The organism is Rhodanobacter sp. B04, assembly GCF_002001125.1.
In the GTDB taxonomy this organism is placed as follows: Bacteria; Pseudomonadota; Gammaproteobacteria; order Xanthomonadales; family Rhodanobacteraceae; genus Rhodanobacter.
Genome location: NZ_MUNV01000020.1, coordinates 1 through 56,323 on the forward strand (window position 1 = coordinate 1; position 56,323 = coordinate 56,323).

General features: G+C 64.4%; 42 protein-coding genes. 29 read left to right on the forward strand and 13 right to left on the reverse strand.

What is annotated here, in order from left to right; genetic code table 11:
- Window positions 1-342 (reverse strand): hypothetical protein (locus B0E46_RS17905; RefSeq protein WP_217316352.1); only part of this gene is annotated, 342 nt, incomplete at its 3' end.
- 189 nt (window positions 343-531) lie between these two features.
- Between B0E46_RS17905 and B0E46_RS14035 the strand changes: the two genes are divergently transcribed.
- Window positions 532-951: an acyloxyacyl hydrolase gene (locus B0E46_RS14035; RefSeq protein ID WP_254425171.1), complete on the forward strand. Its 420-nt coding sequence runs from the start codon at window positions 532-534 to the stop codon at window positions 949-951.
- 91 nt (window positions 952-1,042) lie between these two features.
- On the opposite strand, the gene B0E46_RS14040 is transcribed toward B0E46_RS14035, so the two are convergent.
- From B0E46_RS14040 to B0E46_RS14060, 5 genes are read right to left on the reverse strand one after another with little or no spacing between them, the layout of a single operon-like run.
- The gene (locus tag B0E46_RS14040; RefSeq protein ID WP_077556408.1) at window positions 1,043-2,563 is read right to left on the reverse strand and encodes a DHA2 family efflux MFS transporter permease subunit; all 1,521 of its coding nucleotides are present in this window, start codon (window positions 2,561-2,563) and stop codon (window positions 1,043-1,045) included.
- Window positions 2,564-2,623: 60 nt separating this feature from the next.
- Window positions 2,624-3,814: an efflux RND transporter periplasmic adaptor subunit gene (locus B0E46_RS14045; protein WP_077556409.1), complete on the reverse strand. Its 1,191-nt coding sequence runs from the start codon at window positions 3,812-3,814 to the stop codon at window positions 2,624-2,626.
- 10 nt (window positions 3,815-3,824) lie between these two features.
- Window positions 3,825-5,279: an efflux transporter outer membrane subunit gene (locus tag B0E46_RS14050; protein WP_077556410.1), complete on the reverse strand. Its 1,455-nt coding sequence runs from the start codon at window positions 5,277-5,279 to the stop codon at window positions 3,825-3,827.
- Window positions 5,280-5,301: 22 nt separating this feature from the next.
- Window positions 5,302-5,781, reverse strand: a complete 480-nt coding sequence (locus B0E46_RS14055) for a MarR family transcriptional regulator (RefSeq protein WP_343124473.1) — start codon at window positions 5,779-5,781, stop codon at window positions 5,302-5,304.
- Between the two features lie 53 nt (window positions 5,782-5,834).
- Window positions 5,835-6,107, reverse strand: a complete 273-nt coding sequence (locus B0E46_RS14060) for a hypothetical protein (RefSeq protein ID WP_077440781.1) — start codon at window positions 6,105-6,107, stop codon at window positions 5,835-5,837.
- 227 nt (window positions 6,108-6,334) lie between these two features.
- Here B0E46_RS14060 and B0E46_RS14065 point away from each other — a divergent pair, with 227 nt between their 5' ends.
- From B0E46_RS14065 to B0E46_RS14085, 5 genes are all read left to right on the forward strand, one after another.
- On the forward strand, window positions 6,335-7,150 hold the full coding sequence (locus B0E46_RS14065; protein ID WP_077556411.1) for a helix-turn-helix transcriptional regulator: 816 nt from the start codon (window positions 6,335-6,337) through the stop codon (window positions 7,148-7,150).
- A 132-nt stretch (window positions 7,151-7,282) separates the two neighbouring features.
- Window positions 7,283-7,828: a DsrE family protein gene (locus tag B0E46_RS14070; protein WP_077556412.1), complete on the forward strand. Its 546-nt coding sequence runs from the start codon at window positions 7,283-7,285 to the stop codon at window positions 7,826-7,828.
- A gap of 26 nt (window positions 7,829-7,854) precedes the next feature.
- Window positions 7,855-8,775, forward strand: coding sequence for a substrate-binding domain-containing protein (locus B0E46_RS14075; protein ID WP_077556413.1), 921 nt, complete (start codon window positions 7,855-7,857; stop codon window positions 8,773-8,775).
- Between the two features lie 11 nt (window positions 8,776-8,786).
- Window positions 8,787-9,464 (forward strand): c-type cytochrome, encoded by a 678-nt coding sequence (locus B0E46_RS14080; protein ID WP_254425172.1) that lies wholly within the window; start codon window positions 8,787-8,789, stop codon window positions 9,462-9,464.
- Complete coding sequence (locus B0E46_RS14085) at window positions 9,461-10,414, forward strand: c-type cytochrome (protein ID WP_077556415.1); 954 nt, start codon at window positions 9,461-9,463, stop codon at window positions 10,412-10,414. The genes B0E46_RS14080 and B0E46_RS14085 overlap by 4 nt, the downstream gene beginning before the upstream one ends.
- An 83-nt stretch (window positions 10,415-10,497) precedes the next feature.
- Here the strand turns inward: B0E46_RS14085 and B0E46_RS14090 are convergent, their stop codons facing one another.
- Both B0E46_RS14090 and B0E46_RS14095 read right to left on the reverse strand, forming a co-directional pair.
- Window positions 10,498-10,923, reverse strand: a complete 426-nt coding sequence (locus tag B0E46_RS14090) for a TlpA disulfide reductase family protein (protein WP_254425173.1) — start codon at window positions 10,921-10,923, stop codon at window positions 10,498-10,500.
- Between the two features lie 175 nt (window positions 10,924-11,098).
- Window positions 11,099-12,133, reverse strand: a complete 1,035-nt coding sequence (locus B0E46_RS14095; RefSeq protein WP_217316353.1) for a transporter — start codon at window positions 12,131-12,133, stop codon at window positions 11,099-11,101.
- Between the two features lie 950 nt (window positions 12,134-13,083).
- Here B0E46_RS14095 and B0E46_RS14105 point away from each other — a divergent pair.
- From B0E46_RS14105 to B0E46_RS14160, 12 genes are all read left to right on the forward strand, one after another.
- Entirely contained in the window at window positions 13,084-13,641 is a 558-nt protein-coding gene (locus B0E46_RS14105; RefSeq protein WP_139350559.1) for a DUF2946 domain-containing protein, read from the forward strand.
- A gap of 113 nt (window positions 13,642-13,754) precedes the next feature.
- Entirely contained in the window at window positions 13,755-16,031 is a 2,277-nt protein-coding gene (locus B0E46_RS14110) for a TonB-dependent receptor (RefSeq protein ID WP_077556417.1), read from the forward strand.
- Window positions 16,032-16,115: 84 nt separating this feature from the next.
- Entirely contained in the window at window positions 16,116-17,501 is a 1,386-nt protein-coding gene (locus tag B0E46_RS14115; protein ID WP_077556418.1) for a PepSY domain-containing protein, read from the forward strand.
- A 188-nt stretch (window positions 17,502-17,689) separates the two neighbouring features.
- Window positions 17,690-18,112: a YeeE/YedE family protein gene (locus B0E46_RS14120; RefSeq protein WP_077556419.1), complete on the forward strand. Its 423-nt coding sequence runs from the start codon at window positions 17,690-17,692 to the stop codon at window positions 18,110-18,112.
- A 1-nt stretch (window position 18,113) separates the two neighbouring features.
- Window positions 18,114-18,530, forward strand: coding sequence for a DUF6691 family protein (locus B0E46_RS14125; RefSeq protein ID WP_077556420.1), 417 nt, complete (start codon window positions 18,114-18,116; stop codon window positions 18,528-18,530).
- A 24-nt stretch (window positions 18,531-18,554) separates the two neighbouring features.
- Window positions 18,555-19,421 (forward strand): MBL fold metallo-hydrolase, encoded by an 867-nt coding sequence (locus B0E46_RS14130; RefSeq protein WP_077556421.1) that lies wholly within the window; start codon window positions 18,555-18,557, stop codon window positions 19,419-19,421.
- 49 nt (window positions 19,422-19,470) lie between these two features.
- Window positions 19,471-19,893 carry a TIGR01244 family sulfur transferase gene (locus B0E46_RS14135; protein WP_077556422.1) on the forward strand — a complete coding sequence of 141 codons (423 nt, stop codon included), beginning with the start codon at window positions 19,471-19,473 and terminating at the stop codon, window positions 19,891-19,893.
- On the forward strand, window positions 19,890-20,240 hold the full coding sequence (locus B0E46_RS14140) for a metalloregulator ArsR/SmtB family transcription factor (protein WP_254425174.1): 351 nt from the start codon (window positions 19,890-19,892) through the stop codon (window positions 20,238-20,240). Before B0E46_RS14135 ends, B0E46_RS14140 begins: the two co-directional genes overlap by 4 nt.
- Before the next feature lie 25 nt (window positions 20,241-20,265).
- Window positions 20,266-21,045 (forward strand): sulfite exporter TauE/SafE family protein, encoded by a 780-nt coding sequence (locus B0E46_RS14145; protein WP_077556423.1) that lies wholly within the window; start codon window positions 20,266-20,268, stop codon window positions 21,043-21,045.
- A 24-nt stretch (window positions 21,046-21,069) separates the two neighbouring features.
- Window positions 21,070-21,927 (forward strand): hypothetical protein, encoded by an 858-nt coding sequence (locus tag B0E46_RS14150; RefSeq protein ID WP_077556424.1) that lies wholly within the window; start codon window positions 21,070-21,072, stop codon window positions 21,925-21,927.
- Window positions 21,928-22,015: 88 nt separating this feature from the next.
- Window positions 22,016-23,296 (forward strand): M20 family metallopeptidase, encoded by a 1,281-nt coding sequence (locus B0E46_RS14155; protein ID WP_077556425.1) that lies wholly within the window; start codon window positions 22,016-22,018, stop codon window positions 23,294-23,296.
- Between the two features lie 142 nt (window positions 23,297-23,438).
- Entirely contained in the window at window positions 23,439-25,049 is a 1,611-nt protein-coding gene (locus B0E46_RS14160) for a peptidase S10 (RefSeq protein ID WP_077556426.1), read from the forward strand.
- Window positions 25,050-25,326: 277 nt separating this feature from the next.
- Here the strand turns inward: B0E46_RS14160 and B0E46_RS14165 are convergent, their stop codons facing one another.
- A complete protein-coding gene (locus B0E46_RS14165) occupies window positions 25,327-26,376 on the reverse strand; it encodes a LacI family DNA-binding transcriptional regulator (protein ID WP_077556437.1) in 1,050 nt (349 codons plus the stop codon).
- Between the two features lie 87 nt (window positions 26,377-26,463).
- Window positions 26,464-27,747, reverse strand: a complete 1,284-nt coding sequence (locus B0E46_RS14170; RefSeq protein ID WP_077556427.1) for a sugar MFS transporter — start codon at window positions 27,745-27,747, stop codon at window positions 26,464-26,466.
- A 434-nt stretch (window positions 27,748-28,181) separates the two neighbouring features.
- Here B0E46_RS14170 and glk point away from each other — a divergent pair, with 434 nt between their 5' ends.
- The 3 genes from glk to B0E46_RS14185 all read left to right on the forward strand — a co-directional run bounded on the left by glk (window position 28,182) and on the right by B0E46_RS14185 (window position 34,792).
- On the forward strand, window positions 28,182-29,255 hold the full coding sequence (gene glk / locus B0E46_RS14175) for a glucokinase (protein WP_077556428.1): 1,074 nt from the start codon (window positions 28,182-28,184) through the stop codon (window positions 29,253-29,255).
- Window positions 29,256-29,360: 105 nt separating this feature from the next.
- Entirely contained in the window at window positions 29,361-32,312 is a 2,952-nt protein-coding gene (locus B0E46_RS14180) for a TonB-dependent receptor (RefSeq protein WP_077556429.1), read from the forward strand.
- A 143-nt stretch (window positions 32,313-32,455) separates the two neighbouring features.
- The gene (locus tag B0E46_RS14185; RefSeq protein ID WP_077556438.1) at window positions 32,456-34,792 is read left to right on the forward strand and encodes a family 20 glycosylhydrolase; all 2,337 of its coding nucleotides are present in this window, start codon (window positions 32,456-32,458) and stop codon (window positions 34,790-34,792) included.
- 136 nt (window positions 34,793-34,928) lie between these two features.
- Here B0E46_RS14185 and B0E46_RS17770 read toward each other — a convergent pair whose 3' ends face one another.
- Together B0E46_RS17770 and B0E46_RS14190 are read right to left on the reverse strand one after the other, a co-directional pair.
- Window positions 34,929-35,090: a hypothetical protein gene (locus B0E46_RS17770; RefSeq protein WP_168171215.1), complete on the reverse strand. Its 162-nt coding sequence runs from the start codon at window positions 35,088-35,090 to the stop codon at window positions 34,929-34,931.
- 13 nt (window positions 35,091-35,103) lie between these two features.
- Window positions 35,104-39,612 (reverse strand): DEAD/DEAH box helicase, encoded by a 4,509-nt coding sequence (locus B0E46_RS14190; RefSeq protein WP_077556430.1) that lies wholly within the window; start codon window positions 39,610-39,612, stop codon window positions 35,104-35,106.
- 197 nt (window positions 39,613-39,809) lie between these two features.
- On the opposite strand from B0E46_RS14190, the gene B0E46_RS18035 reads away from it, so the two are divergent.
- From B0E46_RS18035 to B0E46_RS17430, 8 genes are all read left to right on the forward strand, one after another.
- The gene (locus B0E46_RS18035) at window positions 39,810-41,834 is read left to right on the forward strand and encodes a trypsin-like peptidase domain-containing protein (protein WP_305775362.1); all 2,025 of its coding nucleotides are present in this window, start codon (window positions 39,810-39,812) and stop codon (window positions 41,832-41,834) included.
- Between the two features lie 168 nt (window positions 41,835-42,002).
- The gene (locus B0E46_RS14200) at window positions 42,003-42,806 is read left to right on the forward strand and encodes an alpha/beta hydrolase (RefSeq protein WP_077556440.1); all 804 of its coding nucleotides are present in this window, start codon (window positions 42,003-42,005) and stop codon (window positions 42,804-42,806) included.
- 121 nt (window positions 42,807-42,927) lie between these two features.
- Window positions 42,928-47,928, forward strand: coding sequence for an alpha-2-macroglobulin (locus B0E46_RS14205; protein WP_077556431.1), 5,001 nt, complete (start codon window positions 42,928-42,930; stop codon window positions 47,926-47,928).
- Window positions 47,929-48,087: 159 nt separating this feature from the next.
- Window positions 48,088-50,385 carry a penicillin-binding protein 1C gene (gene pbpC, locus B0E46_RS14210; RefSeq protein ID WP_254425175.1) on the forward strand — a complete coding sequence of 766 codons (2,298 nt, stop codon included), beginning with the start codon at window positions 48,088-48,090 and terminating at the stop codon, window positions 50,383-50,385.
- Between the two features lie 297 nt (window positions 50,386-50,682).
- Window positions 50,683-51,390, forward strand: coding sequence for a 2OG-Fe(II) oxygenase (locus tag B0E46_RS14215; protein WP_077556432.1), 708 nt, complete (start codon window positions 50,683-50,685; stop codon window positions 51,388-51,390).
- A 309-nt stretch (window positions 51,391-51,699) separates the two neighbouring features.
- Complete coding sequence (locus tag B0E46_RS14220) at window positions 51,700-53,130, forward strand: protein kinase (RefSeq protein WP_077556433.1); 1,431 nt, start codon at window positions 51,700-51,702, stop codon at window positions 53,128-53,130.
- 5 nt (window positions 53,131-53,135) lie between these two features.
- A complete protein-coding gene (locus B0E46_RS14225) occupies window positions 53,136-54,293 on the forward strand; it encodes a UvrD-helicase domain-containing protein (RefSeq protein ID WP_077556434.1) in 1,158 nt (385 codons plus the stop codon).
- Window positions 54,290-55,705, forward strand: a complete 1,416-nt coding sequence (locus B0E46_RS17430) for a hypothetical protein (RefSeq protein ID WP_139350560.1) — start codon at window positions 54,290-54,292, stop codon at window positions 55,703-55,705. Before B0E46_RS14225 ends, B0E46_RS17430 begins: the two co-directional genes overlap by 4 nt.
- A gap of 153 nt (window positions 55,706-55,858) precedes the next feature.
- Here B0E46_RS17430 and B0E46_RS14230 read toward each other — a convergent pair whose 3' ends face one another.
- Window positions 55,859-56,209, reverse strand: coding sequence for a hypothetical protein (locus tag B0E46_RS14230; RefSeq protein WP_077556435.1), 351 nt, complete (start codon window positions 56,207-56,209; stop codon window positions 55,859-55,861).
- Window positions 56,210-56,323 lie beyond the last annotated feature (114 nt).

A 56,323-nucleotide genomic window follows, 5' to 3' on the forward strand; every position in this document is an offset into this window, starting at 1 on the left:
AAACGGTGGGGGTTTTTTCTTGGCCGGCTCTACCGGCGCCGATCGACCGCTCGCTAGCAGCAACAGATCTCTGTCACGCAACTCATCCACGAAGGCCTTCCCACCCGGACAGGCCTTCGTCTTGGCGGTGTTTGAGAAACGGTGACCGTCACGAGCGCGGATGGCAGGCGCCAACGCGGCGACGCCAAGTGCTTTATCTCCCAAACCTCCATCAGAAACGATGGAGGTTTTTCTTTGAGGTCTTCTTGCAAGGTCGGGTTGAGGCCATGCACCCGATGGCTTACTGCACATGTCGCCGAATGATCCACGAGATGAAACACAACGTTCACTCCGCGTGCCCATGGGGTTCACCTGAGCACCACGCCATCTTAGTAAACTGTATGGTACATAAATACATCATGGCCCTGTTCCCGTAGGTTCTTCATGCATTTGCCTGCCAGGTCACTCCGTGTTGCTCTCGCATTTCCGCTGGTGCTGTTTGCCTTGCCCGCCGCAGCCGCGCACCTGGAAATCCAGGCTGGGCGCAGTTACATGGACAGCTCCGCAGTGAACACGCTTTTTGTGGAAAGTGTGCTCAATGAATACCGCATCGGTGGCAGCGGTTTGAGCTGGTCGCCGGATGTCTCGCTGGGCTGGCTGGATGGCCGCGACATCGCTAGCTTTGACCGTAATCGTTACTCGACGCGTGACCAGGTCTGGCTCGTGGCGGGCGGGGCCCGGTTTCGCTATGGCGACGCCGGTGACTGGTACCGATCGCTGTTCTTCAGTTTCCAGCCGGCCTTGCACACGGGCCGCACACAGGCGCTCAGCTCTCCGTACGAATTCGTCAGCACGCTGGGCTGGCAGGGACGACGCTTCAGCGTGCAGATACGGCACATTTCCAACGGCGATCTGCATAGCCCCAACCGTGGCGAAACCATGGCCTTGCTGGGTATGGGCTTCGATCTGTAACTGCAGGTTTTGAAGACGTGCCGGGCAGACACAAAACCGGCGGGTCATGCCCGCCGGTTTTGTGGTGTGCGAATGAGATCGCTGGCGTTGCTCAATGCCCGCCAGATGCGGCAGCAGCCTTCGCGGTGAACGGCGGCCGCGCCAGCCACACCACGAAGATGAGTGCCACGAACACCCAGCCCAGCATGTAGAACACTTCGTTGAACGAAATCTGGAAACCCTGCTGGGTGATCATCTGGTTCACCAAGCTGGCCGCGGTCTGCGGATCGCCAAGCTGGCCCATGGTCGCCTGGGTGGCCGGGTCGTAGACCGTGATGTGTTCGGTCAGCTGGGCGTGATGCACGATCGCGCGGTGCTCCCACATGAAAGTGGTCAGCGAGGCCGAGAAGCTGGCGCCGAGCGTGCGCAGGAAGGTGGCCAGACCACCGCCGGCGGCGATCTCGTTCGGCTTCAGGTCCGACAACAGGATGGTGGTCACCGGCATGAAGAACAGCGCGACGCCAAGACCCTGCAGCAACTGCACCAGGGCAACATGGGTGTAGTCGATGTCGAGGAAGAAGTCCGAGCGCATGAAGCAGGTGACGCCCATCACCACGAACGAGAACGACGCCACCATGCGCAGGTCGAAACGCGCTGCGTACTTGCCGACGAACACGGTCAACAGCACCGGCAGGATGCCGATCGGCGCCGCGGCGAAGCCGGCCCAGGTCGAGGTGTAACCGAGATTGCGCTGCAGCCATTGCGGCAGCAGCAGGCCGATCGCGAAGAACGCCGCATACGCCAGCACCAGCGCCAGCGTGCCGTAGCGGAAATTGCGATGGCGCAGCAGCTTCAGGTCGACGATCGGATCCTTGTCGGTGAGTTCCCAGATCAGGAACACCGCGATGCTGATCGCCGAGACGATGCTGGTGATGACGATGAAGGTGGAATTGAACCAGTCCTCGTCATTGCCCTTGTCCAGCACCACCTGCAGCGCGCCCACGCCGATGATCAGGGTGATCAGGCCGACATAGTCGATCTTCGGCCGCTGGGTGACGTCGTTGCGGCCCTTCATCTGGTTGCCGACCACCATGCTGGCGAAGATGCCGATCGGCACGTTGATGAAGAAGATCCACGGCCACGAATAGTTGTCGGTGATCCAGCCGCCAAGGATCGGGCCGGCGATCGGCGCCACCACCGTGACCATCGCCAGCAGGGCCAGCGCCATGCCACGTTTGGCTGGTGGATAGATCGAGATCAGCAGCGCCTGGGTGACCGGATACATCGGTCCGGCCACCGCACCCTGGATCGCGCGGAACACGATCAGCATGCCCATGCTCTGCGCGATGCCGCACAGGAACGAGGCGACCGAGAACAGCAGGGTCGACCAGATGAACATCTTCACTTCGCCGAAGCGACGGGTGAGGAAGCCGGTGAGCGGCAGCGAGATCGCCATGCTCACCGCGAACGAGGTGATCACCCAGGTGCTCTGGTTCACGCTGACGCCGAGGTTGCCGGCGATGGTCGGCAACGACACGTTGGCGATCGTGGTGTCCAGCACCTGCATGAAGGTCGCCAGCGACAGGCCGATCGTGGTGAGCGCCATGTTGGGTGGACGGAAGGATGTGCTCATGGATGTTCGCGTGGGTTGCGGGAGTTTGCCTGCGCCCGTAAGCCGGGCGCAGGCGACGTGTCACTTGCCGCCGCCGGCCATGTTGGCGTGGATGATCTGAGCGATCATTCCATCCGCCTGAGCCAGCTGCTTCTCGTAGACGTCGGTGCTGAAGGCCGGTGCGGTCGGTGGCTGCTGCGCCAGCATCGGGCCGTTCTGGTCGTGCAGGCTCACGTCCACGTCGGTGGACAGGCCGATGCGCAGCGGATGCTGGTCCAGCTGCTTCGGATCGGTGAACACGATGCGTACCGGTACACGCTGCACGATCTTGATCCAGTTGCCGGTGGCGTTCTGCGCGGGCAGCAGGGCGAACGCACTACCGGTGCCGACACCTAGGCTCTCGACCTTGCCCTTGTAAGTCACCGCACTGCCGTACACATCGCTACGGATGTCCACCGGCTGGCCGATGCGCATGTGGGTGAGCTGGGTTTCCTTGAAGTTCGCGTCGATCCACACCTGGTGCAGCGGCACCACCGCCATCAACGCCAGGCCCGGAGCGATGCGCTGGCCGAGCTGCACCGAACGCTTCGCCACGTAGCCGTCGACCGGCGCCACGATGGTGGTGCGCAGGTTGTCCAGGTAAGCCGCGCGCAGGTTCGCCGCGGCCGCCTGGACGTCCGGATGCGAGGCGACCACGGTGTCGTCGACCAGCACCTTGCTGGTCTGGTACTGCTGCTGCGCGGTGATCAGAGCGCTTTCGGCGGCGGTCAGCGCGTCCTGTGCATGCGCCAGTTCCTCGGCGGAGATCGCGCCGGACTTGGCCAGATCGCGCCGGCGGTTGTAGTCGGCACGCGCCTTGTCCACCGCCACCTGACGTGCGGCCACATCGGCCTGCGCGCCGCTGACGCTGCTGTACAGGCCACGCACCTTGCGCACCGTGTTGGCGAGATTCGCCCTGGCCGAGGCCAGCGCCACTTCGGTATTGCTGTCGTCGAGTTTCACCAGCACGTCGCCGGCATGCACGAGGTCGCCGTCATCGGCACCGATCGTGACCACGGTGCCGGACAGTTGCGGGGTCACCTGCACCACATTGCCGGAGACGTAGGCATCGTCGGTGCCTTCGTACCAGCGCCCGTCGAGGAAGTACCACAGCGTCCAGGCGATCAGGGCAAGCAGCACGACCACGCCGAGCAGGCGCAGCAGGAATCCGCGGCGGTTCTTTTCCGGCGGCTGGGCGACCGGGGCGGTCGCGGTAGGGGTCTGGCTGGACATGAGGGGTGCCTCAGGAATGCGAAGAGGAAGGGGAAGAAGGAGTCATGTCGCCGGCTTGCGGCATATAGCCGCCGCCGAGCGCCTGAATGAGCTGGATCGAGATGTCGATGTGCTGCGCCTGCAGCGCCGCCAAGCCCTGTTCGGCGACCAGCAGCTGCTGGCGCACGCTGAGTGCTTCCAGATAGCTGCCGACACCGGCCTGGTAACGCTGCTGGGCGAGATCCCAGGCCTGCCGGGCGGCATCCAGTGCGCGCTGCTGCGCGGCGAGCTGCTGGTCCAGCGACTGCTGTGCGGTGATGTCGTCGGAGACCTGGTTCAGTGCACCGACAAGAGTCTGGTTGTACTGCGCCACGGCGATGTCGTACTGCGCATCCTTGCCGGAAAGATTGGCGCGCAGGCGGCCACCGTCGAAGATCGGCAGGCTCAGCGTGGGGCCGAATTCGTAGAAGCGGGACGAGGCCTGGAACAGGTTGCCGCCGCCGATATTGAGCAGGCCGGCCATCGCACCGAGGTTCACGTTCGGCAGAAACTCGGTCTTGGCGACCTTGATGTCCTTGCCGGCCGCCTCGACACGCCAGCGTGCGGCGACCAGGTCGGCACGATGGCCGATCAGTTCAACCGGCAGGTCGGTTGGCACGGTCAGCACGGCCGATGCCAGCGTCTGCGGACGACCGATGTCCAGGCCGCGATCCGGGCCCTTGCCGAGCAGCACCGACAGCGCCGAACGGGCGGCATCAATTGCGCGGTTCGCCACGGCCTGTTCGCGCTCGGCGCTGGCCACTTCCGCATCGTCCTGCTTCAACTGCAGCTGGCTGTCGATGCCGGCGGCCACGCGCTGGCGGGTCAGCTGACGCGCCTTGCCGGCGCGCTCCAGTTCGGCCTTCGCCAGATCCTGCTGGGTGTATGCATAGCCGAGTTGCACATAGGCGCGTGCCACGTTGCCGGACAGTTCGATGCGCGCCGCACGTGCCTCGATATCGGCGGCGCGTGCCTGGCCCAGTGCGGCCTGCCACGCGGCACGCTTGCCGCCCCACAGGTCGAGGCCCCAGTTGAAGCTGGCATAGCCGTACTTGGCGGCGGCGAAATGCGACTCTGGGCTGAGCAGGCCATCGGGCAGGCGCGCGCCGGCAACACTGGCGCCGCCGTTGACGGTCGGGCCACGCGCAGCGTCGGCGACGCCGACTTCCGCCTGCGCCTGACGTGCACGCGCATCGGCGATCGCCAGGCCGGGGTTGTCCTTGAGTGCTTCGCCGATCAGGTCAGAGAGCTGCGGATCACCGAGCCCGCTCCACCAGTCCTGTGTCGGCCATGCGGCGGGTGAAAGGGTGATTCCGGCTAGGCTGCGCTCGGCCTTGAGCGTGGATGGATCGATCGGGGTGCCGTCGGGATGCAGACCGCCGCTGCTGGCGCAGCCGGCCAGGGCAAGAGTCAGTGCGGTCGCAGCCGCAAATAAGTGCAGACGCATGGGTGGTGTCCAGGTAAACGAATCAGTTCTTGTCGCGCAGTGCCTGCAGCACGCGTTCCAGGTAGTTGTGCAGCTGCTCGCTTTCGAGCTGGCTCAGCGAGCGCTGCGACGCGGTCATCACGCGCTCGCTGCATACGGAGGCGGTGTTCTGCCATACGGCCACGCCGGCGTCGGTCAGCTCGATGCGAAGAGCCCGGCGATCCTGTTCATGCGGGGAGCGGCGCAGGTAACCCTTGCGCTCCAGCTGGTCGAGCTGGCGGGTCATTGCGCCACCATCGAGTTCTACGGCGCGGGCCAATTCGGTAGCCGAGACCGCACCCAGCTGCTGCGCCTTCTTCAGGATCAGATACTGGGTAAAGCTCAGGTCCACGCCCTGGCTGGACAGTTCCGCCTCGATCGCACGCACCATTTCGGAGCGCACCATGGTCAGCAGCATGCCGAGGCTGGCCGTATGTGGATCAGGCGTGCCGGAGAGTTCGTGGGAGGGCGTGTTTGGCTTCATGCCGCGGCATTCTATTGCCGAAAGTATATTTGTCAAGGCAAATATATGTCAGTTTATGTTTGTTTCAGCAAAATTTCGCGTCGGCCAGGCAATTCGGCCAGCTCGTCGGCCAGCCACGCACGCAGGGCCGGGTCGCGGATCTCGAAAAGCTCGAACACGCCCAGTGCCCGCAGGGCGGGCAACTGGGCCAGCAGCCGTGGCTCCATGGCGCGGCGCACGGCCTCGGGCGTCACGGGATCAAGCATCTGGTGAGCACAGGCGATGAAGGCTTCCACCGGCGATGCGGCGGCCCGGGATTTGACGGAAATCAGTTCAATGGGCGACATGGCATCCTCGACGTGGGATGTCGCGACACGGCGACATCCCTGATCAGGACGGGCGAATCCCGCCCGATGTGACACTGTTCGGTGCAGGCATTTGTCCGCATGGATGAAACCGCGAGCGGCGGCAGCGGCATCTGTCCCGGCCGGTAGGCGGTCGGGAAGGTCACAGCTTAGGCAGACTCGCTGCAATCTGATAACGTTATTTGGTCAATTTATATCGAGAATCGGCCATGCCACCTTCCAAGGAGCAGGTCCACGAACTGATCGAGCAGGTCGGCGGCCCTGCACTGATCGCCTACCGGATCGAGCGTGAAGCCGCCAGCGAATACGGCGAGGACACCCAGACCTACGACTGGCATCGTCACCTGCGCGGGCAATTCTTCTGCGTCGAGAGCGGGCTGGTCCACGTGCACACCGAACACGGTTCGTGGATGCTGCCGCCGCATCGTGCCGGGTGGATGCCGCCGGGCGAGCTGCATACGGTCAGCATCAGCGGAGTGATGAGCGGCTGGGGCGTGTTCATCACGCCGGACATCGACCATGGCCTGCCTGCGCGTCCCTGCGTGATCGGCATCACCGAGCTGCTGCGGGCGCTGGTACATCGCGCCAGCTCGTGGACCTGGCACGAGCGGCTCGACGCGGAGCAGGAACGGGTGATGTCGGTGCTGCTGGATGAAATGCGCCGCGCACCACACGAACCCTTGCACCTGCCGATGCCGTTCGACCGCCGGCTGTTGCGTATCGCCCAAGCCGTGCTCGAACAGCCGCATGACAACCGCAGCCTGGAGGACTGGGCCACCTGCGCCGGGCTGTCCGCGCGCAGCCTCAGCCGGCTGTTCCGTGTCGAGACCGCGCTGAGCTTCGCGCAATGGCGCCAGCAGGCACGCCTCAGCCGCGGCCTGGAACAACTGGCGGAAGGTACACCGGTGGCGGTTGTCGCCGACGCGCTGGGCTACGTCAGCGTCAGTGCCTTCGTGGCGATGTTCCGGCGCAATTTCGGCCAGCCGCCGGCACGCTATTTCGCGCGCAAGCCGGCGCCAGCCTGATCGCGGCAGCGTTAAGGAACATAAGCGGCGCTTATCGCCACGATCACTAAAACCGCATTGGCTTATCGGATGGGCCGGACTTAGCATGCGCCAACGCCATTCCCGCGTTGTCGAGAAACCTGCGAGGTCGTCATGCTCCGTCCCTTCGTCACGATGCTGCTTGCCCTCACCCTGCTGCCCGCCGCGGCATTCGCCGGCGACAATTTCTGGCAGACGCCCACCATCAATGGCGCCGGCAAGATCCACGGGTTGCCGCAGGCGGCGTACCAGCCTGATCGCAACGCCACCTACAAGGTGGTGTTCAGCCTGAGCAAGGCCGGCGACAAGCCTGACGAGGTGAGTCCATCACTTGATCACGTGGCACGCGCGGTGAATCTGTATGTCAGCGCCGGCGTGCCGCTCGACCATCTGAAATTCGTGGCGATCGCCTCCGGCGGTGCCACGCCCATCGTGCTGAACGATGCGCAGTACAAGAAAGCGTATGGCGTGGCCAATCCGAACCTGCCGTTGATCGAACAGCTGCGCAAGGCCGGTGTCGATATCGCGGTGTGCGGCCAGGCCGTCGCGGAACACAAGTTCCAGTACGACTGGGTGGATTCGCACGTCACGCTGGCGTTGTCCGCGCTGACCACGATCACCGTGCTCGAGCAGCAGGGTTACGCCCTGATGCCGCTGTGATCCACGCGTTGCCAGGGAAACATGTGATGCGCCATTTCGTCATGGGCCTGTTGCTGGCGGCCAGCTTCGTCGCCAACGCGGCCGACAGGACCGACTACCTGCCACCGTGGAATCCGCCACCGGCGGGCCTGCAGTTCAGCGTGCCGCCGGTGGATGCGATCGCCGACCTGCACGGCGATATCGTCGATCCGCAACTGGTGTTGTTCTTCGCCGGCAACCAGTTCATGGTGGTGCATGACTTGCTGGAAGCGTTCAAGCAGGCACATCCCCAGTACCAGCGGATCTATGCCGAAACCTTGCCGCCGGGCATTCTCGCCAAACAGATCCAGAGCGGCACGCTGGTGATGGGCAACCTGCGCATTACGCTGAAGCCAGACATCTATACGGCCGGCAAGGATGCGATCGCCGACAACCAGCAGAAGCACGGCTGGTTCGCCGACAGCTACGACTACGCGCGCAATCCGCTGGCGATCCTGGTGGCGAGGGGCAATCCGAAACACATCACCGGGCTGACTGATCTTGGCCGTAGCGATGTGCGCGTGAGCATGCCGAACCCGGCGTGGGAGGGCATCGCGAAGCAGATCGAAGCGAGCTATCGCAGGGCCGGTGGCGATGCGCTCGACCGCACCATCATGGATACCAAGGCGAAGGACGGCAGCACCTTCCTCACCCGCATCCACCACCGCCAGTCGCCGCTGCGCGTGCTGCAGGGCGAGTCGGACGCGGCGCCGGTGTGGTCGACCGAGGCGTATTTCCAGCAGCAGATCATGCATTTCCCGGTCGAGACGGTGACGATTCCGGCGAGCCAGAATGTCACGGCCACCTATACCGCCGCACGCATGAAGGATGCGCCGCACGAGCAGGCCGCAAAGGATTTCCTGGCCTTCATGCAGAGCCCCGCGGCGCAGGCGGTGTATCGCAAGTACGGCTTCCTGCCGGCGCATTGAGGATGGGCAGAATGCAGCACGTCGGCTCACGAATGTGGTTGCTTGGTTTCGGTCTGGCCGCCGCGACGGCGCTGCCGGTCGGTGCGGCGCATGCCGTCGACGCGGCGGCGATCACGACGCAAGGCAACGGCAAGGGTGCGGCACCGTGCATGGCCTGTCACGGTGTCGACGGAGGCGGTCAGGCCAGCACCGGCAACCCGCGGCTGGCCGGACTCGACGCGGCCTATCTGCAAAAGCAGCTGGATGACTTTGCCGGCGGCGCACGTACGAGCCCGGTCATGCAGGCCACCGCCATGGCGCTCAGTGAAGACGAGCGCGCGGCACTGGCGGCGTACTACAGCAAGCTGCCGATTCCGCCCGCGCTAATGGAGCCGGCCACGCCGATGCCCGCGACGGATAGCGTCGGTGCCGTACTCGCCACGCGTGGTCGTTGGGACAAGCAGGTACCCGCATGCGTGCAATGCCACGGCCCCTCCGGTATCGGTGTGGGTGCGCATTTCCCGCCGTTGGCCGGGCAGCCGGCCGCGTATATCGATGCGCAGCTCAAGGCATGGCAGCAGGGCACGCGACACAACGATCCGCTGCAGCTGATGCAGCATCTGTCGAATGCGCTCAGTGCGCAGGACATCAATGCCGTGGCCGGCTGGTTTGCCGCGCAACCGCTCGATGCGAAAGGGGCCACGCCATGAAACCCCTGCTCGCCTTGCTGGCGGCGACCGTCGCGATAGGCGCGTTGAATGCCTGCTCGCAGAAAACACCGACAACGGCAGCCGCCAGTGCAGCGCCCGCTGCTTCAAGCACGGTGACAAACAGCGTCGTCACCAAGCCGTCATCGCCGGCATTCACGCCGCCATCGGAAACAGACATTCCCGGCGGCCCGCTGGGCGATGTGATCCGCCAGGGTCGCGACATCTTCACCGACACGCCGGCGCATGCCAGTGCGTATGCCGGCAACACGCTCAGCTGCAGCAACTGCCATCTGGATGCCGGCCGGCTGGCCAATTCGGCGCCGTTGTGGGGCGCCTACGGCATGTATCCGCAATACCGCAAGAAGAATGGCCACGTGAACACGTTCGGCGAACGCTTGCAGGGCTGTTTCCGCTTCAGCATGAACGGCAAGGCACCGCCGCTGGACAGTGCCGAGATGGTGGCGCTGGAAACCTACGCGTGGTGGATGGCAAAGGGCGCGCCGGTCGGCGTCAAGTTGCAGGGCGCCGGTTATCCGAAGCAGGGTTTCAAACCGCCGCAACCCGCGGATTACGCGCGCGGTGAAAAGGTCTACGCGGCGAACTGCGCGCTGTGCCACGGTGCCGACGGGCAGGGCCAGCAGGTGGCCGGGCGCAACGTGTTCCCGCCGCTGTGGGGGCCGCAATCGTTCAACTGGGGCGCCGGCATGCACGAGCTGGACAACGCCGCCGCCTTCATCAAGGCGAACATGCCGCTGAGTCGCGGCGGCAGCCTGAGCGACCAGGACGCGTGGGACGTGGCGATGTTCATGGATGCGCACGAGCGTCCGCAGGATCCGCGCTATACCGGCAACCTGGCCGAGACACGCGCGAAATATCACGACACGCCGCAGTCGCTGTACGACACCGAAGTGAACGGCCACCTGCTCGGTTCGCAGCCCGCGCAAAAATAAGCGGAACGTGGCGCGCCGCCGCGTCGAGTCCGGATCGCCGCGGTGCTCCGGCGGATTCGAACCACCGAATCCATGGCCACGCGTCAGTGCGCGCGATCCAGCAAAGGCGTGACGATTTGTTCCAGTTGCTGGCTGGTCCATGCCGGCTCACGGTCTTTCCATCCGTTGTCGACCAGTCGGCCGTCGCGGTCGATCGTGAAGCTGACCGGCAGGTGCCAGATGCGTCCGTAGCCGGGCACATGCGGATCGCCCAGCAACCCCACGGGGAAGCTCAGGCTGCGTGCAACAGCGCGTACCTGTTCGATGTCATCCGGACTGTCGAGGCTGAAGCCGAGTACGGCCAGGCCATCGCCAGCGTGCGCTTGCGCATATCGCGAAAGCACGGGCAGCTCGTCCCGGCATGGCACGCACCAGGTGGCCCAGAACGTCACGATGACCACCTTGCCGCGCAGGTCTTGCAGGCTGATCTGCTTGCCGTCGAGCGTATGCAGCGTGATGGGTGGCGCCATTCGGCCCACTTCCAGCTCGTTGGCGGACGCAACTTGCGCGATGACGCTCAGCGCAAGACACGCCATCGCTTTGCAGAGGTTGAGCGTGACGCGATGAAGGATAGGCATGCTCGGATGATCTCGCGGAGCGCTGCCGGACCATGCCGGCAACACTCATTCCATGGGACGTTCGTGCTCAGAGTTTCATGCTGATGCCGACGGTGCCCGTCCATCCCGGAAACAGCTGATAGCCCTGCAGGTGGCTATACACCGGGACCTGCACGAAGGCATACATCTGCACGTTCTTGGTCAGGCTGCCGCTGATGCCCGGACTCAGGTAGGCCACGGTGCCTTCGGTGTCGGGTGCGTCGGCCAGGAAGCCCTGGTCGGCCATCTTGTGGAACCAATTGATCTGCACCTGCGGCACCCAGTTCGCGTGCGCCTCGTAGCGCAGGCCAAAACTGATCGAGGCAAGGTTGCCGGGGCGATAATCCGCGCCAGGCTGATCGAGGCTCTCCTTGACGGCGGCCTGGAACTGCCCGTTGACGAAGGCATCGAAGTTCTGGCTCACCGGCTGGAAGTAATACGCGCCGATGATGAGATCGGTACTGCCGGTGCCCGCCTGCAGGCTGGTATCCAGCGACTGTCCCAAGCCAGGACCGTTCCGGAACGTCACCGGATGACCGACCAGGTTGCCATCCTCGGCCTGGCCGCCGTCATTGCCGGTCGGCAGCTTCACGCCGAACTGCACGCCGAAATTGTGGGTTGGCAGAAAGCCCTGGTAGCTGGCCAGGATCTTGGCATCGCCGATGCCGGCGACATGGGCGCTGCTGACCTGGTCCGGTGCGCTCTCGGCAAGCGTATAGGGCTGCAGCTGCGTGCCGTAGGTCTCGTGATCGCGCAATACGTACGGCACCACGAAGGTCACGCCCCAATCCGCATTGAAACGATAGGTCGCGGCGAAATTGATATAGCGGTTGATGGTGCCCTTTTCGATTTCACCGCCGCCGAGCGATGGATCGGAAGGCTGGTTGACCACTTGAGCTGGCGTCGCCTTGCTGCTTCCGTGACGAAGCTGATCCTGGTCGATGAAGGTGTAATCCACATTGAGGCGCCAACCGGAGGCGGTGGAGTAACCGGTGGCGGCATCGGTGCTCAAGGTGCAGCCGCAGGTCGCGCAGGCTTGCGCCACTTGCGGAAGCAGCCCGAGTGCGAGCAGACCCGCCGACATCATCCCTGTGTTGCGCAGCCCCGACCTGGTGGAGAAATGGAGCGTGGTTCGTACAGCCGGTGCACGACGCCTGCCCAGAGGCATGGACGTGCGAAGAAGATTCACGATACGCATGAATGGAGTTCCCGATGAATTGAGCGAGACCAGCGTGTGGCTCGCAAAGGCTGGGGATTGCCGGGGGCACCAACCGGACAGCCACGAAACACGGCGCGATGCAGCGCAGTGGGGCGTCGGGAAAGTCAGCGGCAAAGGTCGAATGGCACGCGCTTGCCGCCATCGTGGCGGCCCGCATGCGCCCATGAATCAGCCGATGCGCGGTGGCCCGCGTGGATCCGCACTCAACCGTGGGGTCGCATCCATGCGGCGCACCCGGAGGGGTGTCGACTCGGCCACGCCAGGCGCTGCGGGCAACAGGTGGAGCACCTGGCTCGAGGCGAGTATCGATTGATGGCCAAGCAGGACGCAGTAGCCGCATCGATCGGTCGGGTCGGCGGGCGCCGGATGCTTCTCTCCGGCCATCCGCTGCGGACACGTGTCACCCATGCCTGGCATGGATGCCGTCATCGGCATGACGCGGGAAATCACCGGCATCACGACAATAAGCGCCATGGCCAGCAGAGCCAGCCATGAAACTATCTGTCGGGAAGCCTTACGTCGGAACACGCGTATTACCGGATCGAGGGTGCACGCTCAATGGATCAATTTAACATGACCTGGAGTGTGGTCCGGATGTCGTTGATGCCGCACCCTGGCGCAAGAACTTGAATTTCTTCAAGCCATTCCAGACTGTGCGACGCAGGGTGGAACGGGGCGAATGCCACCAAGTCAGCAGAACCTGGGGCGAGCTTGATCCATAGCGCGTGTCCGGATTTTTTCACGCACACGGTATGGCGTTGTATCGATCAGATCACCGCGATATGAGGGCGTAGCTCAGATATTGGGATGGATCGGTGACGCGCGATCATTGCCTTTTTGCGCCCGTCGGCATGTCGCCCAACAAGCCCGTATCGAACAACCGCGGGCAGCATCCTATCCAGGCTGTGACGTTTCGCCACGGCCCGTTTTTTTTTGCGAACCGCGCGGGGCATGGCATCATGTCTGGATCAGGGTCAAAGGTTGGCCCCGCCGGGGTCCTCTTGATTCGTCAGCGCGTTCAACGTGGATTTGTCACTTGGCTGGCGGGCTTCGCGCTGGCGTTGATCCTCTTTGCGCCTTCGATTTCCCGGACCCTGGCCCATGCAGCACCGGGACAGATGCCTGGCATGGACTGCCCAGGGTCGGGCGTCCACGCGCATCATCCCGACGCGCCTGGACACCCGGACACACCGAATGCGGACGAGGCATGCGGTTACTGCACCTTGATGTGCCACAGCCCGGTTCTGACATCGGGCATCGTCCTCACCGTGCCGGCACTTCCTGCCGCCTCCTGGTCGGCTCCTGGTTCACGGCAGGATTCACCGCAGCCTGCGCTGCTTGAACGGCGCTCGCGCGGGCCACCGGCCGTCTGATCCACCAACGAACGTCGGAACGTCACATCACCTGTCCCTGCCGATCCATGCGGGGAGAGTTGCTGTTGCGTGCCGCACCACCTGCCTCCCTACGTTCACCGGATTTGACGACCATGTCCTGCTCCTCTTCCCGCCGCGCGCCGGTCGCGCTGGCGTTGACCCTGCTTGCCTCGTCCATCACGCACGCCCAAGACGCTCCATCATCGACGGCCCAGAAACCCACCACGCTCGCGGGCGTCGAAGTATCGGCGCCGTCGAGTTCAAGAACAAAGCCGGATTTCCCGGCCACGCAGGCGTCCATTCCCGCGGAAAAAATCCAGGCGACCGTCAACGCGGTGGACGTGGAGGATGCCGCGAAATATCTGCCCAGCATTTTCATCCGCAAGCGCAACTACGGGGACACCCAGCCCGTGCTGGCGACCCGGAACTGGGGCGTCAATTCGAGTGCGCGCACCCTCGTCTACGTCGATGACATTCCCATCTCGGCGTTGATCGCCAACAACAACACGATGGGGGCACCGCGCTGGGGCATGGCCTCGCCTGAAACCATCGACCACATCGACATGCTCTACGGCCCGTTTTCGGCGGCGTATTCGGGCAACTCGATGGGTGGCGTGATGCGCATCGTGACCAAGCTGCCGGATAAGCCCCAGGTCACGATCAAGCAGACGGAGGCCGTGCAGGACTTCGATCTCTACGGCACGCACGATCGCTTCTCCACCAGCCAGACCAGCGTCACCGCCGGTGCACAAAGTGGCCCGTGGGGCTGGTTCGTTTCCGCCAATGCGCTGAACAGTTTCAGTCAGCCGTTGTCCTACATCACCGGCGCGGGCTTCCCCAACAACACCAGCGGCGCCATTCCTGCCCGCAATAAAACAGGCCAGGTGGCCAATGTGCTGGGCGCCGGAGGCCTGCTCCACACCCGGATGCTGGGTCTGAACGGCAAGCTCAGTTACGACATCACCCCCTGGCTGCAAGCCAGCTACATGGCGGGGTTCTGGAGCAACCACGGGCAATCGAATGCCGACACGTTCCTGACCGATGGCGCCGGCAATCCGACCTACGGCAAGACCGCAGGCTTCGCCAGCAGCATCTATGGACTGAGCGCGCATCACCTGATGCAGGCTGCCTCACTGAAAACCGATACCAAAGGTGATTTCGACGGCGAACTGGTGATCACGCATTACGCCTTCCTCAAGGACAGTCAGTGGAATCCGGCCGGCGTCACCACCGGCACCGACGTCACCACGAATGGTCGGCTGGCCAGCTATGCGGGCACCAACTGGTCCACCGTCGATCTGCGCGGGGTGTGGCGGCCGCAGGGGTATGGCGGTGCCCAGGAAGTCTCCGCGGGCGCGCATGCCGACCGCTATGAACTGGCCAACACGACGACCAATCTGACGAATTGGCAGGTTCCCCCCAGCACCACCACGCTCTATTCCGCCGGCAGCGGCAAGACCGCCACCGATGCGGTGTGGGTGCAGGATGCCTGGCGCCTGGATCCCGCGTGGCTGCTCACCGTCGGCGGACGCTATGAATGGTGGAAGGCCAGCGACGGTTTCAATTTCAGCGGCCAGGCCGCAGTCCATCAGCCGTCTGAAACGAGCAACGCCTTTTCGCCCAAGGCCAGCCTGCAATGGAGCGTGGCACCCGACTGGCTGATCACCGGCTCGCTGGCCAAGAGCGTGCGCTTTCCGACCGTCGGCGAGCTTTACCAATTGGTCTCCACCGGATCGACGTACACGTCGCCCAACCCGAACTTGAAACCGGAGCGCTCGCGCGATGGCGAACTCGCGTTCGAGCATTCAACCGGCCAAGGCTCGGTGCGCCTGTCGCTGTTCCAGGAGAACACCCGCGATGCGCTGATCCAACAAACCGCCTTCTTGTCCCAATACCCCGTGCCGGTCAACTACGTCGTCAATGTCGGCGAGGTGCGCAACCGTGGCGTCGAACTCGCCGCGCAGCAGGACAACGTGCTGGTGCGTGGCCTGGAGCTGTCCGGCAGCATTACCTTCGTGGATTCCACCATCTTGTCCGACGACACGTTCGCCAGCACGACCGGCACGACGGCCAAGGGCCAACACGCGCCATATGTGCCGCGCTTGCGGGCCACCGCGGTGGCGACGTATCGCCCGAACGAAGCGTGGTCCTTCACCCTGGCGGGGCGATACAGCGGGCGGCAATATTCCACGTTGGACAACACGGACAACACGCCGCACGTGTTCGGCGCGTTCGACAAGTTCACCGTCTTCGATGCGCGAGTGCAGTATCAGATCGATGAACACCTGAGCCTGGCGGTGGGCGTGGACAACCTCACCAACGAAAAATATTTCCTCTATCACCCGTTCCAGCAGCGTACCTACGTGGCTGACCTGAAACTCACCCTTTGAGGCGAACTGCGTGAAGCGAGGAATGCCCATGAATGACCGGCCTGACTGCCCGACCCCGACCGTCGCCGCGATGGGGGTGCGCGCATGAAACACGCACATCCTTCGGCGCACGGGCTGGAACCGCGAAACAGCTCAGCAGGTGCATATCGGCTGCTGTGGCGGTGGCACTTTTACGCGGGCGTGTTCTGCCTGCCGTTCGTGCTATGGCTGGCCTGCACGGGGTTGATCTACCTGTTCAAGCCGCAGATCGAACCGTTGCTCGAACGACGCTACGCCCAGGTTGCCGAAGCGCCACGACAGTTGGCTTCAGCCCAGGTGGCCGCGGCCCTGGCGGCCGTGCCGGGCACCGTGCTCAATGCCTATCGGGTTCCGCAGGCGCCGACGGCCGCAGCACAGGTGCTGCTTGGGCGTGGCAGCGAGATCGTACGCGTGTATGTGGATCCGTCCTCGCTTCGGGTCCTGCATGTCGTGCGTGACAATGACCGTTTCATGCGTGTGATTTTCTACCTGCATGGCGAACTCATGCTGGGCAGCGCGGGCTCGATGGTGGTCGAGCTGGCGGCCTCATGGACCATTCTTTTGCTGCTTACCGGCCTCTATCTGTGGTGGCCGCGTGGACGCCGCATCGGAGGGGTGTTGTACCCACGGCTGCGGCAGGGTGGCCGGGTTTTCTGGCGTGATCTGCATGCAGTCACCGCGGTATGGGTGTCGATGCTGGCGCTGTTCCTGCTGTTCTCCGGCTTGCCCTGGGCCAAGTCGTGGGGCGGGCTCCTGCGCGATGCGCGTCAACATTGGGCGCACGCCCATAGGGTGCAGGACTGGACCATCGGCAGCGCGGATGAACGCACCGCCATCGCCGCCGCCAACACGCCTCCCGATGAACATGCCAACCATCACGGCATGGCGGCGACATCCCCAGGCGCCATCGACGACACCGCCCTGGACCGGGTGTTGCCCGCAGTGGAGGCCGAGCACCTGGCTGCCCCGGTACTCATCGCGCCGCCATCACTCAAACATGCCGGTTGGACAGCCCGTTCGGATGCCGACGACCGCTCTCGACGCGCCGACCTGATCCTGGATCCTGTCGGCGGAAAGGTGATACGGCGGATCGACTTTGCCGAGCGTCCCTGGCTTGATCGCATGCTCGGTTACGGTGTAGCCATCCATGAGGGCGTGCTGTTTCCACCGTTGAACCAGATCCTTAGTGCCTTGACGGCTTTGGGTCTGATCACGGCGTGCATCAGCGCCGCCGTCCTGTGGTGGCGACGCCGGCCTTCGGGCACGCTCGGCGCGCCGACCTCTCATGAATACGCTCGATACCCCACGGGATTCATCGCGCTGCTTGTGTTGCTCGGCTTGTTCCTGCCGCTGCTTGGTCTCTCGATGCTGGTCGTGCTGGTGCTGGAACGGCTGGCGCTGCGGCGGCTGCCCGCCATCCGCCGTTTTCTTGGACTGAGTGCGCTGCCGTGAGTGAGGGCAACGTCGCCGCATCATCTGCAAATCGTCTTGCCGTGGGTATCGCCTAGAGACTGCGCAGTCGAATCGTTCGGACCAACTAGCGTTGTTTGACTGCTTGCGATGATGTCGTGCAAGAGACTCTTGCATGGTGGTACTGTTGCAGAATATATTCATACCTTCGAATATATGAAGCAACGTCCATGCACCCTTATGTGTACGCAACACTCGGCGGTGCGCTGATCGGCGGCGCGGCCGTGCTGCTGATGGCCGGGCTTGGCCGGATTGCCGGCATCAGCGGCATCGCCGGCGGCCTCATCCAGCACCATCCCGGTGATCGCGCCTGGCGGCTGGCATTCATGCTTGGCCTGTTGCTCGCTCCGTTGCTGCTTCTGCTGGTACGCGGCGACAGCGGCATCGGCTTGCCGCAGGTGGGGTTGCCGTGGATGGCGCTGGCCGGCGTGCTGGTTGGGTTCGGTACCGGCATGGGCAGCGGTTGCACCAGCGGTCACGGTGTTTGCGGCATCGCCCGCTTGTCGCCGCGTTCGCTGCTGGCCACGGCGGTCTTCATGGCTTGCGGCATGGCCACGGTCTATGTGTCGCGCCATGGGCTCGGAGGCCTCTGACATGAAAGTTATCGTCGCGCTCCTGTCCGGACTGTTGTTCGGGGTCGGCCTCAGCCTCGGCGGCATGACCCAGCCGGCGGTGGTGCTGGGATTCCTCGACATCTTCGGCCAGTGGGATCCGCGCCTGCTCTTTGTCATGGCCGGCGCGGTACCGATCACCGCGCTCGGCTACCGCGTGTTGCGGCGACGCCCGCGCCCGCTGCTGGAAGATCGTTTCCGCTGGCCCACGAGCCGCCGCCTCGATGTGCGGCTGGTCGGTGGCGCCGCATTGTTCGGTATCGGCTGGGGCATGGCCGGTTACTGTCCCGGCCCCGCACTGGCGGCGTTGAGCGGCGGTGCGCCCGCGCTGCTGGTGCTGGTCGCCAGCATGTTCGCGGGCTGGTGGCTGGCCGCCCGTTTGCCGGCCACCAAGGCCTGACCGCGGAAGCGCGAGGAATACACCATGCAACGTCCCGCAGTGAAAGCGTTCTTCGACGAGTCCAGCCACACCTTCAGCTATGTGGTGTGGGATCCGGCCACGATGAAGGCGGCGGTGCTCGACAGCGTGCTCGATTACGATGCGGCGGCAGGGCGTATCCGCCATGCGTCGGCCGATGCCCTAATCGCCTTCGTGCAATCCGAAAGACTCGTCGTGGAGTGGGTGATCGATACGCACGTACACGCCGACCATCTGTCGGCGGCGCCGTATGTGCAAGCCAGGCTGGGCGGCAGGCTGGGCATCGGCGAGCACATCCGCACGGTGCAGGACACCTTCGGCAAGCTGTTCAATGCGGGTGACGAATTCCGGCGCGACGGCAGCCAGTTCGACCACCTGTTCAGCGACGGCGAACGCTACATGGTCGGCAGCATCGAGGCGACGGCCATCCACACGCCGGGCCATACGCCAGCGTGCATGACCCATCTGGTCGGCGACGCGGCCTTCGTCGGCGACACGCTGTTCATGCCCGACTACGGCACCGCCCGCTGCGACTTCCCCGGCGGCGATGCCGGCTGCTTGTACCGCTCGATCCAGAGAATCTTTGCGTTGCCCGATGACACCCGGATCTTCGTGTGCCACGACTACAAACCTGCCGGGCGCGATGTGTTCGCCCATGAAACCAGCGTGGCGGCGGAACGCCAGAACAATATCCATGTGCGTGGCGGCGTGGACGAAGCCGAGTTCGTGGCGATGCGCACGCAACGTGATGCCACCTTGTCGATGCCGCAGCTGATCCTGCCCGCGGTGCAGGTGAACATGCGCGCCGGCCAGTTGCCACCGGCCGAGGACAACGGCGTGCGTTATCTGAAGATTCCGCTGGACGCAATCTGAAAGACGCGATCCGAGCCAGCCGCGCGCTTCATCACCGAGGAGAACCCGTGTGCAGATCCATCCGCTAGCCGACCAGCTCAGCGTCGCCGCGCAGATCGATGTCGCCGACATCGCGACACTGGCCGCGCAGGGTTTTCGCAGCGTCATCAACAATCGGCCTGATGGCGAAGCGGCGGGCCAGCCTGCCAGCGCATGGCTGGAAGCGGCAGCGCGAAAGGCCGGGCTGGTCTATCGGCATATCCCGGTGGTGTCCGGCCAGTTGTCCGATGCGCAAGTACAGGATTTCGCCGCTGCGCTCGACGCGTTGCCCCGACCGACGTTGGCGTTCTGCCGCACCGGAACGCGCTCGGCCATGCTGTGGGCGCTGCAGGCCCATGGCCCGGCCGATGCCATTCTGCAGATCGCCCATGCGGCCGGCTATGACCTCGCGGCGCTTCGCCCGCGGCTGTCCACCGATGGCCGCGGGCGATGAGCGCGACCGGCAAGCGCAACGCACAAGCGGGCAAGCTCACCCGAAACCTGTCCGCCGGACAGATGCATCAACACGCCGACGAGGCGGTCGCCGTGCTCAAGGCGATGGCCAGTCACAACCGCCTGCTGCTGCTGTGCCAGCTGGTGCAGGGCGAGCGCTCGGTCGGCGCGCTGGCGCAGTCGCTGGAGCTGGCGCAAAGCGTGGTGTCGCAGCATCTGTCGCTGCTGCGACGCGACGGCGTAGTCAGCGCTCGACGCGAGGCGCAGACGATCTACTACCGGATCAGCGACGAGCGTGTGCAGGCCTTGATGACCACCTTGTTCGAGCAGTTCTGCAGCAACGACTGAACCGCGCCTCCATCCGGGAACATCCATGAATGATCTGGTTACCTTGGCCGACCTGCTGGCGATCCTCTGCGGCTTGCTGGTCGGTTTCTCGCTGGCGCTGATCGGTGGCGGCGGTTCGATCCTGGCCACGCCGCTGCTGCTGTACGTGGTCGGCGTGCGCGATCCGCACCTGGCGATCGGCACCAGCGCGGTGGCCGTGGCGGCGAATGCGTTCGCGAACCTGATCCCGCACGCGCGTGCCGGCCACGTGCGCTGGAAGGCGGCCTTCATGTTCGCCGCGACCGGGGTGACCGGTGCTTTCGTCGGTTCGAGCTTCGGCAAGCTGGTCGATGGGCAGCGCCTGCTGGTGCTGTTTGCCGTGCTGATGCTGGTGGTCGCGGCCTTGATGCTGCGCGGCCGACGCGGTGGCGGTGCGGATCGCTATCCACGACCGCACCTGTTTCCGCGGCTGGGAGCGGTGGGTTTCGCCGCGGGCGGCCTGTCCGGCTTCTTCGGCATCGGCGGCGGCTTCCTGATCGTGCCGGGACTGATATTCGCCAGCGGCATGGCGATCATCGAGGCGATCGGCACGTCGCTGTTTTCGGTGGGCGCGTTCGCCACCACCACGGCACTCAACTACGCTGCCTCGGGCCTGGTCGACTGGCGTGCGGCAGCCGGCTTCATCGCTGGCGGCATCCTTGGCGGCTGGCTCGGGGCGCTGGGCGCACATCGGCTGGCGAAAACGCGCGGCACGCTGCACGTGGTCTTCGCGCTGGCGATCATTGCCGTCGCCGTGTTCATGTTGGTCAAGAATCTGCGCGGGTGACCGACGCATGACGGGAGTGTCGGGGTGATCTACGTATTGCTGAGTGTCATCTGCAGCGTGCTGGTGTCGGTGCTGCTGAAGCTGGCGCGGCGTTTCGAAGTCGATGTGGGCCAGGCGATCGCCTGGAACTACGTCGTGGCCAGTGCGCTCACCGCGCTGCTGCTGCAACCTTCGCTGGCGAGCATGCGCGAGCCGGGTGCGCCATGGTTCGCCCTGGCCGGGCTGGGCGTGTTGCTGCCGACGATCTTTCTGGTGCTGGGCGCCTCGGTGCGGCATGCCGGCATCGTGCGCAGCGATGCGGCGCAGCGGCTGTCGTTGCTGCTGTCGCTGCTGGCGGCGTTCCTGTGGTTTGGTGAGACGCTGACGCTGGCCAAGGGGCTGGGTGTCGCGCTGGGACTGCTCGCCCTGGGCGCGATGGTCTGGCGCCACGAACGCGGCACGCAGCGCGATGCGGCGGCCGGATGGCTTTATCCGCTGCTGGTGTTTGCCGGCTTCGGCACGATCGACGTCCTGCTCAAGCGGGTTGCCGCGGCCGGCGTGCCGCTGGGAACCTCGCTGCAGGTGATGTTTGCACTATCGCTGCTGGTGGCATTCGCCCTGCAGCTCGGGCGCGTGGCGCTGGGGCGCGCCCGTTTCACGCTGCGCAGCCTGTTTGGCGGCGTGCTGCTTGGCCTGTGCAACTTCGCCAACATCCTGTTCTACCTGCGCGGTCATCGGGCATTGCCGCAGCATCCGGCGCTGGTGTTCGCCAGCATGAATCTCGGCGTGGTGGCGCTGGGCGCGCTGGTCGGCTTGCTGTTGTTCCGCGAACGCCTGAGCCGGCTGAATCTTGGCGGCGTGCTGCTTGCGTTGGCGGCCATCGTGCTGATTGCGGGCGGCTGAGCGGCGGCCCGGTACTTGCCGGTGGCGGTCGCACCGGCGCATGCTGGACGCCGTTGTGCTTCGCGCGTACCGCGCACCGAGATGCCGCATGTCCTCGATCACCACGATCCTGGCCAGCCAGCAGGCGACGTCGGCCTGGCAGGAGGATTTCTACAAGCACCTGCATGCCCATCCCGAGCTGAGTTTCCAGGAGGCGGAAACCGCACGCCTGGTGGCGGAAAAGCTGCAGGCCTTCGGCTACGAGGTGCATGGCGGCATCGGCAAGACCGGCGTGGTGGGCATCCTGCGCAATGGTGCCGGTGCAACCCTGCTCGCCCGCGCCGACATGGATGCGCTGCCAGTGACCGAGGCGACCGGCCTGCCATACGCCTCGACGGTGCAGGCCACCGACGCCGGCGGCAATACGGTCGGTGTCAGTCATGCCTGCGGCCATGACGTGCACGTCACCTGCCTGTTGGGCGCGGCCGAACTGCTGGCTGGGCATCGCGACGCCTGGAGCGGTACCTATATCGTGTTGTTCCAGCCGGCCGAGGAAGTCGCCGGCGGTGCCAAGGCGATGGTCGACGATGGGCTCGCCCGACTGATTCCCAAGCCCGATGTCGCCTTGGCGCAGCATGTGCTGGCGTTCCCGGCGGGCCGGCTCGGCACCCGGATCGGTGCGGTGCTGTCGGCCGGCGACAGCATCCACATCACGCTTCACGGCAAGGGTGCGCATGGCTCGATGCCGCAAAGCAGCGTCGATCCCGTGGTGCTGGCGGCGTTGATCGTGGTGCGCCTGCAGACCATCGTCTCGCGCGAGACGCAGCCGGGCGAATTCGGCGTGCTGACCATCGGCAGCAACCGCGCCGGCAGCAAGAGCAACATCATCGCCGACCGCGCCGACCTGCTGCTCAATCTGCGCACCTATGACCGCAACGTGCGCAGCAGGATCATTGCCGCGATCGAGCGCATGGTGAACGCCGAGTGCGTGGCGTCGGGTTCGCCGCAACCGCCGGAGTTCGCCTACTACGACCAGTACCCGCTGACCGAGAACGATGCCGAAGTCACCGCCGTGGTCACCGCCGCGTTCCAGCAACATTTTGGCGTGGACTGGGTGTTCGACCTGGGCCGGCTGACTGCCAGCGAGGACTTCAGCCACCTGCCCGATGCGTTGGGCACGCCATACACCTTCTGGGGTCTGGGTGGCACCGATCCCGAGCTGTATGCGCAGGCGGCCAAGGCCGGCCGCATCGCCGAAGACATCCCGGTCAACCACTCCAAGTATTACGCGCCGGTGCTCGAGCCCACCCTCGACCATGGCACCCAGGCGATGGTGGTGGCCGCGATGGCGTGGCTGGGTCACGAGGCGTTGAAGCCGGTTTCGCGCTGACTGAGGCACGCGCGATCCGCAAAAACATGCGCCAGACGTGGTGCCGTCGACAATGACTTCCGGCATCTGAAACCACCTGCGCTGCGACCTAGACTGGTGGCATCCCGATGCATCCGCATCGCTGGTTCAAGGAAATCTCCCGATGCGCAAACTCCCCCTCGCGGCAGCCCTGGCTGCCTTGCTGCTCAGCGCGGTCGCCATCGCCGGCCCGGACGACAAGAAGGACGACAAGGCCAAGCCTGAAACGAAGCCGGATGCCGCCCTGCTGCAGCCGCAATCGTCGAGCAGCGAGGGCTCGGTGTCGGTGGAAGGACATCGCATCGACTACAAGGCCGTGGCCGGCACGCTGGTACTGCACGGCAGCGGCGACAAAGAGAACGAGCCGCAGGTCAGCATGTTCTACGTCGCCTATTTCAAGAAGGGTGCGGAAGCCACCAAGCGGCCGGTCACCTTCATCTACAACGGCGGCCCCGGCTCGGCCACGGTGTGGCTGCACATGGGTGCGTTCGGGCCGAAGCGGGTGGTGACCGCCGACGACACGCATACGCCGGCCGCGCCGTATGGCCTGGTCAACAACGACTACAGCCTGCTGGATGCTTCCGACGTGGTGTTCATCGACGCACCGGGCGCCGGCTTCAGCCGGCTGATCGCGGACGATGCCGACAAGTCCAAGCGCGACGAGCAGATGAAGGACCGGCGCAAGGCGATCTACGGCGTCGACGGCGACGGTCACGCGTTCGCCCAGTTCATCACCCAGTTCCTGTCGAAGTACGGTCGCTGGAATTCGCCGAAATACCTGTTTGGAGAAAGCTACGGCACCACCCGCTCGGCGGTGCTGGCGAACATCCTGGAGAACGAGAACAGCGTCGATCTCAACGGCGTGATCCTGCTCTCGCAGATCCTCAATTTCGACACCAGCATCGACGGCCCCGAATTCAATCCGGGCATCGACCTGCCGTACGAACTGGCCTTGCCGACGTTCGCCGCCACTGCGTTCTACCACCACAAGCTGCCGCAGCAGCCGGCGGCGCTGGAGCCGTTCCTCGATGAGGTGAAGCAGTACGCGCTGGGTGATTACACGCAGGCGCTGATGGCCGGCTCGCGGCTCAGCGATACGCAGAAGCAGGCGGTGGCGGAGAAGCTGCACCAGTACACCGGCCTGTCGGTGGCCTATCTGCTGAAGGCGAACCTGCGGGTCAGCGGCGGCATGTTCGAACACGAGCTGCAGACCGGCGAGGACACCACCACCGGCCGGCTGGACAGCCGCTTTGCGGGGCCGTCGATCGATCCGCTGAGCAAGGAGTCCGACTACGACCCGCAGTCCTCGGCGATCGGCTCGGCCTATATCGCCGCGTTCAACGACTACGTGCGGCGCGACCTGAAGTTCGGCGACGGCCAGCAGTACCGCGAGTTTGCCGACATCGATCACTGGGATTTCGCGCACAAGGCGCCGGGCGTGCAGGGCGAGGCACTGCAGTCCTCGACCAACGTGATGCCGGACCTGGCCACCGCGATGAAGACCAACCCCAACCTCAAGGTGTACTTGAACGGCGGCTATTACGATCTGGCCACGCCGTTCTTCGCCGCCGACTACGAGATGCACCACCTGCCGATCCCGGCCAGCCTCGAGAGCAACATCAGCTACTCGTGGTATCCGTCCGGCCACATGGTGTATGCGCACGAGGCGTCCTTGAAACAGTTGCACGACAACGTGGCCCGCTTCATCGAGCAGACCGACAACGTCAAGCGTTGAAGGTATCCGGAGTGGCGATAACTCGCTTCGGCGGCTCCTCGGGACTTGCACGGGGGCCCACGCGTTTGTCCTCATCCCGGCGCAGGCTGGAGGTGCGTCACGACAGCGAAGCCGGTCATCGCTCTGAAATGGCGAAATGGGTTGAGGATGACCTGAATAAGTCTTTGCCCGTCATTCCAGCCTTCGCTGGGATGACGGCATGAAGAGTCTCGGATTCCCCATGGCGACAGGACTGGTCGCTACATGAGTGCCTGACGTGTGGCGCGCCGCCATTCGCTCAGCGTTTGGCCGGCGGATTGTGCCGCGGTGCGGTCGATCCGCGCACTACCAGTTCCGGGCTGAAGCCTTCATTGGCATGGCTGATCGGCTCGCCGTTGGCTTCGCGCTGCAGGTCGTCGATCAATCGCTGCGCGGCGTGGCGGGCGATCTCCTCGGTGGCCTGCCGCGCGGTGGTCAGCGCGGGCCACGACTGCTTGGAGAACGGGCTGTCCTCGAAACCGGCGATCGACAGGTCATACGGCACGTTGATGCCGTCGGAATGTGCCGCCGCCAGCACGCCGGCAGCGATCTCGTCATTCGAGCCGAAGATCGCGCTGGGCCGATCCTTCAGCGCCAGCAGCTTGCGCGCGCCGCGGAAACCGTCGTCGAAGGTGTAGTCGCCGGGCACGATCAGCTTGCGATCGAGCGCGATGCCATAATCCTTCAATGCATCCTCGTAACCCTGATAGCGCTCGGGACTGGAGCGGTGCTCGCGACCGCCCCATAGAAAACCGATGCGCTGATGACCGAGCTGGATCAGGTGCTCGGTGATCGCATAGGCCGCATCGCGATCGTCGACGTAGACGCAGGGGTAACCGTCCTGCGGGTCCCGGCGCGCCGAGATGATACGCATGAACGGGATCTTCGCTTCGCTGAGCGTGCGGATCAGTTCCACCTGCTCCGACATCGGCGGCGCCAGCACCAGGCCGGCCAGGCGCGAGCGGCGCACCAGTTCGCACAACTCGTCGGCAAGCTTCGGCGAGGACGAATCGCAGGGGTGAATCTGCAGGCCGAAGCCGCTGCTGCGGCATACCGAAAGCACGCCATGCTGCAGGTTGATGACGTAATGCGCGTTCGGGTTGTCGTAGACCAGGCCGATCGCGTAGGCGCGCGTGCTGCGCAGGCTGCGTGCGGAAGGATCGGGTTGGTAGCCGAGCGCGTCGATTTCGCGCTGCACTTTCGCGCGGGTGCGTGCATGCACCGAAGGCTCATTGTTGATGACCCGCGAAACCGTCTTCAGCGAGACGCCGGCCCGTTCTGCGACATCCTTGATGGTGGCACTGCGCACCCGCGAAACCTCTTGTATCGGAAATATGGGCGCGCACAGCGCCTCGCACATCCTAGCGTATGGTCATGACCGTAGCGAATGCATGCGTCACGCGGCAGGCTCCTGGCCGACCCGGTGGCCGCGCATGCCGTAATACAGGATGTACAGGTAGCACGGCAGCATCAGCAGCGCGAACGCGACCTGGAAATCAATGTGCTCCTTCAGGTGCACGAATACCTGCGGAATCAACGCGCCGCCCACGATGCCCATGATCAACAGCGCAGAAGCGGCTTCGGTATGCCGGCCGAGCCCCTTGATCGCCAGCGGAAAGATCGCCGGCCACATCATCGCGTTGGCGAAGCCCAGTGCGGCGACGAACATCACCGAGGCGTAACCGTGGGTGATATAGGCGCCGAGCGTGAACAACACACCGAGCACCGCCGACACCGCCAGGTAGCGCTGTTGCGAGACGAAGCGCGGGATCACCAGGAGGCCCACGACATAGCCCAACAGCATTGCGCCCAACGTGAATGCGGTGAAGAACTTGGTCTGGTCCAGCGGCAACCCGAAGCCCTGGCCATAGGTGCCGATCGCGTCGCCCGCCATCACTTCCACGCCCACGTACAGGAACAGGCACAGCACGCCCAGCCACAGGTGCGGAAAGCTGAAGATGCTGCGTCCGCTGTGGCCGATCGCGCGTTCGTCGTTGGCGCCGGCCGGCTTGATCTCGGGCAGCGAGGAGCGCACCACCCAGACCGCCAGCAGCACCAGTGCGCCGGCCATGATCATGTAGGGCAGGTGGATCTTGGCGGCGAAAGTGTCGAGCAGCATGGTGCGCGTCGCCGGGTCGGCGGCCTTCACCTGCTGGTCGAGATCGCCGATGCCGTGCAACACCAGCGCGCCGATCAGCAGCGGCGCCAGGATGCCGGCGAACTTGTTGCAGATGCCCATGAACGCGATGCGCTGCGCGGCGCTGTCGATCGGCCCCAGGATGCTGATGTACGGGTTGGAGGCGGTCTGCAGCAACGACAAGCCGGCACCGATCACGAACAATCCCGTCAGCGCGCCGAAAAACACGCGCATGGTGGCGAATTGACCGAACATCATCGCGCCGATCGCCATCACGAACAGGCCCAGTGCCATGCCGTTCTTCATGCCGGTGCGGCGCAGCACCATCGAGGCGGGCAGCGAGAACACGAAATAGGAAATGTAGAACGCGAACGGCACCAGGAACGCATAGGCGTCCTGCACCTGGAACGCCAGCTTGACGAAGGTGATCAGCGGCCCGTTCAACCAGGTCACGAAACCGAAGATGAAGAACAGCACGCCGATGATCATCATCGGCCCCATGTTCGTGCGGTCAGACGGTGTCGCCACCTGCGTTATTGCCATGAATTGCTCCCCCGAGGGTCGGTCGTGCGGGCGTCGGTCGAGCGACCGCGACAGCCGGAATGTCTCCTTAATCGCCGGAAAGTGCAACGTTGTCAATACGCACCCTGCCAAGGTAGGGCCTCTGACGCCTTGGCCGAGCCGTAAAGAAGGCCATATCGGGCTGCATGTGCGGCGCTGCAGAATGGCTGTCCGGTTCCGCAATAACCTGATGAGATGCCATATGGCAAGCCATTTTATGGGCTTGTTAAAGTGATTTCTTGGAGTGTCCGGGCAGCTGTGCTGCGCTGCCGTATCGAGCGGGCAAGAAATTTTCAGCGCCCTAGTTGACAACGTTGTCATTTTGTCGACAGACTCCACCGGAATCAGGCCAATGCCGGTCGCAGGCAATCCATCGCTGCGCGGTCAGGCCATGCAGGTCACGGGGAGAGCACGAAGTGGGGGAAGTCGCCAACCAGCGTCATGCAGCGAAGTCGTCGGCGACGGCTCAGGCGAATGCGCCGGTTTCCGGCGAACCGTTCCTGGCCGCCGATGTCGGCGGCACGCATGCGCGCATCGGACTGGTTGCAGGTAGCGTCGATGGCCGCCGCCCGATCAGCGTGCTGCACTACCACCGCTACAGCTGTGCCGACTGGTCGGGCCTTGCGGCGATGCTGCAGGACTTTGTCGGCCAGTTGGCCGGTACACCGCATGCCGCGATGCGCGGAAATCTTCGTCACTGCGCGATCGCCTGTGCCGGCTATGTGCTGGACGACGCGATCGTCAACGAGAACCTGCCCTGGCCGGTGTCGATCCACGAGATCCGCGAAGGCCTCGGCATCCAGAAGCTGGCGGTGATCAACGATTTCGAGGCGGTGGCCTATGCCACCCAGTTCATCGGCGCTGCCGAGACCCGCTCGATCATCGATGCCACGCAACCGGCGGCCAACGGGCCGGTACTGGTGATGGGGCCGGGCACCGGGCTGGGTTCGGCGGTGCTGTTGCCGGGCAAGCCGCGGGCCCAGGTGCTGGCCACCGAGGCCGGACAGGTATCGCTGGCCCCTGGTACCGAACGGGAGATCGAGATCCTGCGCGTACTCGGGCGCGGACGCCCATACGTGTCGTTCGAGGATGCGCTGTCCGGACCTGGCCTGCTCAAGCTCTATGGCGCGTTGTGCGAGTTGCGCGCCTGTCCGGCGCGGCTGTTGACGCCGGCCGAGATCACCGGTGCGGCACTGGCCGGCAACGATGCCGCCGCGGTGGAGGCACTGCAGGTGTTTTGCGGCTTGCTCGGCAGCTTCGTCGGCGATCTGGTGCTGCTGTACGGCGCGCGCGGCGGGGTTTACCTGGCCGGCGGCATCCTGCCGCAGATCCAGCCGTTCCTGCAGGCCAGCACGTTCACGGCGCGCTTCTTCAACAAGGGCGTGATGCGCGCCTATCTGCAACAGGTTCCGGTACGACTGATTGAGCACGGCCAGCTTGGTGTCATGGGCGCCGCAGGCTGGTTTCTGGACGGACAGCAGGGAGAGTGAGATGAGCCCGATCCAGTGACACGGCGCCAAGCCAACCGCCACAAAAAATCCACGACCGGCGTCATGCCGGTCCTGATTCGAGCCAGCCTCTGAGGGGAGGACATCATGAATTACCGCAAGACATTGCTAGCCGCCAGCATCATCACGGGTCTGTGCGTCTCCGGCACCTTGTTCGCGCAAGACAGCGATCAGGCAAGCAGCAGCACTAGCGCCACCAGCCAGAGCAAGCTGGATCAGGCCAAGGCCAGACAGCAGGCCAAGACGCTGGGCACGGTGATGGTCACCGGCCTTCGCGAGAGCCAGGCGCTGTCGCTGGACACCAAGAAGGATGCCGACTCGCACGTCGAGGTGGTGTCCGCCGTGGACATCGGCAAGCTGCCGGCCAAGAACGTGGCAGACACCATCGCGCAGCTGCCGGGCGTGAACATCTCCGATGCGGCGGGCTCCGAAGGCGGCTTCGACGAAGCCGACCGCGCCAGCCTGCGCGGCAGCGCGCCTTCGCTCACCCTGACCACGGTGGACGGCCACAACATCGGCTCGGGCGACTGGTTCATCACCGGTGGCGGCGGCACCCGCAGCGTCAGCTATGCCATGCTGCCGTCGGAAATCGTCAGCCAGGTGGTGGTGCACAAGACCTCCGAGGCCAGCCTGCTCGAAGGCGGCGCCGCCGGCACCATCGATATCATCACGCGCAAGCCGCTGGAGTTCTCCAAGCCGTTCTCCGCCGAAGCCAGCGTGGGTGGCGTGTACTCCAGCCTGCCCGGCACCACCAAGCCGCAATTCAACGGCCTGGTCAACTGGAAGAACGACGACAACACCTTCGGCATCCTGGCCCAGGGCTTCTACGAGGTCCGCGAGTTGCAGCGCGATGGCCAGGAAATGCTGGGCTACTCGTACATCCCCACCGGTTCGGCAGCCGCCACGCAGCTGGGCCTGCCCAACCATGCCTCGGGCAGCACCGGCGTGTTCTACCCGAACCTGCCGGGCTCCGTGCTGTTCACCCAGGAGCGCAAGCGCAAGGGCGGCTCGATCGACCTCGAGTGGAAGCCGCTGGACAACCTGACCTTCAACCTCGATGGCTTCTATTCCCACATGGACGCCAGCGACTACAACCGCAACTACATGCTGCGCCTGCGCGACCGCGTGCCGACCAGCACGCTGTCCAACTACACGATCGACGGCAACATCCTCACCGGCGCCACGTTGGCCGGTGCGCCGGGCCTGTCGCAGGGCATCTACGACATGATCTCGCGTCCGGGCGAGAGCGAGTCCAGCCAGTACTTCACGCTGAATGCCGACTGGCAGGCCACGCGGAACCTGAACTTCAAGTTCCAGCTCGGCACCACCAAGGGCACCGGCAACACCCCGGTGCAGGACATCATGGAGATGGACACCGGCTACGGCGAGTCCTCCAGCTATTCGATGCATGGCCTGAACTCGCCGCTGGGCGTGTCGCTGGGCGGCAACAACGGCGTCTACAACCCGGCCACCGTGGGTCTGGACTGGATCTTCGGCGACCAGGGCATCCACGTGGTGGACAAGGAAAACTGGTTCACGGCTGACGGCGAGTACGACTTCGACGATGCCGGCGCGCTGTCCTCGCTGCAGTTCGGCATCCGCGATTCGCGCCACACGCACGACAGCCTGTTTGCGATCAGCCAAGGCCCCAACTGGGCCTCGGCCATCAATTTCAGCCCGAACTCGACCCTGTGGCCGGCCAGCACCCAGAGCTACACCAATCCCTTGGCCAGCGGCCTCGGCAGTGTCTGGTACTGGACGCCGGCCCAGTTGGCCCAGCTGGATGCCACCTACGCCAACCGCGCCAGCAGCGGGCCCGCCTCGCGTTTCTATCCGAACGACATCTACCAGATGACGGAGACGAACAAGGCGGCGTACCTGCAGGTCAACTTCGCCGGCACCAACTGGAGCGGCAACGCGGGCGTCCGCCTGGTGGGTACGAATGAGGACATCGGCTACACCGCCGGTTCGATCCAGGAACCCGACAATACCGGCCCCTACTGCAATTCGCCGTGGTATCCATGCGGCACGGATGGCTCCGGCGGCTGGTACTGGAACTTCTACAAGGCCCACTACACCAAGGCGCTGCCGAGCTTCAACCTGAAGTTCAACCTCAACGACGATGGCAGCCTGCTGGCGCGCTTCGCCGCCTCGCAGACGCTGACCCGCCAGGATTACGGCCAGCTGGCCGGCTTCCTGACGCTCAGCGATCCGGAGGTCGCGGGTTCCATGGGCGCGGGCCTCGGCCCGAACCCGGAACTGAAGCCGCTGGTGTCCACCAACTTCGATGCGTCGCTGGAGTGGTACTTCGCGCCGCGTGGCCTGTTGTCGGCCAGCGTGTATGCGATGGATCTCAACAACTACTACGACTACGGCACGGTCACCCGCACCTACCTCAACAGTTACCTGACCTTCAACCAGACCAACAATCCCACTGGCGCGCCGATCTACAGCCAGTACCTGATCAGCCAGCCGGTGAACGTCAACGGCACCCTGAAGGGCGTGGAGCTGAACTGGGTGCAGCCGATCGGCGAGCACTTCGGCACGCAGGTCAGCTACACCTATGCCAACGGCCATTCGTCGGGCGGCACCTACCTGTACAACGCCGACGGCACCTTCGCCAACAACGTGGCGGCCGGCAGCCGTCCGCTGTATGGCACCTCGAAGAGCACCGCCAACGTGTCGGCGTTCTACGAAGACAAGCATTGGAACGCGCGCATCAACTACACGTACCGCTCCTCGTTCTACGACGGCATGATGCCGGTCCAGGCCGGCACCCTGTCCAACGCGGTCACGGGGCAGAGCAATACCATGCCGCTGCTGCCGTACTACCAGGCCGGCACGGGCTACCTGTCGCTCTCCGCCGGCTACACGCTCAACGACCACGTGAGCTTCTCGTTCGATGCGATGAACCTCAACAACCCGAAGCTGCACTACTACGTCTACGGCTACCAGGCCGGTCTGGGCTTCGGCAAGGCACCCGAGGCGTTCTACCAGAACGGTCGCCAGTACTACCTCAGCGTGAACTTCAAGCTCTGATCCGCTAGCGCATCACCGCGGGCCATGGACGGCTTCGCATCCTCCCCGAACGGGCCCTGTGACACTTTCCGGGCCCGTCTTTTTTTTGAGGCGTCTGCGCAGTCGCGCATGGCATGCTGCGACGCCTGCGCTGGAGACTGCCGATGACACGCCGCCCGTTCCTGCCACTGTGCGGATACCTGCTGTTGACGACAGCCGCCCTGCTGGCGGGGCCTGCATGCGCCACGCATGCGGACGAGGCGGCACCGCATCCACTGATTCCGTTGCCGGCGCAGATCGCTGCCGGCGAGGGTCGTTTCACCGTCGATGAGCACACCCCGATCGTGGCCGCCGACCGTAGCGGCTCGACCCGGCATGCCGCGGACTATCTCGCCGGCCTGCTCGCGCGCATGCGTGGCCTGCAGCTGCCGGTGCATCGCGGCGAGGCTGTCGAGCACGCCATCGTATTGCGACTGGATCCGCACGCGCCGGTGGCCGATCGCGAAGGCTACGCACTGGACGTCACGCCACAGCGCATCGAGATCAGCGCGCGGGGTGACGCCGGGTTGTTCTATGGCGCCGTGACGCTGTGGCAACTGCTCACCCCCGATGCGCAGCATGGCGCGGTGCAATTGCCGGGCATGCATATCCGCGACCGGCCACGTTTCGGCTGGCGTGGCCTGATGCTGGATTCGGCGCGGCACTTCCAGTCGGTGGCAGAGATCGAGCGGCTGCTCGACCAGATGGCCCAGCACAAGCTCAACGTCTTTCATTGGCACCTCACCGACGACCAGGGCTGGCGCATCCAGATCAAGCGTTATCCCGAGCTCACCCGCGTCGGCGGCTGGCGCACGCCGCCGGATGCCGGGCGCGACGGCGAGCCGATGCGCTATGGCGGTTTCTACACGCAGGATCAGATTCGCCAGGTCGTCGCTTATGCCGCGTCGCGCTACATCACGGTGGTACCGGAGATCGACATGCCGGGGCATGCGCAGGCCGCGGTGGCGGCGTACCCGCAGATAGGCGTGACCGGCAAGCGACCTGCGGTCTCGGTCGACTGGGGCGTCAATCCCTACTTGTACAACGTGGACGACGGCAGCTTCGATTTCATCGACCACGTGCTCGACGAGGTGATGGCGCTGTTCCCGTCGAAGTACATCCATGTCGGCGGCGACGAGGCGGTCAAGGACCAGTGGCAGGCTTCGCCCGCGGTGCAGGCGAAGATGCACGCGCTGGGCTTGAAGGACGAGGACGCGCTGCAAGGCTGGTTCATCAACCGCATCGGCCAGTACCTCGCCGCGCACGGCCGGCGGCTGGTGGGCTGGGACGAGATCCTCGACGGCGGCGTGCCGGCCGATGCCACGGTGATGTCGTGGCGCGGCAGCAAGGGCGCGATCAAGGCGGCGCAGCAGGGGCATGACGTGGTGCTGTCGCCCGCGCCCGACCTGTATTTCGACCAGCTGCAAAGCGATCGTGTCGACGAGACCGCCGGGCGCATGCCCGTGCGCGATCTGGCCAGCGTGTACGCGTTCGAGCCGGTGCCGAAGGAGCTCGACGCGGCGCAGGCGCGGCATGTGCTGGGCGCGCAGGCGAACATGTGGACCGAGCACATGCCGACGATGAAGCATGTCGAGCATGCGGTGTTCCCGCGGCTGGACGCGTTGAGCGAAGTGGATTGGTCGCCAGCCGCCTCGCGCGACTGGCATGGGTTCCTCGGCCGGCTGCAGGCGCAGTTCGCGCGCTATCGCGCGCAGGACATCGGCTATGCCGACAGTGCGTTCGCACCGGACATCAAGATAGATCGCGCTGCCGCGTTGGCCAGCGGAACGACGCGAGTCACGCTATCCAATCAGGCTGGTTTCGGTGAGCTGCATTACACCCTGGACGGCCGCGCGCCCGACCGGCATGCGCCGACTTACCAGGCACCTTTCGAAGTGACCTTGCCGGTGACGGTACGTGCAGCGACGCTCGCCAGCGACGGCACGGTGCTGGCCACGCCAAGCCAGCGTGTGCTGGATCGGGCCGGCCTGCTCAGCGTCGACGGCAACCAGATGCCGAACTGCCCGGGCAGCGATTTCCGCCTGCGCGTGCAGCCGATGCCCGACGCCACTTCGCTGGCGCCGGTGTACAGCATCAATGTGTTCAACAGCTGCCAGCTGTATCCGGCCACGCCTATGGATGGCGTCGCGACGATCCACGTCGAGGCCGTGCGGCTTGAGCGCAACTACGCGCTGGCGCATGAGGCGAAGCTGGTGGTGTCGCGTCCGCACGGCACGCCGTTCGGCGAACTGGTGGTGCATCAGGATCAGTGTGACGGGCCGGTGCTGGCCACGCTGCCGCTGCCGGATCCGGCGCACGTCGCACGTCGCTTCACGCTCGATGCGGCCATGCCCGCGCAGCAGGGCGAGCACGCGCTGTGCCTGATCTTCACCGCGCCGATCGACGGCCCGCTGTACGCACTGGACCGGGTGGCCCCGATGCCGGGCACGCCGAAGTCGTGAACACATCCTCGCGCCGGCTGGATGGCGCCGCAGTCTGCGCATGCGCGCCGTTGGCCTATGCGGTGGTGTGAATGGCGCTGTGGTGGCCGATCGTCCACGCGCTGGATCGGCAGTGCATCCATCTCGAGCTTCGACGTCACTGGCGCCGGCCGCGCAGTGCCTTGATGAACAGGCCCATCGCCAGCAGGCCGAGCAGAAACCCGACGCCGGCGCCCCACAAGGCGCCGGCGTGGCCGGCGATCGCATAGCCCACGCCGAAGCCCAGCGGAAACAAAAGCAGCAAAGGCAGGCAGCCCATCGGACCGATCCTCTCAGTGCATCGAGGTCAATGTGTCGGGCAGCGACGGTGGATGGCGCAACAAGGCCTGTTTCGCGGTCTGGATTTCGACGCTGGACAACTCGACCAACGGCGTGACCTTGCCGCCGGCCAAGGCAGCGACCGCCATGCCATCACGGTACAGCACGCGCGAGCCGCTCAGCGCCGGCACCTTGTCGCCGACCAGCACGGTGCCGACCAGATTAAGCGGATCGCAGCCGCTGAGGCAGACCAGTTCGCCGTCGTCCGCGCGCTGGCGCACCGCGCGCAGCGGTGCGATCGCCTCGGGCAGGGCGAACTGCTCGCCGACCAATCCTTCGATGAAACGACCGCCGCGGATTTCGCCGCGCGCCTCCAGCCGGCGGTACACCCACAGCAACTCGCGCCATGACGGCAGCCAGGGCGCCTCGCGCTCCAGCAGTTTCCAGAACACCACGCCATAGCGGCGCAGCAGGGTGCGCGCGATGTGTTCGATCGCTGCGGGATCGGCTTTGATCCCGCAGCTGCTGCGCGTCAACGACCAACGTCCGGCATCTTCAATGCCGTTGAGCAGATGCCGGCGCAAACGACGATGCCGGCCGGCATCGCGCTTCGCCGCCGGCAGCAGCAGGGCGCGCAGGCCGGCGAAGCTGTCCGCGCTGACACGGCCGGCGGCGACCAGTTCGCCCAGCGCGTCCTCCAGTTCGGCGCGCAGCAGATGGGTGACGCCGAGCAGTTCGTCGAAGAACAACGCGCCTTGCTCGCGCAGCGCATCGGCGACGGCCTGGGCGCGTGATGACAGCAGAATGTCCTGGGCGTTCTCGGCCGACGCGATGGACGTCCACACATGCATGTTGCGACGTGGCAGCAGCACGATCGGCGTGCTGCGCAGCGGGCCACTGCCGCCGCCACTGCCGGCACGCAGTCGCCCCCAGCTGATTCGTCCGGCACGACACAGTTCGTCCAGCCAGCTGATCGAATAATCGTTGATGCGCGCCGGCAGGATCTCCGCCTCCCAGGCGCCAGCGGCTGCCTCGAAACCTTCCAGTTGCGCCAGCGTGGCGCTCAGCGCATCCGGTCCGCTCAGTCGGGTCGGCGCTGAAACATGTTGCCAATCGAACAGGAAGCGCATCAGCTCGCGCCGGCTGACCGGCTCGATCTCGCGGCGCAGCCGCCCGAGGGTGTAGCGATGGATGCGTGCCAGCAGGTGCCGCTCGCACCATTCCGTAGTGGTCACGTCGGCGGTGAAGCGACCCTGCATTACATAGCCTTCGGACTGCAGGCGGAGCAGGGCGTGTTCGACGTCGCTTGCTTCGACTGCCAGCGAACGGGCCAGTGCCGCCACGGTGACTGGGCCGAGTCCGCCGAGGCGATGGCGTACCAGTTCCAGCAGTGCATCTTCGCGCGTCCATGCTTGTGCGGCGTATTCGGCGGGGGCGCTGATCGCCGGTTGCATCGACGCGGACGGATGCAGGGTCTGCCACAGCGGCAACTTCTCCGCGGATGTCCAGATCCGTCTTTCGACGGTAAGCAAGGTTGCGCGGCAGTTCCTGGCCAGTACCTGCAGTCGCTCGCTCCAACCGTGATTGGCCGCCACTTCGTCGGCAGTGACGAAGCCCAGCAAGGTCAGTGCTTCGTGCATCTCGTCCGCGTCGCGCACTTGCGGCCACGCTTCATCACGCACGGCAGCAATCGCTTCGGGATCGAGCCGGCCCAGGTCATCGGCGCTGTCGCCGTCATTCCAGCGGCGTGTTTGCACCGCCTGGGTGCGGCGTTCCTCCAGCGGAGCGTCGTCGAGAAAGGCATACGGTGCGGCATTCAATACTTCGGCGGCGAGCGGACTCGGTCCGGTGAGGTCGCGCGCGATCACGTTGATCTCGCCGCTCTCAAGCCCACGCAGGATCTGCAGCAGGCCATCCACGTCCATCGCCTCGCGCAGGCAGTCGTGCATGGTCTGGTTGACCAGCGGATGATCCGGCACCTCGCGCTCGCCCACGATGTTTTCCAGGCAGGCGACCTGATCGGGAAACACCGCGGCAAGCAGGTCCTCGCTCTTCATGCGCTGCAATGGCGGCGGCGTCTTCTTGCCGCCGGTAAAGCGCGGCAGCGCCAGGGCAGTCACCGCGTTCCAGCGCCAGCGCGCGGGGAACAGCGGGGCATCGAGCAGGGCCTGGATCAACACGTGTTCGGCGGTGTTCGAATGCAGGTAATGGGCGACTTCCTCCAGCGGAAAGCTGTGGCTGGTCGACAGCGAAAGCACGATCGCATCCTCGGTCGCCGCCGCCTGCAGTTCGAAATTGAACTGGCGGCAGAAGCGCTTGCGCAACGCCAGCCCCCACGCGCGATTGATGCGGCTGCCCCATGGCGTGTGGATCACCAGCTGGGTGCCGCCGGACTCGTCGAAGAAGCGTTCCAGCACCAGCGTGTGCTGGCTCGGCAGCACGCCGAGTGCGGCCTTCGCGCGGGCCAGGTAATCGACCAGCTGCTGCGCAGCCGCCTCGCCCAAGCCGAGTTGATCGGAAAGCCATGCCACCGCGGCTGGCACACCAGCGTCATCCAGCCGCGCAGAGATCTCGTCTCGCAGCCGCGATACGCCGAACGACAACTCCTTGCTGCGTCCCGGCGCTTCGCCAAGCCAGAACGGAATGCTCGGCGGCGCGCCGCGGGCGTCCTCCACGCGCAGGCGGTCGCGCTCGACGCGCTGGATCCGATAGCTGGTGTTGCCTAGCTGGAAGATGTCGCCGGCCATGCTCTCGACCGCGAAGTCCTCGTTCACCGTGCCCACGATGATCGCCTGCGGCTCCAGCACCACCTTGTAGTCGGCGGTGTCGGGAATGGTGCCACCCGAAGTCAGCGCAGTGAGTCGCGCGCCGCGGCGTGCGCGCAACTGGCGATGCACGGCGTCGCGATGGATGTATGCCGCGCGGGCGCCGCGCCGGGTGGTGAAACCTTCGGCCAGCATGCGCACCACCGCATCGAAATCGGTGCGCACGAGATCGCGGTACGGATGCGCGCGGCGTACCAGCTCGTACAGCGCGTCCTCGTCCCATGCCTGGCAGGCGACTTCGGCGACGATCTGCTGGGCCAGCACGTCGAGCGGCTGCGGCGGCAGGATCAGCGCATCCAGTTCGCCGCGGCGGACACAATCCAGCAATGCCGTGCATTCGATCAGGTCGTCGCGGGTGGCCGGGAACAGCCGCGCCTTCGGGGTGCCGTCGATGCTGTGGCCGGAACGGCCGGCGCGTTGCAGGAACGCGGCGATCGAACGCGGCGAGCCGAGCTGGCAGACTAGGTCGACGTCGCCGATGTCGATGCCCAGCTCCAGCGAGGCGGTCGCCACCAGTACCGACAGTTCGCCACGCTTGAGCCGTTGCTCGGCGTCCAGCCGCAGTTCCTTTGCCAGGCTGCCGTGATGGGCGGCGACGGTTTCCTTGCCGAGCCGCTCGGACAGATACCGCGCCGCGCGTTCGGCCATCCGCCGCGTGTTGACGAAGACCAGGGTGGTGCGATGCGCCTGCACCAGCTGGGCGAGCCGGTCATAGACCAGCTCCCAGCAGTCGTTCGACATGACCGCTTCGAGCGGCACCGGCGGCACCTCGATGGCGAGGTCGCGCGTGCGCGTGTGGCCCACGTCGATGATGGTGCATGGGCTCTTCAAGCCCCGCTCCCTTTGGGAGCGGGGCTGGGGTGGAGGTTCGGGCGAAGCGATGAGTGCCGCAGACACCGAATCCCCATCCGCGCTGCGGGCACCTTCATCCGGCGCATCCTTGCGCGTCACCTTGCGGGCGGCGTCGGCCGTGCAAAGCGGCAGTCCTGCCGATTTGTCTCCCGATGGGAGAACGCAAGCAGCCGCGCCGACCAGGAAGTCGGCGACCATCTCGATGGGCTTCTGCGTCGCCGACAGCCCGACCCGCAACAACCGCCGCTGGCACAGCGACTCCAGCCGCTCCAGCGACAGCGCCAGATGCGATCCGCGCTTGCTGCCGGCGATGGCGTGGATCTCGTCGACGATGACCGTGCGCGTGCCGGCCAGCATCGCGCGGCCGGAGTCCGAGCCGAGCAGCACGTACAACGACTCCGGCGTGGTCACCAGGATGTGCGGCGGCTGCTTGCGCAGCAGGTTGCGTTCCACCTGTGGTGTGTCGCCGGTGCGCACGGCGGTACGGATCGCCACGTCGGGCAGGCCGAGCTTCTCCAGTTCGGCGCGGATGCCTTCCAGCGGCGCTTCCAGATTGATATGGATGTCGTTCGACAGCGCCTTCAATGGCGACACGTAGACCACCGTGGTGGCGTCCGCCAGTACGCCGCCATGTGCCACGCCTTCGCGCACCAGTGCATCGATCGCGGCAAGGAAGGCGGTCAGCGTCTTGCCCGAACCGGTAGGGGCGGCGACCAGGGTGTGGTTGCCGGCGCGGATCGACGGCCACGCCCCCGCCTGCGCCGCGGTCGGCGAGGCGAAGGTGCGCCGAAACCAGGCGGCAATGGCCGGGTGGAAATCGTCCAGCGGGCAGGAATCCAGGCGCATAGGTGACTATTCGCGCTGCGGCAGGGGTGGGTCGACGGATCATATATGGGGCCCATCTCAGATCCTGCAATTCGCCACGAAATCCGCCGCAGGCAGCGGTGCAAGCGCCGTCGCGGCATGTCAATATTCACGCTCGGCCGTCGCAGGTCAGGGGCCCCGTCGGGGAATCCGGCGCGGCCTTCATGCGAAGGACTCTCATGTACGTACTGCAAATGATTCTGCGCAAGCCCGGTTCACGGGTGCTGGCGCTGGGCTGCCTGGCATGGCTTGCGCTGGCGGTACTGTGCGGCGGGGTGGCCCATGCCGCCAGCCTCGATCCGGCCGTGCTGCCGAAGATCCAGGCGGCCACGTTCGAAGTGGTGGCGGCCAAGCCGGTCAACGATCCGCTGACCTACGAAAAGGCGCTGCCGATGGAGTTGCTGCCGTTCCAGGAACGCAACGACAAGTATTACTCGATTGGTACAGCTTTCGCGCTGGGCAACAACCGCTATGTCACTGCGGCGCACGTGCTGCAGATCGGTATCGACAGCCTGTGGGGCGAGCCCGCGCTGCGCGACGCCAGCGGCCATGTCTATGCCATAGACAAGATCGAGAAATTTTCGCTGCAGCAGGATTTCATGGTGTTCTCGCTCGTGGAGCAGCCTGCGGCGGCCACCGCGTTCGAGGTCAACGTGAAGCCGGCGTTGAACGAGGTGGTCTACGCCGTCGGCAATGCGCTGGGCACGGGCGTGGTGATCCGCGACGGCCTCTATACATCCGATACGCCGGAGGACCAGGACGGCCGCTGGAAGTGGATGCGCTTCTCGGCGGCGGCCTCGCCCGGCAACAGCGGCGGCCCGCTGCTCGACAAGGACGGCAAGGTCATCGGCATCGTGTTGATGAAGTCGGCGAACGAGAACCTCAACTATGCCCTGCCGATCGGCATGGTGTTGAATGCGCCGGATCATCTGGCTGTCGCGGACACCCGCGTGGCCTACCAGCTCGACCTGTTCGAGGCGCCGCAGAACGGCGTGTTCAAGATGCAGTTCGCGCTGCCGATGAACCTGCACGATTTCTACCGCGAGTACCAGGCGCGCTTCGATGCCTACGAGGATGCGCAGCAGAAGGCGCTGCTCGCCAGGGAATCCGCCAATTTGTTCCCGCACGGCGCGGGCTCCGCGCGCCTGCTGTACCGGAGGGCGCGGCTCGACGGCTTTCCTTCGCTGATCGCGCGCGGCAGCGATGGCGAATGGGGATTTGCAGGTGGCCGGGCGCAGCACTACGTGCTGGACGGCAACGGTTACGTGGATATCGGCGCGGTGGCCCACGACGGGTTGTTCCGCCTGCGCCGGCCGGACGGTGTCGATGCGGCGAAGTTCTATGGCGACGCGAAGCTGCGCATGGATCTGCTGGTCAAGACCGGCATCTTCCAGCGCGATTTCGCCGGCGAGAAGATCAAGGTCACTTCGCTCGGCAAACCGAGATCCGAAGCGGTGCACATCGATCGCTGGCAGCGCCCTTGGAGCGTCGAGGTCTGGCCGTTGCCCTACGCCAATGCGCTGGTCGTGGTGTATTCCCTGCCCACGCCGGACGGCTGCGTGATGTTGTCGCGGCTGGTGCAGGCCTCCAACGAGCACGACGCGAGGCTGGACATGGACCAGCTCAGCAGCTTCATCTATCTCACCTACCAGGGGAACCTGGCGCAGTGGAAGGATTTCCTGAAACTGCCCGCGCTGCAGCCGGCCGCGTTCAAGAACATCCATATCGACTTCGACTACGGCCACCGCTTCAGCTACGCGTCGCAGCGGGTAGCCTTTTCTTACACCCCCGAGGTGCAGACCATCGCGCCGGACAGCCTGCTGTGGCTCGGCTTCAGCTTCATGATGGACAAGGACCAGCCGGTCTGGGACGTGGCGGACGTGAATGTCTGGAAAACGACGGCTTCCGACGACCATGACAACGTCAACATCCAGCGCTACGTGGCGCCGCCGGCCGGGTTGGACGAGGATCTGGCCAGCCGCTGGCAGAAGCTGTCGCAGCGCCAGTATCCCTACAACGGCCAGGCACGCCAGGAAGACGACTTGATGAAGATCAATGCCGTGATGACCCCGGGCAGCTCCGGCGACAAGTCGGGGGCGCTGCTGTACACCGCCTTCTACGGCGCTGCCGGCACGCATCCGCAGCCGGAAATGAAAAGCAGGCTCGACCTGTTGATGAAGGACATGCGGGTCGTGGAGCATTGAGCGGACGCCGGTGGCGGTCACGGCGGTCGTGCCGACACCGGCAGCTTGTGGGCGATCTCGGCAGGTAACGCGCGGACATTCGGAGCAGGTGCAGACGTGCAATGGCGGGAACCATCGGTGCAACACGGGCAGGCGGCAGTTGACGGCGGTGAAGAGGCCTGGCTGACGATGGCCGATGGCCAGCAGCTGTTCCTGCGCGACTGGCCGAAACCGCAGGCGCGCGGCGCGGTATTGGTCGTGCACGGGCTGGGCGAGCACAGCGGCCGCTATCGACAACTCGCGCAATGGTTCAACCAGCGCGGTTACGCGGTGCGCAGCTACGACCAGCGCGGCCACGGGAAAACGCCAGGCCAGCGCGGGGCACTGCGCCATGCCGACGACCTGCTGGAGGACCTGGCCACGGTCTACAACGATTACGCCAACAGCCTGCCGCATGCGCCGCTGCTGCTCGGCCACAGCATGGGCGGCCTGGTGGCCGCGCGTACCGTGCTGGATGGCCGCGTCACGCCACCGGCGCTGCTGTTGTCCTCGCCGGCGCTGCGCAGTTGGGAATCCGCAGCGATGGTGCGCCTGGCCCGGCTGCTGAGTCGCCTGCTGCCCGGACTGCCGCTGCGCAACGGGTTGAAGTTCGACCAGCTGTCGCATGATCCACAAGTGGCGGCGGCCTACCGCGACGATCCGCTGCGCACCGGCTGGATCACGCCGCGGCTGGCCGACTTCATCTTCCGCGCCGGTGCCGCTTGCATCGCCGATGCAGCCACGCTGGCGGTGCCGACCCTGCTGCTGGTGGCCGACAGCGACACGCTGGTCGACCCATCCGGCAGTCGCGCCTTTGCCAGAAAGGCGGCATCGAGCGGAAAGCTGACCACCCGGTTTTTCTCCACGCTCTACCACGAGCTGTTCAACGAAGCCGAGCCCGGGCGCAGCCAGGTATTGATGCAACTGGGCGACTGGCTGGGACGGCAGGTGTGAGGAGACGCGGCTGCCGCTGTCGTGATGACGCCCCGATTCTGAAATGACGCTGCCCTGCCGGCGCCTCGTCGTTGCCATGAATAGCGGCGATACTGTTGTGCAAGCCTAGGGAGAGGTTTCCATGTCACGTTCGTCGATCGAGTGCTTTTCGCGCAGCGCGATGCTGCGCGTCTTCGTTGTGTGTGGGCTGTGCATGTCGATCGCGGCCTGTCACCGCGGTCAGGAACAAGGCAAGCCGGCCTTGCAGGGCGTACCGGCCAGCAGCGCCTCGGTGCACCAGCCGACGAAGGCCGACTTCACGCTGGTCTCTGCCGGTTCGGAGTCGCGCGATTCGCGCATTGCGCTGACCTTGCGCTTCAATGCCATGCTGGTTGCCGCGCAGTCCTTCGACCAGCAGCTTGCGGTCACCGGCCCGAATGGCGAGGTGGTCGCCGGCAGCTGGAGCCTGCAGGACGACGGCAAGACGCTGAGCTTTCCATTCGTGCAGGCGAACCAGCACTACGCGGTGCAGTTGCACGCCGGCCTGCTGGCGGCGGATGGCCGCAGCTTCGGCCATGAGCTGAAACGTGACGTCTATTCGGGCAGCATGCCACCGGCGGTCGGCTTCGCCTCGCGCGGCAACGTGCTGCCGGCGCACGGTACGCGCGGGTTGCCGCTGGTCTCGGTGAACGTGCATGACGCCGATGTCGAATTCTTCCGCGTGCACGACGATGCCCTGTCGGACTTCTTCTGCGCCTATCCGCTCAACGGGCAGCGCGGCAACTACGAGCTGGACCACGAGGAAAGTCCCTACGACCTGTGCGACCGGAAGAACGATGCGCGCATCAAGCGCCCGTTGACCGAACTGGCCGACTCGGTCTACGCCAACCATTACACGCTGGGCGGCGACGACAACGAGCGCACCGTGACCTACCTGCCGGTGCAGAACGTGCAGCAGCTGTCCGAGCCCGGCGTCTACATGGCGGTGATCAAGGCCGGCGGCACGTTCAAGGGCTCCTACGACACCGCGATCTTCTTCGTCAGCGACCTGGGCCTGCACCTGCGCGTCTACCGCGACAACGCGCTGCTGCTTGTCGCCTCGCTGCGCGATGGTTCGCCGATCGGCGGCGTCGACATCGAGATCCGCGATGCGGCGGGCCAGAGCAAGTTGAAGGCCAGCACCGACGCGAATGGCAATGCGCTGATCGCCTACAAGGTCGCCTCGTCCGACGTGCTGGTGGCACGTCATGGCAAGGACGTCTCGGTATTGCCGTTCAACCGGCCCGCGCTGGACGTGTCCAATTTCGACATCACCGGGCGCAAGCAGGCGCCATTCGAGGTGTTCGCCTGGTCCGGACGCGATCTGTATCGCCCCGGCGAGACGCTACGCGCGTCGGCATTGCTGCGCGACTACGACGGCAAGCCGATGAAGGCGCAACCGCTGTTCGTGCGGCTGAAGCAGCCGGACGGCCGCAGCCTGGTCGACAAGCGGCTGGAGCCGCGCGAACTCAACTATTTCGAGCTGAGCCAGGCGATCCCGGCCGATGCGCCGACCGGACTGTGGCAGCTGGAATTCCGCCTCGACCCGGGCAGCAAGGAAGCGGTGCAGGCGTTCCCGTTCCACGTCGAGGAGTTCCTGCCCGAACGCCTCAAGGTGGATCTGTCCAGCCCGCAGGCGCGGCTATTGCCGGACGAGCCGTTCAAGTTGAAGGTGGCTTCCAGCTACCTGTACGGTGCCCCGGCCGACGGCAACCGCTTCACCGCCAAGTTGCTGGTGGCGCCCGAGGTGCATCCGCTCGCCGCACTGCCGGACACGTTCTTCGGTGATCCGCTGGTCGACTTGCCGAAGAGCGCCGACGACGTGGTTGACGCGAAGCTGGATGCGCAGGGCCAGCTCGAGCAGGAGGTCAAGCTGCCGGATGACGTGAAGCCGGTGGCGCCACTCGCCGCCACGCTTTCCGGCAGCGTGTACGAGAGCGGTGGCCGCGCGGTCACCCGCCTGCTTAAGCGGGTGTACTGGCCGGCGCCGCAACTGGTCGGCGTGCGCCCGCTGTTCGATCCGAAGCAGGGTGCCGAGAGCGAAGGTCGCGCCGGCTTCGAGATCCTGCGCGCCGATGTCGACGGCAAGCTGGTGGCCGGCGCGCACCTCAAGGTGCGCCTGCAGCGCGAGTTGCGCGATTTCTACTGGCTGTACGAGCACGGCGACGACTGGAAGTCGAACGCGGACGTGCGCCTGCAGCTGATCGAGGAGAAGGACGTCGACGTGGCCGCGGGCCAGCGCGCGCAGGTCGATTTCCCGGTCGAGTGGGGCGGCTACCGGCTCGAGGTATACGACCCGGAGACCAAGCTGACCACGGTGTTCCCGTTCTTCGCCGGCTACAGCTGGGACGACGAGAACCTGGGCAAGGAGGCGCGACCGGACAAGGTCAAGCTGGCGCTGGACAAGGCGCGCTACCGCGCCGGCGACACCATGAAGGTCACGGTGACGCCGCCGCACGACGGCCCCGGCGTGCTGCTGGTGGAATCCGACCACTTGCTCTACACCAGGAACATCGATGCCAAGGCCGGCGCCACGTTCGAGATTCCGGTGACCAAGGAATGGGAGCGCCATGACGTCTACGTGGTGGCGCTGGTGTTCCGCGGCGGCGAGGCGGACGAGCACACCACGCCGGCGCGCGCGATGGGCGTCGAATACGTGACGATGGATCGCAACGATCGGCGCATTCCGCTGAAGCTCAGCGCGCCGGCGATGATGCGTCCGGGCAATCCGCTCAAGGTCACGGTGCAGGCGAGCGGACTGGCCGGCAAGCAGGCCTACGTCACGCTGTCGGCGGTCGACCAGGGCGTGCTCAACATCACCAATTACCCAGTGCCCGACGCGTGGGCGTGGATGTTCGCCAAGCGCGCGCTCGGCATCGATGCCTACGATCTGTACAGCCGCATCATCGAGGCGATGGACGGCGCCGAGGCGAAGCTGCGCTACGGCGGCGACCTGAGCGGCAAGGCCCTGCCGCATGGCGCGCGACTCAATCCGAAGGTGCAGATCGTCGACCTGTTCACCGGTCCGGTCGCGTTCGATGCGCACGGCAACGCCGCGCTGCAGGTCGACGTGCCGGATTTCAACGGCAGCCTGCGCCTGGCCGCGCTGGCCTATACTGACGAGCGCTTCGGCAATGCGGACGGGGCGGTCACCGTGCGCGCGCCGCTGGTGGTGGAACCGAGCACGCCGCGGGTGATGGCCGCGGGCGACAAGGCGCAGATCAGCCTGGACCTGAAGAACCTGTCCGGCAAGGACGGTGTGGCCAAGGTCACCGTCACCGGCGATGGCCTGATCAAGATCGACAACGCCAGCCGCAGCGTGCCGTTGAAGGACGGCGCCGGCACCACGCTGATCCTGCCGGTCACCGCGGCCGGCGGCGTCGCGGTGGCGAAGGTGGACATCCACGCCGAGCTCAACGACTACAAGGTCGACCGCCACTTCGAGTTCACCGTGCGGCCGGCGTGGCCCGAGCTGATCCGCACGCTGCCGATGGCGATCGAAGGCGGCAAGCCGGCGCATCTGGATGCGGCGGCCACGGCGGGGCTGTTGCCGACTACCGTGCGCGCCCAGCTCACCCTGAGTACCTTGCCCCCGTTGCCGTACAACAGCGCGTTGCGCGCACTGCTGCTGTATCCCTACGGGTGCATCGAACAGACCACCAGCAAGGGTTATGCTGCCCTGATCCTGGACGGCCAGACGGCCAAGGCGCTGGGTGCGCAGGTGCAGAGCGACGACGCGCGCAACGCGGCGGTGGAGAGCGCGCTGGCGCGGATCGCCTCGTTCCAGGCCGCCAACGGCCACTTCAGCTTCTGGGGCGGCACCAGCCCGATCGAGACCTTCATGACGCCGTACGTGGTCGACTTCATGCTCGACGCGCGCGACGCCGGTTTCGCGGTGCCGCAGGACGTGCTGCAGAAATCGCTGCAACGGCTCAGCGACGACCTGCTCGCCGGCGGTCACCCGTACTACAGCTACGAGCAGCACGACCACCTGCGCATCGCCGACGAGGCCTATTCCGGCTTCGTGCTGGCACGCGTCAACCGCGCCCCGCTGGGCACGTTGCGCGCGATCTTCGACAACGACCGGCAGAAGCTGGTCGGCCCGCTGCCGCTGGTGCATCTGGGCATCGCGCTGAAGCTGATGGGCGACAACGAGCGCGCGCAGAAGGCGGTGGCCGAGGCGTTCGCCTGGACCAAGGAGCGGCCGTGGTACGTCGGCGACTACGGTTCCGACCTGCGCGACCTGGCGACGATGGTCGCGCTCACGCACAGCTACGGCATGAGCAGGCCCGAGTACGATGCCAAGCTGATCGACTGGGCGCGCAACGCCATCGCGCGCGAGCACGCGACCCAGCAGCAGGTGCCCTACTACCACTGGTCGTGGTCGTACCTCAGCACGCAGGAGCAGGTGGCGATCGCCCGCGTCGCGCGCGCCTTCGATGCGGCCAGCGACCAGCCGCTGGCGGTGAGCGTCAGCGCCGGCGGCAAGAGCGAACCGGCACCCGCCGGCAAGCACCTCTGGACACGCGATCTGAGTGCGGCCGAACTTGCCGGCGGCGTCACCGTGCAGCCGAGCGGCACGGCCACGGTGTTCGCCACGCTCGACGTGGCCGGCATCCCGCAGAAGGCACCCGAGCCGGATGCCAGCCAGGTCGACGTGCGCCGCAGCTACTTCACCACCGACGGCAAGCCGTGGGACGGCGACAAGCTCAAGGAGGGCGACACTTTGATCGTCGAGCTGACCATCGAGGCGCGCATGGACATGCCCGATGCGCTGGTCACCGACCTGTTGCCCGGCGGGCTGGAAGTGGAGAACCTCAACCTCGGCGGCGCGCAGCAGTGGGCAGGCGTGGTGATCGACGGCATCGATCTCGACCAGCACACCGACGCGGCCGACATCGTGCACGAGGAATACCGCGACGACCGCTACGCCGCCGCACTCAAGCTGCGCCGCGGCGATGCCGCCCACGTGTTCTACCTGGTGCGTGCGGTGACGCCCGGCACCTACACCGTGCCGCCGCCGCTGGTGGAGGACATGTACCGGCCGGCGGTGCGCGGCATCGGCAAGGTCACGCCGGCGCAGCTCACGGTGGTCGAGCCGTAATCCGAATCGTGCCACGCGGCATCACGCCGCGTGGCACATCGGGATGTCGCCCGCATGAGCTCGATCGTTCCCACCGCCATGCCACCCCCCGATCCGCCTGCGTTCGTGCGACGTGGGCGCGCCTGGCGTTGGTCGCGTGGTGCGACGATCGCAGTCGCCATGTTGCTGCTGGCGGCGTTCGTACTCGACCGCCTGTTTCCGTTGCGGCTGCCGCCGCCCGACACCGGCAGCACGGTGGTCTTGGCGCGCGATGGCACGCCGCTGCGCGCGTTCGCCGACAGCGATGGCGTGTGGCGTTATCCGACCAGCGCGCAACAGGTGTCGCCGCTGTACCTGAAGGCCTTGCTGGCCTACGAGGACCGCTGGTTTCCACGGCACCCCGGCGTCAATCCGTATGCGCTGGTGCGCGGCCTCGGCGGCCTGCTGCGGCATGGCCACGTGGTGTCTGGCGGCTCCACATTGACCATGCAGGTGGCGCGGATCATTCAACCTATTCCGCACACGTTCCGCGGCAAACTGCTGCAGATCTTCCGCGCGCTGCAACTGGAAGCGCACCTGAGCAAGGCGCAGATCCTCGACCTGTACCTCAACCACGCGCCGTTCGGCGGGCCGATCGAAGGCGTGCAGGCGGCTTCGTGGGCCTACCTGGGCAAGCCGGCCAGCCAGCTGTCGCGTGCCGAAGCGGCACTGCTCACGGTGCTGCCGCAGGCGCCGAGCCGGTGGCGCCCGGATCGCCATCCCGATGCGGCCCGCCGCGCTCGCGACAAGGTGCTCCAGCGCATGCGCGACGAAGGGGTATGGAGCGAGGCCGAGGTGCGTGAGGCGACGATCGAGCCGGTGGTCGCGCGTTCGCTGCGTGCACCGCTGGAAGCGGCCTTGCTCGCCGAGCGACTGCACCAGCAACAGCCGCAGGCGCGGCGCATCGTCACCACCATCGACGCCGACCTGCAGCGCGCCGCCGAGGACCGGGTCAGCGAATACCTGGCGCGGCTGCCCGCGCGCACCTCGGCCGCGGTGCTGGTGGTCGACAACACCACGCTGGAAGCGAGTGTCTATGTGGGCACCGCGGAATTCGCCGATCCGCTGCGGCTGGGCCATGTCGACATGGTGCGTGCGCCGCGCTCGCCCGGCTCCACCTTGAAGCCATTCCTGTACGGGCTGGCGCTGGACGATGGCCTGATCGATTCGCAGAGCCTGCTGGTCGATGCACCGCAGGATTTCGGCGGCTACCGGCCGGGCAATTTCGACGAGGCGTTCAGCGGCCCGGTCAGCGTGGCCGAGGCCTTGCAGCGCTCGCTCAACGTGCCGGCGGTGGACGTGCTGGATCGCGTCGGCCCCAACCGCTTCGTGGCGCGGCTGGCCAATGGCGGCGTCGACCTCGGCCTGCCCGACGGTGCGCAGCCGAATCTCTCGATCATCCTCGGCGGCACCGCCACCCGGCTGGAAAACCTGGTCGGCGCCTATACCGCGTTCGCCAACGGCGGCATCGCTGGCACGCCGCGCTACACGCCACAACAACCGATGCAGTCACGGCGCCTGCTGTCACCGGGCGCGGCATGGATCATCCGCGACATCCTGGAACACAACCCGGCCGACGTCGAAGGCGCCCCGCTGGAAGGCGCGATCAACCGGCACGCCGCGGTGGCGTGGAAGACCGGCACCAGTTACGGCTATCGCGATGCATGGTCGATCGGCGTCACCGACCGCTGGACCGTCGGCGTGTGGATCGGCCGTCCGGACGGCACGCCCTCGCCCGGCCAGTACGGCGCGGTGACCGCGTTGCCGCTGCTGTTCCAGCTCACCGACATGCTGCCCGGCCGGGGCGGCAGCCACGCCGCGCAACCGGCCAGCGTACGTGCCGTGGACATCTGCTGGCCGCTCGGCGCCGCCGCGGGTGCCACGCCGGGAAAACTGTGCCGGCAGCGCCGCACGGCGTGGGTACTCGACGATGCCCTGCCACCCACGTTCGCCGAGCGCGACCTCGGCGCATGGACATCGGGCCTGCTCACGTTGCGCGTGAATGACAAGGGCCAGCGCCTCAGCGGTGCCTGCCACGCCCGTCATGAAAGCACGATCCAGCTGGCTCGCTGGCCGACACTCGTTACGCCTTGGCTGAGCGTGGATGACCGCAGCAGTTCGGCATTGCCGCCACTGGCGCCGGGCTGTGCGGCCGATTCACTCGAAGTGGCCATGCCGATTCGCATTGCGGGATTGAGCGACGGAGCCACCTTGCGTCAGGCGCCAAACAGCAACAAACCGCTGCGCGTGATCTTGCAGGCGCTCGGTGCGCAGGGCACCGTGCAATGGCTGCTCGACGGTCGACTGCAGGGCAGCAGCGAAGGCGATGCCAAGTTGCCGCTTACGCTGGCGCAGGCCGGCGAATCCCGTGTAACCGCACTGGCCAATGATGGCGCGTTCGCAACGATCACGCTTCATGTGGTGGCTACGCAGCGTTGAGGCCGTGCCGTTTCCAGTCCATAGCAGTACCCGCTCCGATAGGCTGGCCTCGGCTGCCGTCCGCCGTTGATCGGGATCTCATCGTATTCGCAAGCGCCGGATGCGCTCCCCGAATTCCAACCGCAACTCCTCGGCGCTCTTCGCGGATGACTTGGCTATACGATAGTTTCGCTGGGCCGAGTGAAAGCGCACTTCAACCCAATGGCGTGGTATCACGCACAGCGGCCATGAAATTGAGAAACATCAATTCGAACTGCGTTATAAGCACTCTCCACCTTCACCCACGTTGAGCACCTGATGCAGGCCCAGATGCAGTCCGATTTCATCGAGATTTTCGACAACGCGCTGGCGCCCGAGCAATGCGCTGCACTGATCGAACGCTTCAAGCTTAGTGGGCAATCAAGGCCGGGACAGGTCGGTAGCGGGGTGTATCCGGAACTCAAGGACAGTGCCGACATCACCATCACCGGCAAGCCGGAGTGGCGTGACGCTGAAACCGCGTTGAACCTGGCAATGCTGGCGGGGCTTACCCGTTACCTGCGCCGCTACCCCTACACTCTCATTGCGCCGTTGATGCTCAAGGTTCCCGACGCCACGGGCCAGTCGCGCCAGTTGACCGAGGATGATCTGGCCGCGATGGACGATGCCGCCCTGAGCTCGCTGGCCCGCACCGTGTTCACGCCAGGCAGCATCAATCTGCAGCGCTATCGCGCTGACACGGGCGGCTACCCTTACTGGCATTGCGAACTGTTTCCCAAGGATGCCACTGCGCAGACCCTGCACCGCCACCTGCTATGGACGGTCTACCTCAATGATGGCTTTGCCGAAGGCGAGACCGAGTTTTTCCATCAGCAGCGAAAGATCAAACCCCGCACAGGCAGCCTGTTGATCGCACCGGCTGCGTTCACCCACACCCATCGCGGCAACCGTCCGCAGGGCGGCGACAAGTTCATCGCTACTAGTTGGGTGTTGTTCCAGCGCGCGGAGGCGCTCTATGGCAGTTGAGCAAAGCTCATGTGGTGGGCCCACCAACCCCCATGTATGGCCTTTGAGGCCATCAACAGAGCCAAACAAGGCAGCGTCAAAGTTTTTGGTATCCCGTTCCGTATCCCGCAAATCAATGCACTACTCCAGAATGGTTCGACTGGTGCGCTGACTTTTGGGTACCGGCGCCTTCGTGTCTCGAATTTCGGCTGCAATCGTTCATACTTTAGCTATGGGGAATATCCGCAGGAAGCTAAATGGCGCCGGGCCATAAGCTCTGCCGTACCAAAATGTCGATCGACGGAAGAGCGACGCACCTAAGGAGGGAGCATGCCTGACATATCGGATGCGGTTCGCGAGGATATCGAGGTTCGCCTCGGCCGATTCCTAAAGGCTAAGGATAAGTACTCGCATCCGACGTTCATCGGATCAGGAGGGTCCGCTGCGATCTACAAAGTGGACACCGACTCAGGCCCACGAGCCATCAAGGTGTATGACCCCAAGTTCTTAACAGGAGACCATGCAAAAGCCGAAGCACGGCGCCTTGATTTGCAGCGATCGCTCATTGGCCATGACTGTTCAACGCTCGTAAAGGTGTTCAGGGTCGAAGAAGCTGAAGGCACCGCATTCATTGAGATGGAATTCGTACCGTGGCCGCAGCTAAAGAGAGTGCTTGCAGATGTTCCGGATGAAAAAGTCTCCGGCCTCGTGAAGCAGCTTGTAGAGGCGGTTGTCTTTCTTGAAAAGCTAGACATCGCTCATCGCGACGTAAAGCCAGAGAATATTCATGTCTCTGAAGACTTCTCCCAACTAAAACTCATCGACTTGGGTGTGTCGCGCACCATGTCACCGAGAGACGAAGAGGGGAACGATGCGACGGATCATGGGCAGAAGAGGCCATTCATTGCGACGGCTCAGTACAGCTCGCCCGAATACCTATTCCGGCTCGATGCGCCCTCGCCAAACCTCTGGAAGGCGCTCAACATTTATCAGGTAGGAGCAGTTCTTCATGATCTGATAAATAAAAAACCGCTGTTCGATGATGAGGTGAATCTAGATAACCGATGGCTCGTAGCCCGAGCCGTTCTTACAAAAATTCCGAACTTCCCTGATGCTGATCCAACTCGCCTAGTGGCGCAAAAAGCTTTAGCTATCCGTTGCCTTACTAAAGACGTGGACACGAGGTTGAGGATCGTCAGCTGGAGCGACTTCACTTTTGAGGCGTCGACTGACGGTCTATCGACGCTCAAGAGTCGATTGGCGAAAGGGAAAGGACTTGCGGGCAGTCAGGGCGCAGCTGCGGTGGATGAAAGGCTCCGCTTCGAACGCGAGCAATTTGCAAAAAGGTTCTGTGAAGTGGTGCGAACAGAGCTCATCGCTGCTTGTGACCGAAAGGTACACGTGACCATGGTGGTAAATGCGTCAGGGGGGGCTTCGGGGTATGAATTCGAACTAGAGATAGGCCCAAGAGTGACCGTTTTGGCTAGCGTTCGGCTCGACTGGTTCGATGACATGAACTGCAACTCAGCCCGAGTCTCAATTGCCGCAGCTCTGAGCTGTGGGTCAAGCGCGGCCCCAAACCCAGAGCCACAAGTTGTCGCGGTGGCCACGATAAGTGAGTCGGAGGAGACTATCGCCCTAGATGTCGCGCGTTGCTTAGCCGATATACTCGTTCGTGTACTCGATCTACTTGAGTCCACCGATGATGTAACGGTGTTGCACGGAACGGATATTGGCCAGCTTGTTCTCGACACGGACTAAGGTTAATGGACACAAGTTGGTGGGTTTCAAAGGATGATCTTGACCCCGCGCAGCAGGCATTCATTAAATTGCCCGCACACGGCAAGTATCAGTTAGAGGGTCCAGCTGGATCAGGTAAAACAAATCTCTTACTCCTTCGCGCACAATTTGTTGCAGGCCAAGGCGAGAAGAACGTTTTGGTGGTTACCTATACCAACGCCCTCTGTGACTTTCTGAGAAGCGGCCTTGTCGGGACTGGCCTGATCGAGGGTGATCAGGTGCGAACTTTTCATTCATGGGCGGTGGGCCATATAGGGCGCTATCTGAAAGTACCCTTGATCGAACAGGGTGCAGACTTTGATGAAGAGACCAGAGCACGGGCGGTCGAGTTGTTGAAGCAGGCCAATGAATGTCTACCAGCAAAGAAGATCTATAGCTCAATATTCGTGGATGAGGCTCAAGATCTAACGGTAGATGAGCTTCGTTGCCTCCTCTCTCTTTCAGACAACGTTTGCGTTTGTGGAGATCTGAAGCAAGGAATTTACCAGCGAGACGGTTTAGACATAGCCACCGACATGGGCTTGGAAAAGCACACTTTAACCAAGCATTACAGAATCGGTCAGAGGATCGCCCAAGTGGCAGATCGGCTCTTAGCCGCAGAGAACCCCGGACAGTCACTGGAAGCGACATCCAACTACAATCCGAAGATCCAAGGGACGCCCAGTGCAGAAATTCATAGATGCGCTGACCGCGATGAGCAATTCGCCAAACTATGCGAATTACTTAGCGTCCAGCTCGTCGCATTCCCGGGCGAGAAGATCGGTATCTTCTGTGGCAAGCGAAGCACTGCAGCTGAATTGGCTGAGCGGTTTGAGGGCACAGAGTTTGAGCAAAACGTGTGCTATCACGTTGCGGATACGGACGGATTTGCAAGCGACGCCCTTATTCATATCATGACGATGCACTCGGCGAAGGGTGTCGAGTTTCGAGCTGTACACCTCTTCGGTGTCGAAGAACTGCGACGCGGCCCGTTGTCACGAAATACTCTGGCGTACACAGCAATTACACGCGCTAAAACAGCGCTCAACGCATACTGTACCGGCAAGACCAATCCGGCGCTTGAGGAGGCCTTTGCACAGCCCAAGCACATGGAAATCGAAGACCTCTTTCCGAGCAAAAAATGAACACCGAGAACTTAGTTTGGTATGCCGCTGAGAGAGAGGAACTTCCGGAGGTAGCCTTCGGAATCGGAGACTTCCGTGAGCGAAGCTCTCCGTTTTTCCCCGGGTCATTCGCCGGAAGTAAGGGCGTCAGGGTGGCATTTACCCGCGAATCTGTCGGGTCATTGGATTATCAGCCCCCTTCTATGTTTGTGCTGGAGAAGAAATCAGCACCCGAGACTCTCTCGTGGCTACGTGTGTACGCACGAGGCGCATTTCCATTGAGCCAGTTTGCACGAGTTGTTACCGAGGCTGATTGGGCTTTGCTTTCGTCTGAGGAGACTGATGGTCAAGCGACCCGTAGCGATAAGTGGTCCAGCGTCATTCTCGGGGAAATCTTGGCTCAGGCCGATTTTGAGGGCGAACTTGACGCACTTCCTGTATCAAGAGCGACCGCCTGCTTCTCATCGTCGGTCGCGCGTACCGTGCTTCTTCATGACTCATACGCTGTAACGAGATTGTGCACGGAGCGCCTGAGAGACGCTTCAAGAGACGAGAGATTCGGAAAGCGCGTCGTGTCTGTAGATATGCTTGTGCCGATATGGGCAGCGTTGTCAGCGAACATTGCTGATGTGTCTGACATGTCTGAGTTGGTGGATCTTTTTCTGCATGCTGCAGATATGGCCAATGACACGCGGGCAGCTCAGTATGGGCAACGCGAATTGTTCAAATACCACCGCCAAATATTCAGCGATTCAGTGGAAGAGCGTGTTGTTGCCTTTCAGCGGATATCCAGTGACATCGTTTCTGGGGGCGGCCGTACACCCACGGTATCTCCGTATTCTGCTGCGGTGTTGGCTCTGGCTGCCTTCCTTGTTGGGAGAGGGACGAGTCATGCATTCTTACTTCGGAAGTTCCCTGCTTTCGCGCCGTTGGCATTTGCGTGGTTTGGACTAGCCGCAGCCTTGCGTGGACCGCGAGGATGGGACCAGTCTTGGGCGAGAGTAACCAAAGCAATCGAGCGTCAAGTTCGATCCGCTTTTCACTGGAGTGATCCACCGTCGGCCGATATCTGCTGGGCAGAATATAAGTGGCTTGCAGATACTTTCTCAGGCAACCAAGCTCTTGCAGAGCTTAGCCGCATGACGCCTCGTTCCCTATCTATCGAGATAGTGCCCGGTGCGGTATGTCAGTTTCGAACATCAGAGCAGAAACTTCCTCAAGAGTATGTGGTCAGAGCAACCCAAGTCGCTCTACCCCGCGATCAAGAAATACGTGCGACCCTCGAATCGCTCATTGACCTGTCTAACAAGGCTAGGCAATTGCTTGGCCGAGCCGAAACAAAAGTAGGGGAGCAGCAAGGCCTTCCACTTGAGGCGTCGAATCCCGCTTCTGGGTCGAAAGCGAAACGGAATTATAAGAAGCCTATTAAGTAGGCCAATTCCATGGCTACGCGCTCTCCATATAGTGCAAGAGAGGCCTAGGCAAGCCACGTGGGCCGAACGGTAAATGGCTGAAACTTGTTTAGCCGATGCAGCACTGCAGAAGTGGGAAAGCGAGAAGGGACAGCACGGGGGCGAGAAGTGGGGTCATGGTAAATACAAGAGGTAGGCATACACTACAAACGTGGCGATCAGACCGAAAGATACGATGATGCAGATCGCCTGCAATATGCGCTTCTGCCAGCCAAGACGTTTTCGAAGTGCGTTGAAGCTTCCCTCAAAGAGGTCTTTTACCTTCTCGTGATCCTTTGCGATCGTCTGCTCACGTCGATCAATTTCTTCCCCGAGAACCTCCATCGTCTGCCGCTGGTTGGTGACCAATATCCACGTCAATATGGCGAAGATGAAGCTGCCGATTGCTACGCCGGTGTTTATCCAAAACTGGCTGCCAATTCCTTCCGCGTGCTTCATTTGGGTGGCAACAATGTTGAGTTCCATCCAAAACTGAGCCACTTCGCCGGGTGATTTTCGTCGAAATTTGAGCCACCTCCTACCACCCTCCGCTCACAGCACGAGCGGGAGCAACAGGAGTGATCGACGTGGCCCTATTGA

Bases quoted from the DNA above. Each gene is read 5' to 3' on its own strand.
- B0E46_RS18035 (WP_305775362.1), top strand. From the start codon at position 39,810: ATGTACGTACTGCAAATGATTCTGCGCAAGCCCGGTTCACGGGTGCTG.
- B0E46_RS17770 (WP_168171215.1), bottom strand. From the start codon at position 35,090: ATGGGCTGCCTGCCTTTGCTGCTTTTGTTTCCGCTGGGCTTCGGCGTG.
- B0E46_RS14140 (WP_254425174.1), top strand. From the start codon at position 19,890: ATGAGCGCGACCGGCAAGCGCAACGCACAAGCGGGCAAGCTCACCCGA.
- B0E46_RS14200 (WP_077556440.1), top strand. From the start codon at position 42,003: ATGGCCGATGGCCAGCAGCTGTTCCTGCGCGACTGGCCGAAACCGCAG.
- B0E46_RS14110 (WP_077556417.1), top strand. From the start codon at position 13,755: ATGTCCTGCTCCTCTTCCCGCCGCGCGCCGGTCGCGCTGGCGTTGACC.
- B0E46_RS14075 (WP_077556413.1), top strand. From the start codon at position 7,855: ATGCGCCATTTCGTCATGGGCCTGTTGCTGGCGGCCAGCTTCGTCGCC.
- B0E46_RS14115 (WP_077556418.1), top strand. From the start codon at position 16,116: ATGAAACACGCACATCCTTCGGCGCACGGGCTGGAACCGCGAAACAGC.
- pbpC (WP_254425175.1), top strand. From the start codon at position 48,088: ATGTTGCTGCTGGCGGCGTTCGTACTCGACCGCCTGTTTCCGTTGCGG.
- B0E46_RS14215 (WP_077556432.1), top strand. From the start codon at position 50,683: ATGCAGGCCCAGATGCAGTCCGATTTCATCGAGATTTTCGACAACGCG.
- B0E46_RS14045 (WP_077556409.1), bottom strand. From the start codon at position 3,814: ATGTCCAGCCAGACCCCTACCGCGACCGCCCCGGTCGCCCAGCCGCCG.
- B0E46_RS14055 (WP_343124473.1), bottom strand. From the start codon at position 5,781: ATGAAGCCAAACACGCCCTCCCACGAACTCTCCGGCACGCCTGATCCA.
- B0E46_RS14090 (WP_254425173.1), bottom strand. From the start codon at position 10,923: ATGGCGCCACCCATCACGCTGCATACGCTCGACGGCAAGCAGATCAGC.
- B0E46_RS14095 (WP_217316353.1), bottom strand. From the start codon at position 12,133: ATGTCGGCGGGTCTGCTCGCACTCGGGCTGCTTCCGCAAGTGGCGCAA.
- B0E46_RS14160 (WP_077556426.1), top strand. From the start codon at position 23,439: ATGCGCAAACTCCCCCTCGCGGCAGCCCTGGCTGCCTTGCTGCTCAGC.
- B0E46_RS14225 (WP_077556434.1), top strand. From the start codon at position 53,136: ATGGACACAAGTTGGTGGGTTTCAAAGGATGATCTTGACCCCGCGCAG.
- B0E46_RS14040 (WP_077556408.1), bottom strand. From the start codon at position 2,563: ATGAGCACATCCTTCCGTCCACCCAACATGGCGCTCACCACGATCGGC.
- B0E46_RS14190 (WP_077556430.1), bottom strand. From the start codon at position 39,612: ATGCGCCTGGATTCCTGCCCGCTGGACGATTTCCACCCGGCCATTGCC.
- B0E46_RS14070 (WP_077556412.1), top strand. From the start codon at position 7,283: ATGCTCCGTCCCTTCGTCACGATGCTGCTTGCCCTCACCCTGCTGCCC.
- B0E46_RS14065 (WP_077556411.1), top strand. From the start codon at position 6,335: ATGCCACCTTCCAAGGAGCAGGTCCACGAACTGATCGAGCAGGTCGGC.
- B0E46_RS14230 (WP_077556435.1), bottom strand. From the start codon at position 56,209: ATGGAACTCAACATTGTTGCCACCCAAATGAAGCACGCGGAAGGAATT.
- B0E46_RS14155 (WP_077556425.1), top strand. From the start codon at position 22,016: ATGTCCTCGATCACCACGATCCTGGCCAGCCAGCAGGCGACGTCGGCC.
- B0E46_RS14085 (WP_077556415.1), top strand. From the start codon at position 9,461: ATGAAACCCCTGCTCGCCTTGCTGGCGGCGACCGTCGCGATAGGCGCG.
- B0E46_RS14120 (WP_077556419.1), top strand. From the start codon at position 17,690: ATGCACCCTTATGTGTACGCAACACTCGGCGGTGCGCTGATCGGCGGC.
- B0E46_RS14125 (WP_077556420.1), top strand. From the start codon at position 18,114: ATGAAAGTTATCGTCGCGCTCCTGTCCGGACTGTTGTTCGGGGTCGGC.
- B0E46_RS14080 (WP_254425172.1), top strand. From the start codon at position 8,787: ATGCAGCACGTCGGCTCACGAATGTGGTTGCTTGGTTTCGGTCTGGCC.
- B0E46_RS14185 (WP_077556438.1), top strand. From the start codon at position 32,456: ATGACACGCCGCCCGTTCCTGCCACTGTGCGGATACCTGCTGTTGACG.
- B0E46_RS14205 (WP_077556431.1), top strand. From the start codon at position 42,928: ATGTCACGTTCGTCGATCGAGTGCTTTTCGCGCAGCGCGATGCTGCGC.
- B0E46_RS14145 (WP_077556423.1), top strand. From the start codon at position 20,266: ATGAATGATCTGGTTACCTTGGCCGACCTGCTGGCGATCCTCTGCGGC.
- B0E46_RS14130 (WP_077556421.1), top strand. From the start codon at position 18,555: ATGCAACGTCCCGCAGTGAAAGCGTTCTTCGACGAGTCCAGCCACACC.
- B0E46_RS14170 (WP_077556427.1), bottom strand. From the start codon at position 27,747: ATGGCAATAACGCAGGTGGCGACACCGTCTGACCGCACGAACATGGGG.
- B0E46_RS17430 (WP_139350560.1), top strand. From the start codon at position 54,290: ATGAACACCGAGAACTTAGTTTGGTATGCCGCTGAGAGAGAGGAACTT.
- B0E46_RS14180 (WP_077556429.1), top strand. From the start codon at position 29,361: ATGAATTACCGCAAGACATTGCTAGCCGCCAGCATCATCACGGGTCTG.
- B0E46_RS14050 (WP_077556410.1), bottom strand. From the start codon at position 5,279: ATGCGTCTGCACTTATTTGCGGCTGCGACCGCACTGACTCTTGCCCTG.
- B0E46_RS14060 (WP_077440781.1), bottom strand. From the start codon at position 6,107: ATGTCGCCCATTGAACTGATTTCCGTCAAATCCCGGGCCGCCGCATCG.
- B0E46_RS14035 (WP_254425171.1), top strand. From the start codon at position 532: ATGGACAGCTCCGCAGTGAACACGCTTTTTGTGGAAAGTGTGCTCAAT.
- B0E46_RS14220 (WP_077556433.1), top strand. From the start codon at position 51,700: ATGCCTGACATATCGGATGCGGTTCGCGAGGATATCGAGGTTCGCCTC.